The 56,271-nt window shown below is 68.6% G+C and carries 61 protein-coding genes and 1 pseudogene (2 of these 62 only partly in view); 21 read left to right on the top strand and 41 right to left on the bottom strand.

Annotation, left to right across the window (positions count from 1 at the left end; translation table 11 throughout):
- The 5 genes in view from KALB_RS49340 to KALB_RS44885 are tightly spaced (each overlapping or abutting the next) and all read left to right on the top strand, a layout consistent with a single transcriptional unit that may run on beyond the window.
- Positions 1-691 carry the 3' end of a beta-ketoacyl synthase N-terminal-like domain-containing protein gene (locus KALB_RS49340; protein WP_025358396.1) on the top strand. It extends 5,648 nt beyond the left edge of the window, so the window shows 691 of its 6,339 coding nt (coding positions 5,649-6,339); its start codon lies off the left edge, out of view; it ends in the stop codon at positions 689-691.
- Positions 688-2,226, top strand: coding sequence for a PfaD family polyunsaturated fatty acid/polyketide biosynthesis protein (locus KALB_RS24740; RefSeq protein WP_025358395.1), 1,539 nt, complete (start codon positions 688-690; stop codon positions 2,224-2,226). The genes KALB_RS49340 and KALB_RS24740 overlap by 4 nt, the downstream gene beginning before the upstream one ends.
- Positions 2,223-3,812: an acyl-CoA dehydrogenase family protein gene (locus tag KALB_RS24735; RefSeq protein ID WP_025358394.1), complete on the top strand. Its 1,590-nt coding sequence runs from the start codon at positions 2,223-2,225 to the stop codon at positions 3,810-3,812. The genes KALB_RS24740 and KALB_RS24735 overlap by 4 nt, the downstream gene beginning before the upstream one ends.
- The gene (locus KALB_RS24730) at positions 3,800-5,551 is read left to right on the top strand and encodes an acyl-CoA dehydrogenase family protein (protein ID WP_025358393.1); all 1,752 of its coding nucleotides are present in this window, start codon (positions 3,800-3,802) and stop codon (positions 5,549-5,551) included. The genes KALB_RS24735 and KALB_RS24730 overlap by 13 nt, the downstream gene beginning before the upstream one ends.
- Entirely contained in the window at positions 5,548-7,734 is a 2,187-nt protein-coding gene (locus KALB_RS44885) for a DHA2 family efflux MFS transporter permease subunit (protein ID WP_148309613.1), read from the top strand. The genes KALB_RS24730 and KALB_RS44885 overlap by 4 nt, the downstream gene beginning before the upstream one ends.
- 4 nt (positions 7,735-7,738) lie before the next feature.
- Here KALB_RS44885 and KALB_RS24715 read toward each other — a convergent pair whose 3' ends face one another.
- The 3 genes from KALB_RS24715 to KALB_RS24705 all read right to left on the bottom strand — a co-directional run bounded on the left by KALB_RS24715 (position 7,739) and on the right by KALB_RS24705 (position 10,361).
- The gene (locus KALB_RS24715) at positions 7,739-8,215 is read right to left on the bottom strand and encodes a Dps family protein (protein ID WP_025358391.1); all 477 of its coding nucleotides are present in this window, start codon (positions 8,213-8,215) and stop codon (positions 7,739-7,741) included.
- Positions 8,216-8,284: 69 nt separating this feature from the next.
- A complete protein-coding gene (locus KALB_RS24710; protein WP_025358390.1) occupies positions 8,285-8,647 on the bottom strand; it encodes an STAS domain-containing protein in 363 nt (120 codons plus the stop codon).
- A gap of 247 nt (positions 8,648-8,894) precedes the next feature.
- The gene (locus KALB_RS24705; protein ID WP_025358389.1) at positions 8,895-10,361 is read right to left on the bottom strand and encodes an aminotransferase-like domain-containing protein; all 1,467 of its coding nucleotides are present in this window, start codon (positions 10,359-10,361) and stop codon (positions 8,895-8,897) included.
- A 65-nt stretch (positions 10,362-10,426) separates the two neighbouring features.
- Here KALB_RS24705 and KALB_RS24700 point away from each other — a divergent pair, with 65 nt between their 5' ends.
- From KALB_RS24700 to KALB_RS24685, 4 genes are all read left to right on the top strand, one after another.
- Complete coding sequence (locus KALB_RS24700; RefSeq protein WP_042220756.1) at positions 10,427-11,599, top strand: trans-sulfuration enzyme family protein; 1,173 nt, start codon at positions 10,427-10,429, stop codon at positions 11,597-11,599.
- 181 nt (positions 11,600-11,780) lie between these two features.
- Positions 11,781-12,053 (top strand): hypothetical protein, encoded by a 273-nt coding sequence (locus KALB_RS24695; RefSeq protein WP_025358387.1) that lies wholly within the window; start codon positions 11,781-11,783, stop codon positions 12,051-12,053.
- A gap of 105 nt (positions 12,054-12,158) precedes the next feature.
- The gene (locus tag KALB_RS24690) at positions 12,159-12,869 is read left to right on the top strand and encodes a GntR family transcriptional regulator (RefSeq protein WP_025358386.1); all 711 of its coding nucleotides are present in this window, start codon (positions 12,159-12,161) and stop codon (positions 12,867-12,869) included.
- 211 nt (positions 12,870-13,080) lie between these two features.
- Positions 13,081-13,662, top strand: coding sequence for a helix-turn-helix transcriptional regulator (locus KALB_RS24685; protein WP_025358385.1), 582 nt, complete (start codon positions 13,081-13,083; stop codon positions 13,660-13,662).
- Positions 13,663-14,080: 418 nt separating this feature from the next.
- Here the strand turns inward: KALB_RS24685 and KALB_RS24680 are convergent, their stop codons facing one another.
- On the bottom strand, positions 14,081-15,451 hold the full coding sequence (locus KALB_RS24680; protein ID WP_025358384.1) for a serine hydrolase domain-containing protein: 1,371 nt from the start codon (positions 15,449-15,451) through the stop codon (positions 14,081-14,083).
- A gap of 112 nt (positions 15,452-15,563) precedes the next feature.
- Here KALB_RS24680 and KALB_RS24675 point away from each other — a divergent pair, with 112 nt between their 5' ends.
- The 4 genes from KALB_RS24675 to KALB_RS24660 all read left to right on the top strand — a co-directional run bounded on the left by KALB_RS24675 (position 15,564) and on the right by KALB_RS24660 (position 19,519).
- Positions 15,564-15,779 carry a hypothetical protein gene (locus KALB_RS24675; RefSeq protein ID WP_025358383.1) on the top strand — a complete coding sequence of 72 codons (216 nt, stop codon included), beginning with the start codon at positions 15,564-15,566 and terminating at the stop codon, positions 15,777-15,779.
- 82 nt (positions 15,780-15,861) lie between these two features.
- Positions 15,862-17,028 carry an epoxide hydrolase family protein gene (locus tag KALB_RS24670; protein WP_025358382.1) on the top strand — a complete coding sequence of 389 codons (1,167 nt, stop codon included), beginning with the start codon at positions 15,862-15,864 and terminating at the stop codon, positions 17,026-17,028.
- A gap of 123 nt (positions 17,029-17,151) precedes the next feature.
- Complete coding sequence (locus KALB_RS24665; RefSeq protein WP_025358381.1) at positions 17,152-18,750, top strand: ABC-F family ATP-binding cassette domain-containing protein; 1,599 nt, start codon at positions 17,152-17,154, stop codon at positions 18,748-18,750.
- Between the two features lie 121 nt (positions 18,751-18,871).
- Positions 18,872-19,519, top strand: a complete 648-nt coding sequence (locus KALB_RS24660; RefSeq protein WP_025358380.1) for a class I SAM-dependent methyltransferase — start codon at positions 18,872-18,874, stop codon at positions 19,517-19,519.
- Between the two features lie 42 nt (positions 19,520-19,561).
- On the opposite strand, the gene KALB_RS24655 is transcribed toward KALB_RS24660, so the two are convergent.
- Positions 19,562-19,741, bottom strand: a complete 180-nt coding sequence (locus KALB_RS24655; RefSeq protein WP_025358379.1) for a cold-shock protein — start codon at positions 19,739-19,741, stop codon at positions 19,562-19,564.
- Between the two features lie 131 nt (positions 19,742-19,872).
- On the opposite strand from KALB_RS24655, the gene KALB_RS24650 reads away from it, so the two are divergent.
- Positions 19,873-20,616, top strand: a complete 744-nt coding sequence (locus KALB_RS24650) for a polysaccharide lyase family 7 protein (protein ID WP_025358378.1) — start codon at positions 19,873-19,875, stop codon at positions 20,614-20,616.
- Between the two features lie 62 nt (positions 20,617-20,678).
- Positions 20,679-21,722: a tyrosine-protein phosphatase gene (locus tag KALB_RS24645; protein WP_025358377.1), complete on the top strand. Its 1,044-nt coding sequence runs from the start codon at positions 20,679-20,681 to the stop codon at positions 21,720-21,722.
- A gap of 362 nt (positions 21,723-22,084) precedes the next feature.
- Here the strand turns inward: KALB_RS24645 and KALB_RS24640 are convergent, their stop codons facing one another.
- On the bottom strand, positions 22,085-22,663 hold the full coding sequence (locus tag KALB_RS24640) for a TetR/AcrR family transcriptional regulator (RefSeq protein WP_025358376.1): 579 nt from the start codon (positions 22,661-22,663) through the stop codon (positions 22,085-22,087).
- 82 nt (positions 22,664-22,745) lie between these two features.
- On the opposite strand from KALB_RS24640, the gene KALB_RS24635 reads away from it, so the two are divergent.
- From KALB_RS24635 to KALB_RS24620, 4 genes are all read left to right on the top strand, one after another.
- The gene (locus tag KALB_RS24635) at positions 22,746-24,128 is read left to right on the top strand and encodes a DHA2 family efflux MFS transporter permease subunit (RefSeq protein WP_030108781.1); all 1,383 of its coding nucleotides are present in this window, start codon (positions 22,746-22,748) and stop codon (positions 24,126-24,128) included.
- 22 nt (positions 24,129-24,150) lie between these two features.
- Entirely contained in the window at positions 24,151-25,035 is an 885-nt protein-coding gene (locus KALB_RS24630) for an NAD-dependent epimerase/dehydratase family protein (RefSeq protein WP_025358374.1), read from the top strand.
- Positions 25,036-25,255: 220 nt separating this feature from the next.
- Entirely contained in the window at positions 25,256-25,912 is a 657-nt protein-coding gene (locus KALB_RS24625) for a maleylpyruvate isomerase N-terminal domain-containing protein (RefSeq protein ID WP_025358373.1), read from the top strand.
- 42 nt (positions 25,913-25,954) lie between these two features.
- The gene (locus tag KALB_RS24620) at positions 25,955-26,296 is read left to right on the top strand and encodes a VOC family protein (RefSeq protein WP_025358372.1); all 342 of its coding nucleotides are present in this window, start codon (positions 25,955-25,957) and stop codon (positions 26,294-26,296) included.
- Between the two features lie 12 nt (positions 26,297-26,308).
- On the opposite strand, the gene KALB_RS24615 is transcribed toward KALB_RS24620, so the two are convergent.
- Complete coding sequence (locus KALB_RS24615) at positions 26,309-27,196, bottom strand: LysR family transcriptional regulator (protein WP_158510804.1); 888 nt, start codon at positions 27,194-27,196, stop codon at positions 26,309-26,311.
- A 22-nt stretch (positions 27,197-27,218) separates the two neighbouring features.
- Here KALB_RS24615 and KALB_RS45595 point away from each other — a divergent pair.
- Together KALB_RS45595 and KALB_RS24605 are read left to right on the top strand one after the other, a co-directional pair.
- A pseudogene (locus KALB_RS45595) lies at positions 27,219-27,722 on the top strand (MFS transporter); the annotation flags it as partial.
- Positions 27,723-27,910: 188 nt separating this feature from the next.
- Complete coding sequence (locus KALB_RS24605) at positions 27,911-29,119, top strand: tyrosine-type recombinase/integrase (RefSeq protein WP_081789476.1); 1,209 nt, start codon at positions 27,911-27,913, stop codon at positions 29,117-29,119.
- Between the two features lie 660 nt (positions 29,120-29,779).
- Here KALB_RS24605 and KALB_RS24600 read toward each other — a convergent pair.
- From KALB_RS24600 to KALB_RS47740, 34 genes are all read right to left on the bottom strand, one after another.
- Entirely contained in the window at positions 29,780-30,373 is a 594-nt protein-coding gene (locus tag KALB_RS24600; protein ID WP_025358368.1) for a glycosyltransferase family 2 protein, read from the bottom strand.
- Positions 30,370-31,176, bottom strand: a complete 807-nt coding sequence (locus KALB_RS24595; RefSeq protein ID WP_025358367.1) for a hypothetical protein — start codon at positions 31,174-31,176, stop codon at positions 30,370-30,372. Before KALB_RS24595 ends, KALB_RS24600 begins: the two co-directional genes overlap by 4 nt.
- On the bottom strand, positions 31,160-32,077 hold the full coding sequence (locus KALB_RS24590) for an NAD-dependent epimerase/dehydratase family protein (RefSeq protein ID WP_025358366.1): 918 nt from the start codon (positions 32,075-32,077) through the stop codon (positions 31,160-31,162). The genes KALB_RS24595 and KALB_RS24590 overlap by 17 nt, the downstream gene beginning before the upstream one ends.
- Complete coding sequence (locus KALB_RS24585; protein WP_148309612.1) at positions 32,074-32,544, bottom strand: methyltransferase domain-containing protein; 471 nt, start codon at positions 32,542-32,544, stop codon at positions 32,074-32,076. Before KALB_RS24585 ends, KALB_RS24590 begins: the two co-directional genes overlap by 4 nt.
- Positions 32,545-32,672: 128 nt before the next feature.
- Positions 32,673-32,831, bottom strand: a complete 159-nt coding sequence (locus tag KALB_RS47745) for a hypothetical protein (RefSeq protein WP_158510802.1) — start codon at positions 32,829-32,831, stop codon at positions 32,673-32,675.
- Positions 32,828-33,310 carry a hypothetical protein gene (locus KALB_RS24580; RefSeq protein ID WP_025358364.1) on the bottom strand — a complete coding sequence of 161 codons (483 nt, stop codon included), beginning with the start codon at positions 33,308-33,310 and terminating at the stop codon, positions 32,828-32,830. The genes KALB_RS47745 and KALB_RS24580 overlap by 4 nt, the downstream gene beginning before the upstream one ends.
- Complete coding sequence (locus KALB_RS24575) at positions 33,307-34,110, bottom strand: endo alpha-1,4 polygalactosaminidase (RefSeq protein WP_148309611.1); 804 nt, start codon at positions 34,108-34,110, stop codon at positions 33,307-33,309. Before KALB_RS24575 ends, KALB_RS24580 begins: the two co-directional genes overlap by 4 nt.
- A complete protein-coding gene (locus KALB_RS24570) occupies positions 34,103-34,801 on the bottom strand; it encodes a hypothetical protein (RefSeq protein ID WP_148309610.1) in 699 nt (232 codons plus the stop codon). The genes KALB_RS24575 and KALB_RS24570 overlap by 8 nt, the downstream gene beginning before the upstream one ends.
- Positions 34,789-35,025 carry a helix-turn-helix domain-containing protein gene (locus tag KALB_RS24565; protein ID WP_148309609.1) on the bottom strand — a complete coding sequence of 79 codons (237 nt, stop codon included), beginning with the start codon at positions 35,023-35,025 and terminating at the stop codon, positions 34,789-34,791. Before KALB_RS24565 ends, KALB_RS24570 begins: the two co-directional genes overlap by 13 nt.
- Positions 35,026-35,251: 226 nt before the next feature.
- On the bottom strand, positions 35,252-35,659 hold the full coding sequence (locus KALB_RS24560) for a coiled-coil domain-containing protein (protein WP_148309608.1): 408 nt from the start codon (positions 35,657-35,659) through the stop codon (positions 35,252-35,254).
- 14 nt (positions 35,660-35,673) lie between these two features.
- Positions 35,674-36,105: a hypothetical protein gene (locus KALB_RS24555; protein WP_025358359.1), complete on the bottom strand. Its 432-nt coding sequence runs from the start codon at positions 36,103-36,105 to the stop codon at positions 35,674-35,676.
- Positions 36,106-36,138: 33 nt separating this feature from the next.
- Entirely contained in the window at positions 36,139-36,474 is a 336-nt protein-coding gene (locus KALB_RS24550) for a hypothetical protein (protein ID WP_025358358.1), read from the bottom strand.
- A gap of 10 nt (positions 36,475-36,484) precedes the next feature.
- Positions 36,485-37,453 carry a hypothetical protein gene (locus KALB_RS24545; RefSeq protein WP_148309607.1) on the bottom strand — a complete coding sequence of 323 codons (969 nt, stop codon included), beginning with the start codon at positions 37,451-37,453 and terminating at the stop codon, positions 36,485-36,487.
- A 14-nt stretch (positions 37,454-37,467) separates the two neighbouring features.
- Entirely contained in the window at positions 37,468-37,851 is a 384-nt protein-coding gene (locus tag KALB_RS24540) for a hypothetical protein (protein WP_025358356.1), read from the bottom strand.
- A 3-nt stretch (positions 37,852-37,854) separates the two neighbouring features.
- A complete protein-coding gene (locus KALB_RS24535) occupies positions 37,855-38,544 on the bottom strand; it encodes a glycoside hydrolase family 25 protein (protein ID WP_025358355.1) in 690 nt (229 codons plus the stop codon).
- A complete protein-coding gene (locus KALB_RS24530) occupies positions 38,541-39,080 on the bottom strand; it encodes a phospholipase D-like domain-containing protein (RefSeq protein WP_025358354.1) in 540 nt (179 codons plus the stop codon). The genes KALB_RS24535 and KALB_RS24530 overlap by 4 nt, the downstream gene beginning before the upstream one ends.
- 78 nt (positions 39,081-39,158) lie before the next feature.
- Complete coding sequence (locus tag KALB_RS24525) at positions 39,159-39,992, bottom strand: hypothetical protein (protein WP_025358353.1); 834 nt, start codon at positions 39,990-39,992, stop codon at positions 39,159-39,161.
- Positions 39,992-41,146, bottom strand: coding sequence for a hypothetical protein (locus KALB_RS24520; protein WP_025358352.1), 1,155 nt, complete (start codon positions 41,144-41,146; stop codon positions 39,992-39,994). Before KALB_RS24520 ends, KALB_RS24525 begins: the two co-directional genes overlap by 1 nt.
- A 3-nt stretch (positions 41,147-41,149) precedes the next feature.
- Positions 41,150-42,298 carry a hypothetical protein gene (locus KALB_RS24515; RefSeq protein WP_025358351.1) on the bottom strand — a complete coding sequence of 383 codons (1,149 nt, stop codon included), beginning with the start codon at positions 42,296-42,298 and terminating at the stop codon, positions 41,150-41,152.
- Positions 42,299-42,301: 3 nt separating this feature from the next.
- Positions 42,302-43,168 (bottom strand): phage distal tail protein, encoded by an 867-nt coding sequence (locus KALB_RS24510; protein ID WP_025358350.1) that lies wholly within the window; start codon positions 43,166-43,168, stop codon positions 42,302-42,304.
- Between the two features lie 12 nt (positions 43,169-43,180).
- Positions 43,181-47,278 (bottom strand): phage tail tape measure protein, encoded by a 4,098-nt coding sequence (locus tag KALB_RS24505; RefSeq protein ID WP_025358349.1) that lies wholly within the window; start codon positions 47,276-47,278, stop codon positions 43,181-43,183.
- Between the two features lie 19 nt (positions 47,279-47,297).
- Positions 47,298-47,669, bottom strand: coding sequence for a hypothetical protein (locus KALB_RS24500; RefSeq protein ID WP_025358348.1), 372 nt, complete (start codon positions 47,667-47,669; stop codon positions 47,298-47,300).
- Positions 47,670-47,716: 47 nt separating this feature from the next.
- On the bottom strand, positions 47,717-48,046 hold the full coding sequence (locus KALB_RS24495) for a hypothetical protein (protein ID WP_025358347.1): 330 nt from the start codon (positions 48,044-48,046) through the stop codon (positions 47,717-47,719).
- A 163-nt stretch (positions 48,047-48,209) separates the two neighbouring features.
- On the bottom strand, positions 48,210-49,166 hold the full coding sequence (locus tag KALB_RS24490; RefSeq protein ID WP_042220741.1) for a phage tail tube protein: 957 nt from the start codon (positions 49,164-49,166) through the stop codon (positions 48,210-48,212).
- 105 nt (positions 49,167-49,271) lie between these two features.
- A complete protein-coding gene (locus KALB_RS24485) occupies positions 49,272-49,646 on the bottom strand; it encodes a hypothetical protein (RefSeq protein WP_025358345.1) in 375 nt (124 codons plus the stop codon).
- Positions 49,646-49,966: an HK97-gp10 family putative phage morphogenesis protein gene (locus KALB_RS24480; RefSeq protein ID WP_025358344.1), complete on the bottom strand. Its 321-nt coding sequence runs from the start codon at positions 49,964-49,966 to the stop codon at positions 49,646-49,648. Before KALB_RS24480 ends, KALB_RS24485 begins: the two co-directional genes overlap by 1 nt.
- Positions 49,966-50,307 (bottom strand): hypothetical protein, encoded by a 342-nt coding sequence (locus tag KALB_RS24475; protein ID WP_025358343.1) that lies wholly within the window; start codon positions 50,305-50,307, stop codon positions 49,966-49,968. Before KALB_RS24475 ends, KALB_RS24480 begins: the two co-directional genes overlap by 1 nt.
- Before the next feature lie 9 nt (positions 50,308-50,316).
- On the bottom strand, positions 50,317-50,874 hold the full coding sequence (locus KALB_RS24470; protein WP_030110526.1) for a hypothetical protein: 558 nt from the start codon (positions 50,872-50,874) through the stop codon (positions 50,317-50,319).
- 29 nt (positions 50,875-50,903) lie between these two features.
- Entirely contained in the window at positions 50,904-51,101 is a 198-nt protein-coding gene (locus tag KALB_RS24465) for a hypothetical protein (protein WP_025358341.1), read from the bottom strand.
- A 3-nt stretch (positions 51,102-51,104) separates the two neighbouring features.
- On the bottom strand, positions 51,105-51,533 hold the full coding sequence (locus KALB_RS24460; RefSeq protein WP_025358340.1) for a hypothetical protein: 429 nt from the start codon (positions 51,531-51,533) through the stop codon (positions 51,105-51,107).
- Between the two features lie 70 nt (positions 51,534-51,603).
- Complete coding sequence (locus KALB_RS24455; protein WP_148309606.1) at positions 51,604-53,076, bottom strand: phage major capsid protein; 1,473 nt, start codon at positions 53,074-53,076, stop codon at positions 51,604-51,606.
- An 8-nt stretch (positions 53,077-53,084) separates the two neighbouring features.
- Positions 53,085-54,620: a hypothetical protein gene (locus KALB_RS48610; protein ID WP_051913235.1), complete on the bottom strand. Its 1,536-nt coding sequence runs from the start codon at positions 54,618-54,620 to the stop codon at positions 53,085-53,087.
- The gene (locus KALB_RS24440) at positions 54,617-56,164 is read right to left on the bottom strand and encodes a phage portal protein (RefSeq protein WP_025358338.1); all 1,548 of its coding nucleotides are present in this window, start codon (positions 56,162-56,164) and stop codon (positions 54,617-54,619) included. The genes KALB_RS48610 and KALB_RS24440 overlap by 4 nt, the downstream gene beginning before the upstream one ends.
- A 4-nt stretch (positions 56,165-56,168) precedes the next feature.
- Positions 56,169-56,271 carry the final stretch of a hypothetical protein gene (locus tag KALB_RS47740; protein WP_025358337.1) on the bottom strand. The gene runs 128 nt beyond the window's last position, so 103 of the gene's 231 nt are visible here — the last part of the coding sequence; its start codon lies off the right edge, out of view; the stop codon is at positions 56,169-56,171.

Below are 56,271 nucleotides of genomic sequence, written 5' to 3'. Positions count from 1 at the left end.
GCACGAGTCGGTGCTGCTGTCCAGCCAAGCGGTCACCGGCACTGTCCTGCAACGCTTCCGCTACGAGCTCTCCGCTGACGGTGAGGTGTTCTACGTGGGCGAGTCGCTGTTCGGCTACTTCACCGAGCAGGCGCTGGGCAACCAGGTGGGCCTGCCCGGCGAATTGCCCGAACTGACCGGTGCCCGCACTCTGCCGGTGCGGAGCGAGGACCGCTGGTTCAGCCCAGACTCGAAGACGGGGCTGCGCCTGGCCGACGGGCACCTGCGCCTCGTGGACGAGGTGGACCTGGTCGAGGACGGTGGCCTGCACGGCAAGGGCTACCTGCGCGGTCGACGCCGGATCTCCCGCGCCGACTGGTACTTCGACTGCCACTTCCACCGCGACCCGGTGATGCCCGGCTCGCTGGGAGTGGAGGCGGTGATCCAGGGCCTTCAGGTGCTGATCATCGAGACCGGGCTCGCCGAGGGCTTCGACAACGCGGTGTTCGCGGTACCGCGGGGTGTGCCGATGAGCTGGAAGTACCGGGGACAGATCCTGCCCACCGACGAGCTGATGGTGTTCGACCTGCACGTGCGCGAGGTGCGCACCGAGCCGGACCGGCTGCTGGTGGTGGCCGACGCCAACGTGTGGCGTGGTGACGGTCCACGCATCTACGAACTCACCGACGTCGCGGTGGAGGTAAGGCGATGACCCTGGTCATGCGGTCGGACGAAGAGGTGTTGGCACAGCTCGACAGGCCGTGCTTCGTACTGCGCACCGACATGGGCATCGCGCTGACCAACGAGCCGCCCGCCCAGCGCACCACGGTGCTGGCCTCGGTCGGGCCGCTGCCGGTGCACGCCCTGGGTTCGCCCGCTTTCCAGGCGTATCACGGGGTGCGGCACAGCTACCTCGGTGGCGCGATGGCCGGGGGCATCGCCTCGGAGGGCCTGGTCGTGGCCCTGGCCAAGGCGGGCTTCCTGGGTTCGTTCGGTGCGGCCGGGCTGCTGCCGCAGCGGATCGACCGCGCGCTGCGCCGGATCAGCGCGGAGATCGGCGGGCTTCCCTTCGCGGCCAACCTGATCCACAGCCCGAGCGAGGAGGCGCTGGAACGCGCCGCCGTGGAGCTGTACCTGATGCACCGGGTGCGCTGCGTGGAGGCCTCGGCCTTCCTGGACCTGACCCGGCACGTCGTGCGCTACCGGGTCGCGGGCCTGAGCCGGGCCGCCGACGGCCGGGTGCGCGCCGCGAACCGGGTCATCGCCAAGGTGTCCCGGCCCGAGGTGGCCGCCCGGTTCATGCATCCGGCTCCTGAGTCGCTGGTGGCCGAGCTGCTGGCCGAGGGGCTGGTCACCGCCGAGCAGGCGGAGTTGGCCCGCACCGTGCCCGTGGCCGAGGACGTCACCGTGGAGGCCGACTCCGGCGGGCACACCGACCGCCGCCCGCTGGTGGCCCTGTTCCCGGTGATCGTCGCACTTCGTGACGCGGTGCAGCGCGAACGCCGCTACCCCGTGCCGGTCCGGCTCGGCGCGGCCGGTGGCATCGGCACGCCCGAGGCGGTGGCCGCCGCGCTGGCATTGGGCGCCGACTACGTGGTCACCGGCTCGGTGAACCAGTCCTGCGTGGAGTCCGGCACCTCCGAGCCGGTGCGCAGGATGCTGGCGGGCGCGGGCATCGCCGACTTCGACCTGGCCCCGGCCGCGGACATGTTCGAGCTGGGCGTGCAGTTGCAGGTCCTCAAGAAGGGCACGCTCTTCCCGATGCGGGCCCGCTACCTGTACGAGCTGTACCGGCGCCACGATGGTCTGCACGAGCTGTCCACAGAGGACAAGTCCAAACTGGAACGCCAGGTGCTGCGCCGTCCGGTGGACCAGGTCTGGGCGGAGGTCGCGAGCTACTTCGAGCGCCGTGACCCCGACCAGCTGCGCCGTGCCGCCGAGGACCCCAAGCGCCGCATGGCCCTGGTGTTCCGCTGGTACCTGGGCATGTCCTCGCGCTGGGCCACCAGCGGGGACGCCGAGCGCACCGCCGACTACCAGGTGTGGTGCGGGCCCGCGATGGGCAGCTTCAACGAGTGGGCCCGCGGCAGCCACCTCGCCGACCCGGCCAACCGCACCGTGGGCGAGGTGGCCACCCACCTGCTGCGGGGCGCCGCGTTCTCGATCCGCCTGCGCCAACTCGCACTGGCCGGGATCAGCCTGCCGGGCACGACCTACCGTCCGCAGCCACTGGGCGGTGGCTCATGACCTACGAGCGGGCCGCAGACCTGGACCGCGCACTGGGCGACCCACGCGATCCGGCCAACCCGTGCGGCTTCGAGGCGATGGTCCGCCGTGACGCCGAGGCGGCGTACCCGCACGCGCTGGCGGCCCGCGCCGCGCTGCTGCGCACCGGCCTGCTGCCGGGTACCGCCATGGACGAGTTGCTGATGTTGGTGCGGGTGGCGGGCCGCCGCGACGTGACCGTCATGCCGGCGACCCTGTACAGCGTCACGGCGGCGACCTGCGTGCTGCTGGCCGGTGACGAGCGGCAGCGCGAGGAGGTCCTGCGACTGATCGAGGCGGGGGAGCAGATCGGGTTCGCACTGTCGGAGGCCGAGCACGGGGCCGATCTGCTGGCCAACCAGTGCCGCCTGGAACGGGGGGAACCAGGTTTCCGGCTCCACGGCCGGAAATGGCTCGTCGGAGCGGGCCGCCGGTGTTCGGCGCTGCTCGTGGTGGCACGCTCCGGCGGGCGCGGACCCAGCGCCTTCTCCGCGGTGCTGGTGCGGGGTGCGGCGCTGGAGCGGGCACGCGTGCCGGTGCCCGCTCTGCCCAGCGCGATGCGCGGGGCCGACTTCGGCGGCTTCGCCTTCGACCACACCGAGTTGCCCGCCGACGCGCTGGTCGGCGAGCCGAGCCGGGGCCTGGAGGTCGCGATGAAGGCCATGCAGGTGGTGCGGACCACCAGCACCGCGGCGAACCTGGCCTGTGCCGACACCGGGCTGCGGCTGACCATGGACTTCGCGGCGGCACACCACTTCGGCGGGCGACCGCTGCTGGAGCACGGGCATGTCCGACGTGAACTGGGCACGGCCTTTGCCGCGTTGCTGGCCTGCGATGTCGTGGCGATCACCGCGGCGCGGGCGCTGCACACCCTGCCCGGGGCGCAAAGCCTGTGGGCGAGTGTGGCCAAGAAGGTGCTGACCGAGTTGTCCGAGGAGGTCTTCACCCGGTGCGCCGACGTGCTCGGCACCCGCGCGGTGCTGGACGGCCCGTTCTCGGTCGCCCGCAGGGACAACCAGCTGGTGCGCTTCATCGACACCGGGCCTGTGGCCAACCTGAGGCTGGTGTGCATGCAGCTGCGCCAGCTGGCCGCCGCGGAACCTGAGGCCCAGCCCAGCACCGAGCTGGCCACGACGTACACAATAGACAGACCACTGCCGACATTGCGGCTGGCCGACCTGGCGCTGTCCAACCGGGGCCGTGACGAGGTGACCGCTGCGCTGCCCGCGATCGACTCGCGGGTGGCCGCCGAGCTCAAGCTGTGGCGACAGGACGTGCGTGCGCTGGCACCCGGCGAGGACTGCCAGGACCTCGCCGAGCGGTTCTGCTTCCTGCACGCGGCAGCCAGTTGCCTACACCTGACCTGGTTCACCCCGGCGCTGGGCGAGTCGCTCGCGCCCTCGGTCGACCTGCTGCTGGACCGTGCCGCCGGGGGAGCCCGCCGGTTGTCCGGTGCCGCGGCCGAGTCCGCCGCGTCCCAGGCCGAGGGCCTGCACGTCCGCGGCCACCTGTTCTCCGTGGCGCCGCTGCCACTGGCCGAGGGGAGTAGCACACCATGGCTCGGGTAGCCGAACTCGCCGCGCTCGTCGAGGAGTTGGAACGGCACCTCGGTGATCCCTTCGACCAGGGCACACCGCTGTCCTTCGCCACCGCGCTGGACCACGACGAGCGCGAGCTGTACCCGCACGTGCCGCTGAGCCACCTGCACGCCTGGTCCACACAGGACTACGCGGTGCCGGTCAGCGCGGGCGGCCGTGCCGTGGACATCCAGGACAGCCTCGCGCTGGTGACCCAGATCGCCCGCCGCGACGCCACCGTGGCCATGGCCATGAGCACCACGAGCCTGTCCTACATGCCGATCTGGGTCGCCGGTTCGGAGGAGCAGAAACGCTACTACGCCGACCAGGTCCGCTCCGGGGCCAAGATGTGCTGGGGCCTGACCGAGCGCGCACACGGCAGCGACATCCTCGCCAACACCACCACGGCCCACCGGGTGGCGGGCGGCTACTCGGTCAGCGGGGAGAAGTGGCTGATCGGCAACGGCTCCCTGGCCGACCACCTGGTGCTGTTCGCCCGCACCGACCAGCGCGGCGGGCCCGCCGGGTTCTCCATCCTGGTGCTGGACCGCCGATCCGTGCCCGCGCACCGCATCCAGCTGCTGCCCAAGCAGCGGCTGCACGGGGTGCGGGGCGTGGACACCAGCGGGTTCCGGCTGGAGGACTGCTTCGTGCCGGACTCGGCGCTGGTCGGCACGCACGGCCAGGGCCTGGAGATCGCGCTCAAGGCCGCGCACCCGATCCGCGTGATGGTCACCGGGCTGGCGCTGGGCTGCGCCGACACCGCCCTGCGGCTGACCACCGACTTCGCACTGGGCCGTGACATCTTCGGCCGCCGCGTGGCGGACCTGCCGGTGTCCCGGCGTGCTCTCGCGGGCTGCTTCGCCGACCTGCTGATCGCCGAGGTGGTCGCCACCTGTGCCGCGCGCAGCCTGCACACCGCCCCCGAGCAGAGCAGCGTCTTCTCCTCGGTGGCCAAGTACCTCGTGCCGGTGCTGCTGGAGCGGACCGTCACGGAGTTGGCCACCGTGCTCGGCGCGCGGCACTACCTGCGCGACCACCCGCGCTACGGCATGTTCCAGAAGGCCAGGCGGGACATGCTGATCGCCACCTTTGCCGACGGCAACGCCCTGGTGAACCTGAAGAACATCGCCTTGCAGGTGAACCGCTTGCTGGGCAACGGGTTCGGCCCCGGCTCACCGGTGACCGACCGCGCGCGCACCCTGTTCGACTGGGACCGCGAGCTGCCCGCGTACCGCCCGTGGGCGGCCGAGCCGTTCAGCCGGGGCCAGGACGACGCCGTGCGTTCCGTGGGCGCCTCGCTGGACGTGCTGCGGGCCCGTGCCATGACCACGCAGGGGCTGGACGCCCACCGCTGGCAGCGCTGCGTGCGGCTGGGTGAGCTGCTCGTCGGCCAGGCTGAGCGCATGGCGGTGGAGGTCGCCGAACTGCGCCACCACGGGCAGTCCGCCGAGCTGTTCGACCTGGCCGAGCGGTACGCGCTGGTGCACGCCGCGGCGGTCTGCCTCGGCCACGCCGCGCACTCCGCCGACTGGCTGCGCGGCACCCCGCTGGCCGGACCCGTCCCGGTGCTGCTCGGCCTGGAGCGGATCTGGCTGAAGTTCCAGCCGCACCAACGGTTCGGCACACCCGAGGACGTGGACGCGGGCTTCGCGGCGTTGCGGGCGCTGCACGCCGAGGGCCAGTCCTTCGGCTACCGCCAGTTCGCACTGGCCAAGGGGCAGGCATGAACGGCACGATGAGCCGCAAGGCACAGCCGGTGCCCACCGAGACGGTGGCGGTGCCCAGGGTCAAGCCCGGGTTGGCGATTCTCGCCGCCTCGGTACCGATGTTCATGGTGTCGCTGAACAACCTGGTGGTCACCAACGCGCTGCCCGCCATCCGCAAGGACTTCTCCGCCGAGGTCAGCAACCTTCAGTGGGTGGTCAATGCCTATGTGCTGGCCTTCGCCAGCCTGCTGCTGACCGGGGCCGCGCTGGGCGACCGCTACGGCAGGCGCACGGTGTTCGTGATCGGCGTCGTGGTGTTCAGCCTGGGCTCGGTCGAGTGCGCGCTGGCCAACTCGCTGACCACGCTGGTCATCGCGCGGGTCGTGCAGGGTATCGGGGCCGCCGCCGTGCAACCGCTGTCGCTGACCCTGCTGGCGGCGGCCGTGCCCGAGCGCAGGCGCAGTGCCGCACTGGGGCTGTGGGGCGGCGTCAACGGGCTCGGCGTGGCACTGGGTCCGGTGGTCGGCGGGGCGGTCACCGAGGGACTGGCCTGGCAGTGGATCTTCTGGATCAACGTGCCGGTCGGCCTGCTCGCGGTGCCGCTGGTGCTGCGCTTCCTCCGCAACGGCAAGGGTGCCGACGGCGGGCTGGACATCCCCGGCATGGTGCTGATCACCGTGGCCGTCACGCTGACGGTGTGGGCGATCGTGCGGGCCGGTGAGGAAGGCTGGGGCTCCACGAAGATCCTCAGCGCCTTCCTGGCGGCCTTCGCTGTGTTCGTGTTGTTCGTGCTCTGGGAGCAGCAGGCCAAAAACCCCTTGCTGCCGCTGCGGTTCTACCGGATCCGCGCGTTCGTGATGAGCAACCTCGTCTCGCTGGCGATGTTCTTCGGCGTGTTCGGCTCGATCTTCTTCCTGGCCCAGTACCTCCAGGGCCCGCTGGGTTTCTCCCCGTTCCAGGCGGGCCTGCGCACCCTGCCGTGGACCGCCATGCCCCTGCTGATGGCCCCGTTGTCCGGGCTGATCACCGACCGGGTGGGCGGCGGCCGGTTGATGACGCTCGGCCTTGCGCTGCAAGGTGTCGGCCTGGCCTGGATCGCGTTGATCGCCACCGCCGACCTGGACTACGCGCGGGTCGTGCCCCCGCTGGTGGTCGCGGGCATCGGCATGGGCCTGGTGTTCGGGCCCACCTCCGCTGTGGTGCTCGGCGCCGTGCGCAAGCACGAGCACGGCAAGGCCTCCGGCGCCAACAACACCGTGCGCGAGGTCGGCGGCGCGCTCGGCGTTGCCGTGCTGGCCACGGTGTTCACCGACTTCTCATCCGAGGTCCCGATCCGCTCGCCGGCCGATGCCGCGCAGGCGTTCGTGCACGGCATGGTGCCCGCGATCTGGGTGGGCGTTGCCGTGGTGGGCGTCGGTGTGGTCGCGGGCTTGTTCATCCCGCGCCGCTCGCTGGTGTCGGCGCCCACGGTGCTGATCGCCGTGACCGCGCCGACCGTGCAGCGCACCGCCGTGGCCGAACCGGGCCGTCACCGGACCAGCGCCCCGTTCCGCAGCCCGCTGCGGCCCGCGCTGGTGCTGGTCGGTTCGCTGCTGGCGGCCGTCACCGCGACGGGGGTGGTGCTGACCGCCAACAGCCGGGACACCAGCCAGGAACGGGCCAACGCGGGCGGGCAGGTCATCCTCGGCACCACCACGCGGGTTCCGCTGCCCTCGCCGGGGTCGAGCAGCGTGCCGATCCCCAGCCCCAGCAGCACATCGAGCAGCCACCCGCCGACGACCACGCCCCGGCCGACCACCACCACGGCCCCGCCCATGCCCAGCCAGCCCAGCCTCGCCGAGGTCCGCGCGCAGCTACTGGACCTGGTCAACCAGGCACGGGCCAAGGCGGGCTGCCGCCCGGTGGTGCAGGACGCGCGCCTGGACCGGGCGGCGCAACAGCACAGCGTGGAGATGGCCGAGAACGGCTACTTCTCACACGCCTCACCGGACGGCACCTCCTCGGTGGAGCGGGTGCGCGAGGTGGGGTACCCGCACCCCGGCCAGGAGAACCTGGCGCACGGCACGTCCACGCCCGCCGAGGTGATGGACGCCTGGCTGCGCGGCAGCGCCAGCCGGGACGTGATCGTCAACTGCGTGTACGTGGCGGTCGGTAGCGGGGTGGACGAGGGCCACTCGCTGTGGACCCAGGTGTTCGGCGCCTGAGGGCTCAGGCCAGCTGGGCCTGCCACATCCAGTGCGCCTCCTCCAGCTTGGCGGTCAGCTCGATGATCAGGTCCTGGGTCACCAGGTCGGTGTCGTCGGTCTTGGCGATGCGCGCCCGCATGCGCTTGACCACCGCTTCCACGGTGGCGGCGATCACAGCGATGACCTCGGTGTCGCTCTGCCAGCCGGTGGCGAACTCGGGCACCCCGGAGTGCTTGGCCACGGTGCTGGCCCGGCCGTCCGGGGAGACGCCGATCGCGGCGGCCCGCTCGGCGACCTGGTCGGTGTACTCACGTGCGGCGGCGACCAGTTCGTCCAGTTGCAGGTGGACGCTGCGGAAGTTGCGGCCGACCACGTTCCAGTGCGCCTGCTTGGCGACCAGGGACAGGTCGACCAGGTCGACCAACGCCTCCTGCAGCACCTTGCCGGTGGCGTCCCGCTCAGCGGCGGGCAGCGGACTGGTGATCGGGCTCTTGCTCATGGCGGGAACTCCTCCTCGGGCAACGGAAGCGCTGGACTACCCGTGCCGCGGGGGGGGGGCGCAAACCGACTATCCCTCGATGTCCAGTGCCTGGCGCATGGTGGGCACCACGGTGAAGATCGTGTCCAGGCTCGTCAGGTGCAGCGGTTTGAGCACGGCGTTGTGGTCGGCGACCAGGCGCAGCTCGATGCCCAGCTCCGCGCAGCGCCGGTGGTGCTCGATCAACAGGGCGAGCCCGGTGGACCCGATGAAGCGCAGCCGCCCCAGGTCCAGCACCACCGGGGTCGGCGGCACCACGGTGGACTCGGCCTCGTACAGCCGCTGCGCCAACAGGGGAGTGGTGGCCATGTCCAGCTCACCGAGCACGCGCACCACCACCGCGTGTTCCTCGTCCTCGCGGACCACTTCGAGCGTGCTGTGCGGGTCGGTCATCTCGCGTCGGCCTCCTGTGCGGATGCGGTACGCGGGCTGGGTGCTCAACCCGGAGGTCTTGCCTCGAACCGAGCCTACTGCATGTGAGTGGCGGTTTGGCCGGTCTGGCCGGGGGAATCCTCGGAGCGGCCCGGCTTGAGGTGGCCGTGCTGCGGGGTTGGCCGCTGGCATGTCATGAAAGTGCCGTTCCTGGCACCCAGTGTCCTAAACGGCACTTTCATGGCATGTCGGCGCGGACCCTGGGCGCTCAGACAACCAGGGCGTGCACGGAGACGGCAGCCGCCGAGCCGCCCGCCCGGTCGTAGGCGGCCCAGGCCTCAGCCAGGCAGCGCACCGCCTCGCTCAACTCCTGGGGCGTGGCCGTGAACGGGATCCGCAGCCGGTCGGCACAACCCCGGTCGGCGTCCAGCGCGGCACCCGGCAGGACGGCGACCCCGTGGCGCAAGGCCACCTGCGCGAAGGCCGAGCCGTCACCACGCGGTAGCCGGACCCACAGGCACAGCCCGCCGCCCGCCTGCTCGAAGGACCACTCGGGCAGCAGGGTGCGCAGTTCGCCCGCGAGGTGGTCGTGCCGCCTGCGCAGCTCGGCGGCGCGACGGGCTGCCACGGCGTCCAGTTCGGGCAGCAGTGCCGCGGCGGCGACCTGCTCCAGCGCGGCACTGCCCTTGTCGTGGATCGCCTTGAAGCGGGCCAGCTGCGCGATGTCGCCCTCGGTGGCGCGAATCCAGCCGGTGCGCAGGCCGCCCCACACGGTCTTGCTGAACGAGCCGACGGTGAGCACACGCCCGTGCGGGTCGAACGCGGCCAGCCCGGGCGGACCTGCGCCGTCGAAGGTGAGTTCGGCCAGCACCTCGTCGTCGATCAGCCGCACCTCGTGCGCGTCGGCGGCCTCGACCAGCGCGCGGCGGGCCAGCGCGGGCACGGTGGTGCCGGTCGGGTTGTGGTTGGTCGGGTTCAGGTACGCCAGGCGCGGGCGGTGCCTGGACAGCGCGCTGGCGAACCCGGTCGGCGCCAGGTCCCGCGGCACGGTCCTGATCAGCGCGGCGGCCTCGCGGAACACTTCCAGCGCGCCGGGGTAGGTCGGGGCCTGGACGAGCACGACCTCGCCGGGTCCGAGCAGCAGCCTGCCGATCAGTGCGAGGGCCTGCTGCCCGCCGGTGGTGACCAGGACCTGCTCGGGACCGGTCGGCACACCCTGCTCGGTGTACCGCCTGGCCAGCGCCTCGCGCAGCCGCGGGTGGCCCAGCGGGTGGTAGCCGATGTCCCCGGAGTCCTCGCCGGGCAGCGCGGCCAGGGCCAGCTGGTAGGCGGCGGCCAGTTCGGGTGGCGGACCGGGTGGTGCCGCGCAGGCCAGGGGGCGGACACCGGACATGGGTTCGAGGTAGTTCAGGAACAGCGGGTTGGCGGTGGGCGGCGGCCCCGGTCTGGCCCCGGACAGCACCGCGGGGGCGACCCAGGTGCCGCGGCCCTGGTGCCGGTCCAGCTTGTGGTCCTGGCGCAGCCGGTCGTAGGCGGCGACCACCGTGCCGCGACCGACGGCCAGCCGCTCGGCCAGCGTGCGGTCCGCGGGCAGTGCGGCCATCGGCGGCAGCTGCCCGGACTCGATCAGCTGCCGCAGCCGCAGCGCGAGCAGCAGGTACAGCGGTCCTCGCCCGGCCGACCAGCGGCCCAGTTGGGCGACCAGCCGGTCCACCGGCCACGGGATTGGCTCCACAAGCGGTCCAATCTAGCCGGGATTGGCGCTGTCCGGCACCCGCCGTCCTGGCCAGGCTGAACGCCATGAACCACCACCCGGAGACCACCGCGGTGCACGTGAGCGCACCGCAGCTGCCGCACTCCCGGCCGATCAGCGTGCCGATCTACCAGGCGTCCAACTTCGCCTTCGACGACCCGGACGCGCTGGCCGAGGCGCTGGGCCGCCCCGAAGGCGAGTTCGTCTACAGCCGCTACGCCAACCCGACCACCCGCGCGCTGGAGACCACCGTGGCCGCGCTGGAGGGCGGCTTCGGTGCGGTGGCCACCGCCTCGGGCATGGGCGCGATCAACTCGGTACTGCTGTCCAGCCTGCGCTCCGGTGACCACGTGATCGCGCAGAACTGCCTGTACGGCGGCACCATCGCGACCTTCGCCGACCTGGCCGACCGGTTCGGCGTGCAGATCAGCTACATCCCCGGGCACGACCCCGCCGAGGTCGCCGCCGCGCTGCGGCCGAACACCCGGCTGCTGTACCTGGAGACCATCGCCAACCCGATGACCCAGGTGGTCGACCTGCCCGCCTTCCTCGCCGCGGGCCGGGAGGCCGGGCTGATCACGGTGGTGGACAACACCTTCGCGACCCCGCTGCTGTGCCGCCCGCTGGAGCACGGGGCCGACGTGGTGCTGCACTCGGCGACGAAGTACCTCGGCGGGCACTCCGACGTCACCGGCGGCATCCTGGTCGCCGCCCAGGAACAGCGCTACCGCCAGCTGTGGCACCACACCATGGAGATCGGCGCCTGTGCCGACCCGTTCGCGGCCTGGCTGGTGCTGCGCGGGGTGCAGACCCTGCCGCTGCGGATGCGCCAGCACTGCGCCAACGCGGCGGTGCTCGCCGAGCGGCTGGCCGCGCACCCCGCTGTGTCCGCCGTGCACTGGCCCGGTCGCGTCGAGCACCCGGACCACCAGGTCGCCAGCCGGGTGCTCGCCGACTACGGCGGCATGCTGGCCTTCGACCTGGTCGGCGGGCGCGAGGCCGGGTACGCGTTGAGCAAGGGCGTGCGGCTGGTCCGGCTCGCGGCCTCGCTCGGCGGGGTGGAGTCCACAGTGCTGCATCCCGGCAGCACCTCGCACCGCCAACTGGACGCCGCGGCACTGCGGGACGCGGGCATCGGTGCGGGCACCGTGCGGCTGTCCGTGGGCATCGAGCACGTGGAGGACCTCTGGGCGGACCTGGCGCAGGCACTGGAAAACTGAGCGCTGCTCGTCATCCGGACGAGTGAGTGGTGCCGGGCGTGACGGGCACGGTCCGTTGCGCCCGGTCGCTCACCCGGGTGGACCTCGACGGGTTCCGCCGACTCGGGTTTCGAGCCGGGTCCTGGCGGTACCTGTGTCAGCGTCCACCCATTCGCGTGTCGCGAAGTTCGAAGGGATCGTCATGCCCAACCCGACCACCCGTCTTGTCCGCGCGGTAGTGCTCGCCACGCCCGCGCTCCTGTTCGCCGGTGCGGCGGTCGCTTCCGCGCACACCCCCGACGTGGCAGCGCGGTTCGACCATGTCGCCACGCACGCAAGCCCGAACGGGGTCAACCCCCTCGGGACCTGGTCGGCCAACATGGGGCGGGACCAGTGCTTCCTGCCACCGCACTCGGCGCACCCGCAGCCCGGGACAGGCGCCATCCCCGCCCCGCCGCCCGATCGGACGCGGTAGCCCGGAACTGTCGGGGTGGGCCCCGCACGGTGGGGCCCGCCCCGGCCTTTACCACTGGTCAAGTCAGAGATTGTCCAGAGATCCGACCACTAGTACGATGCCGGTATGCGCAGGGCAGAGGTCCGCCAGCGGCTCAGGGAGCTGATCGACGGTCGCCGACCCGGGGCGGTGCTGCCCTCCGAGCGCAGCCTGAGCGAGCAGTTCGGCGTCTCCCGGCCCACGCTGCGAGCGGCCATGGCCGAGCTGGCGCACGACGGCCTGCTGGTGCGCGAGCACGGCAGGGGCACCTTCACCGCCTCGCCCACAACCGTGCGGTCACTGGAACCCGTGCAGGTGCGGGACGAGGCGGTGCCACCGGGCGACCCGACCTGGCTCAGCCGGGTTGTGGAGTTCCAGCGGTGTGCCGCGGGCGCCCGGCTCGGCCAGCGCATGGAGGTCTCCCCGGGCACCGAGGTGGTGCGCGCGGTGCGGGTCCGGCTGGTCGAGGACCGGCCGATGGCCATCGAGCGGATCCTGTTGCCCGCGGTCCTGGTGCCGGGCATGACCTCCGATGACTTGGCCTCCGGTTCCCTCTACGAGCTGCTGCGCATGCGCTACGAGGTGGTCGCCGAGGAGGCGGTGCAGACCACCGAGCCCACGGTGACCGACTCGCTGGAGGCCGAGCTGCTCGGTGTGCCCGAGTTCGCCCCCGCCCTGCTGTTCGAGCGCACCACGCGGGACGTCACCGGCCGGGTCGTCGAGTACAGCCGCTCTCTCTACCGGGGCGACAGGTACCGGATCACCACCCGGCTCAGGTTCGGTGGTACTTCGGGCTGACCTGCCCCGTTCCCCTTGACGTCACCACTGGTCGTGGACCACCGTGAACCCTGTGAGTCATCTAGACCAATGGTCTAGTTGGCGCCGTGTCACGCCGCCGTTGCCGACCACAGGACCGTGGTGGTGACGAGCAGACGACCCGCCCACCCTGCGGGGCCGGACTCGCGGTTGACCTCGGGAGAACTGCCGACCGGTTGCATCGGGGGATGCCGTGAACCAGTGGACCGTTGCCGTGATCTCCTCGGCACCCCTGCTCAGAGCCGGGGCCGCCAGCCTGCTCGCGGAGGGGTCCTCCGTGGTGGTCCCGCCGAGGTCGGCGGACGTGCTGGTGCTGGTGGAACCGCTGTGCGAGCGAGAACACCTGGAGCAGCTGCGGGTGTGGCGCCCCAAGGGCTGCGTGCTGGTCACCGACCACCTGGACGAGCAGGACCTGCCGCTGGCCGCCGACTGCGGGGTGAGCCAGATCCTCGGGCGCTGGGCGGTCAGCCCCGCGAAGCTCACCGAGGTCGTGTACCAGGCCGCCCAGGGCCGGGCGCGCGCCTCCAGCCGGGTGCTCGCCGAGCTGAGCGGCCAACTGACGGTGGTCATCACCGCGACCAACGGGGAGATCGCCGCCAGGGAACGGGAACTGCTGCGCTGGCTGGCCGAGGGCCTGAACTACGACCAGATCGCCGAGCGGCTCGGCTGCTCGGTGCGCACCACCAAGAGCATGCTGGGCCGCCTGCTGCGCCGACTCCCGGTGCGCAACCGAACCCAGGCCGTGGCCTACGCCATCCGCCAAGGCGCAATCTGACCCCACTTCCGGCGAGTCCCGCCCTGGGGAGCGCGAGTCCCGCCGTGGGGAGCGTGAGTCCCGTTCTGCGGGCCGTGAGTCCCGCTCTGGGGTGCGTGAGTCCCGGTCTGGGAGCCGCGAGTCCCGCCGTGGGGAGCGTGAGTCCCGCTCTGAGGGCCGCGAGTCCCGTCCAGCGGTGCGTGAGTCCCGCCGTGGGGAGCGTGAGTCCCGCTGTGGGCTGCGGCGAGTCCCGCTCTGGGGAGCGTGAGTCGCGCTCCGCGGTGCGCGAGTTCCGTTGTGGGGTGTGTGAGTCCCGTTGTGGGGGCCGCGAATCCCGGTCTGGGGAGCGTGAGTCCCGCCGTGGGGAGCGTGAGTCCCGTTCTGGGGGCCGTGAGTCCCGTCCAGCGGTGCGCGAGTTCCGCCCAGCCGGTGACCGCGGTCAGGGCAGGGTCACCTCAGCCTGCTGGCCCAGGCCCGCGGCGAACTCCGCCAGTGGGTGCAGGACGATCCCGCCCATGCCGGTGATCGACCGGATGCGGTCCCCGTCGAAGTCGAACTCCAGGGTCTCGCCGGGCGCCCCGTAGCCACCAGCCTCGGTGATGCGCAGGGTCCGCGCCGACTCCACGGCCAGCTCGGTGGGCAACAGCGCGGGGTCGGCGGCACCGGGCCGCAGCGCCAGCAGCCGGCCGCCCAGGCAGTTGATGTCCACCACGCCCCACACGTTGGCGAAGCGCCCGCAGTACAGCTCCAGCTCCGGCCTGTGCTCGCCCTGCGCCATGCCGATCAGCTTGACCAGGCCGGTGGCCAGCTCGGCGGCCGGTCCGTCGATGGCGTTGGTCAGCACGGACACGGCCAGGCGCTCCACCGGGTCGAACACGGTGCGCGTGATGTAGCCGGGGTAGCCGCCGCTGTGCCCGAACAGCCTGCGCCCGGCCACCTCGTCCACGCTGAAACCCAGGCCGTACCCGGTGTCCTCACCACGCAGCCGCCACTCCTCGCGCTGCATCAACCGCTTGGACCGCTCGGAGAGCAGCCGCGTGTCCTCCGTGAAGTGCGCCGCCGCGTACTTGCACACCTCGGACGCCGTACTGCAAAACCCCGTGGCCGAGGACATCGCGCGGCTGTCGGTGTGCCCGATGGGGAAGCGCTGCTCGTGGTAGGCGGCCGCGGTGTGGCCGGTGGCGAAGTCCTCCAGCCGCTTGGGATCCAGCTCGGGCGTGGTGTCCACCAACCCGAGCCGGTTGATGATGTGTGTTGTCACGTAGTCGTTGTAGGGCTCGCCGGCGGCTGCCGCGATCACCTGGCCCAACAGCGTGTAGCCGATGTTGGAGTACTTGAACCGCTCGTTGGCGCCCAGCACCGCGTCCGCGTCGGTCAGCGACTCGCATAGTTCCCGCTCGTCCGGGAACGGCTTGGTCAGCAGCCAGAATCCCGCGTCCTGCCCGTCGCGGGCGAGACCGCCACCGTGCCCGAGCAGTTCGCGCAGGGTCAGCCCGGCCAGCTTGGGCGCCCGCTCGGCCAGCCACGTCAGGTGCGCGCCCACTGGGTCGTCCAGCCGCAATGCCCCGCTCTCGACCAGTTGCAGCACCGCCGTCGCGGTGAAGGTCTTGGAGTGCGAGGCGATCCGGAACAGGTGTGCGGGCGTCATCGGGCTGCCCGTGGCGAGGTCGGCCACGCCGTGCGCGGTGGACAGCACGACCTCGTCGCCGACCAGGACCGCCGCCTGCACGCCGGGCACGCGCAGGTGCCGCTGGCGCAGCGCCAGCCAGGAGTCCAGGTAGCGCACGGCGTGTTCCGACAGGCTGATCACCAGCCGGACGCTACCAGGTCGGCTGCTCCGCGAGCCGTGCCCAGAACCCGCACTTGTGCTCGGCGGCCAGGACGGTGGTGGTCGCGAGCAGCAGCCTCGTGATCATCGAATATTGGCAGCCGTCAATACTGAGCAGACCTTCCGCGCGATCCAACTCGACCGCCCGGGCTGGCGCCGCTGGCTGCCGCTGACCCGTGTGCTGCCCAACCTCGTGGACGAGGCCGCACGGCGCCTGCTGCCCGGCTACGGCGACCGGCTCGACGCCCGCCAGCGGCGTCGCCGTGCCGCCTGGCTGGAGCTGCACACCGTGGGCCGCCCCGCCCGCTGAGCGACATGTCATGAAAGTGCCGTATGAGACATCAGATGTCTCATACGGCACTTTCATGACACCGCTGTGATTCCATGGGGCCATGGCACATGTGAGGCGGTTCCGCGTTGAGGTCCCCCAGGAACAGCTCGACGACCTGCGCGAGCGGCTGGCCCGCACCAGGTTGGCACCCGCGCTGTCGGGGCAGGAGTGGACCCACGGCACGCCGCCGGGCTACCTCGCCGAACTGGTCGAGTACTGGCGCACCCGGTTCGACTGGCGGGCGGCCGAGGCGAAGCTGAACGAGCTGCCGCAGTTCCAGGCCGAGGTGGACGACTGCACCCTGCACTTCGTGCACGCCAAGGGCACCGGCCCGCGACCGTTCCCGCTGCTGTTCACGCACGGCTGGCCGGGTTCGTTCTGGGAGGTGCACAAGATCATCGGGCCGCTGACCGACCCGGCGGCGCACGGCGGGGACCCGGCGGACGCCTTCGACGTGGTGGCGCCGAGCCTGCCCGGTTACGGCTTCTCCCCGCACCCGGGGCGGCCGGGCATCGGCCCGAAGCAGATCGCGGACCTGTTCGACCGGCTGATGACCGAGGTGCTGGGCTACCCGCGCTACGGGGCGCAGGGTGGGGACTGGGGCGCGGTGGTCACGACCTGCCTCGGCCGCGACCACGTGGACACCGTGGCGGGCATCCACCTGAACATGATCGCGGCGAACCCGGTGCTGGACGAGGACTCCGCTCCGCTGAGCGAGGCCGAGCGGGAGTACAACGAGGGCCGGGCGGCCTGGCGCGCGGCGGAGGGCGCGTACGGGCAGATCCAGGGCACCAAGCCGGCCACGCTGGCGGCCGGGCTGGCCGACTCGCCCGCCGGGCTCGCGGCGTGGATCGTGGAGAAGTTCCGCACCTGGAGCGACTGCGACGGGGACGTGGAGTCGGTGCACAGCAAGGACGAGCTGCTGACCAACATCAGCCTGTACTGGCTGACCAACACGATCGCGAGCTCGGTGCGGCTGTACTACGAGAGCAGGCAGAACCCGTCCAGCCTGCCGGTTCAGCCCTGCTACATCGACACGCCCACCGGGTACGCACGCTTCCCGAAGGAGATCTACGCCCCGCCGGAGCAGTGGGTGCGCCGCGCGCACAACCTGGTGCGGTTCACCGAGTTCGAGCGCGGCGGGCACTTCGCGGCGCTGGAGCGGCCGGCGGAGCTGGTCCACGAGATCAGGGAGTTCTTCCGGCCACTGCGCCCGGCCGCGGACTAACCGGCTGCCGTGCGCGCCGCCCCCTGTTACAGTCGCTGACATGGCTCTGCCCCGGATCTCCTAGCTGCTTCAGACAGTTCTGCGCCACCAGTCTGTCCTCAGCTAGATCCGGAGAGCACTTCCATGATCACCGTTACTGGTGTCGACGTGCGCGTCGGCGCCCGCCTGCTGCTCGGCGGCGTGAGCTTCCGCGTGTCCCCCGGGGACAAGATCGGCCTGGTCGGCCGCAACGGGGCGGGCAAGACCACCCTGGCGCGGATCCTCGCGGGCCAGGGCCAGCCCGCGGCCGGTTCGGTCACCCGCACCGGCCAGGTCGGCTACCTGCCGCAGGACCCCGGCAGCGGGGACCCCGGCCGCACCGCCGCCGACCGCATCCTGTCCGCGCGCGGGCTGGACGAGTCGGTGCGCGCGCTGCGGGCCGCCGAGTCGGCGATGGCCGCCGCGCGCGGTCCCGCGCTGGAGCGCGCGCTCAACGCCTACGCCCGCGCAGAGGCGGAGTTCGTGGCCCGCGGCGGGTACGCGGCCGAGGCGGGCGCGGCACAGGTCGCGGCCAACCTGGGCCTGCCCGAACGCGCGCTCGGCCAGGAACTGGGCACGCTCTCGGGCGGCCAGCGCCGTCGGGTGGAGCTGGCCCGGTTGCTGTTCGCCGAGTACGACACCCTGCTGCTGGACGAGCCCACCAACCACCTGGACGCCGACTCGATCGGCTGGCTGCGCCGCTTCCTGGCGAGCTTCCCCGGCGGGCTGGTGGTCATCAGCCACGACGTGGACCTGTTGCGCGCCACGGTGAACCGGGTGTTCCACCTGGACGCGAACCGGGCCACGGTCGAGGTGCACAACCTGGGCTGGCAGGCGTACCTGGAGCAGCGACAGACCGACGAGCGGCGGCGCCGCAGGGAGCGGGTCAACGCCGAGCGCAAGGCAGAGCAGCTCATCGCGCAGGCCGATCGCATGCGCGCCAACGTGAAGACAGCCGTGGCCGCGAAGAACATGGCGCGCCGCGCTGGCCGCATGCTCGCCGAGCTGGAGCCCGAGCGGCGCACCGACCGGGTGGCCCGGCTGCGGCTGCCCGATCCCGCCCCGTGCGGGCGAACCCCGTTGGCCGCCAACGGCTTGTCCAAGTCCTACGGGTCGCTGGAGGTCTTCAGCTCCGTGGACGTGGCCGTGGACCGGGGCAGCCGCGTGGCGATCCTCGGCCTCAACGGCGCGGGCAAGACCACGCTGCTGCGCGTCCTGGCCGGTCGCGAGCGGCCCGACACCGGCCGGGTCGTGCACGGGCACGGCGTGCGGCTCGGCTACTACGACCAGGAGCACGAAACGCTGGACGGCGCGCGCACCGTGCGGCAGAACCTGGTCGACTCCGCGCCGTACCTGGAGGACCAGGAGGTGCGGCGAGTCCTCGGTTCCTTCCTGTTCTCCGGTGACGACCTGGACAAGCCGGTGTCGGTGCTCTCCGGCGGGGAGAAGACCCGGCTGGCGCTGGCCGGGTTGGTCAGTTCCCGGGCCAACGTGCTGCTGCTCGACGAGCCGACGAACAACCTGGATCCCGCCTCCCGCAACGAGGTTCTGGCGGCGATCGGCGGCTACCGAGGCGCGGTCGTGCTCGTCAGCCACGATCCTGGCGCGATCGAAGCCCTGCGCCCGCAACGGGTCCTGCTGCTGCCCGACGGGGTCGAGGACTTCTGGGGCGAGCAGTACGCCGACCTGGTGTCCCTGGCCTGACCCCGCCACCCAGCTCAGCCGTGCCCGAGTCCCGGCCACACCTGTGAGCCGGGCTCGGGCGCACGCCACCGACCTGGTCAAATCGGCGGACAGCCGCCGGTGCGCGTGCCAGACTGGCGGCATGACTGTTGACCGTTACGCGGACCGGCGACTGGCAGCCGAATCGATCGCGCAGGGCGATCCCACCGGGTGGTTCGAGCGGCTGTACGTGGCGGCGGAGGCCGGCGACGCGATCGTGCCCTGGGATCGCGAGCAGCCCAACCCGCTGCTGGTCGGCTGGGCCGAGAAGCGCGGGCCGGGCAGTGCGACCGGCCGCGCGCTGGTGGTCGGCTGCGGGCTGGGGCGCGATGCGGAATACGTTGCCTCACTGGGGTTCCACACCACGGCCTTCGACATCTCGGCCACGGCCGTGCGCGGGGCGCGGGAGCGCTTCCCCGAGTCCTCGGTGGACTACGTGGTCGCCGACCTGCTGGACCCGCCCGCCGAGTGGACCGGCGCCTTCGACCTCGTGGTGGAGTCGATCACCGTGCAGTCCATGCCGCTGGACGTGCGGGAGAAGTCGATCATCCACGTGGGACGGATGGTGGCCGCTGGCGGGGAACTGCTGGTGATCTCCGGCATCCGTGAGGAGGGCACGGACCCGGTAGGGCCGCCCTGGCCGCTGACCCGCTCGGAGCTGGACTCCTTCGCGGTGGACGGGCTGCGCGCCGAGCACGTGGAGCAGGTGCCCGAGGTCAACCGCTGGCGTGCGGTGTTCCGCAAGCCGTGACGCCCGGTGTGGGCGCGGACCTGCCGCGCCCACACTCCCGGCTCAGGCGGGCTGAACGTTGCTCGCCACCTGCATGCCCTGGTTGTCGACCAGTTCGAAGCTCACCCGCGCACCGTCGCGCAGCGGTGTCTCGGAGTTCACGAGCACCTCGTTGCCGTCCTCCTGCTTGATGACCCCGTACCCCTTACCGGGCTTGAACCACTTCACGGTTCCCACAGCCATGATCGACAGTCCTCCACACCTGTCCGAATGGTCTCTTTCGGGATTCGAGGATCCCGAGCACCGCCTGAGCCGGGCAAGGCGTGACCGCTGGTAGCACCCGGTCAGCCGAACGCGGGCGCTAGGGTCCCGGCATGCAGTGGATCCTCGCTCCGGTGCTGGTCTTCGGCACCCTCACGCCCCTGCCCGTCGCCGCACCCCAGCCCGCGTGCGGCCACCCCGCGCAGGTCCTGGACCTGAAGAGCTGGAAGTTGACCCTGCCCACGGGGTCGAAAGGCCACCCGACGGAGGTCAAGCAGCCCGCGCTGGCCACCTACGAGGCCGCGCCGTGGTTCACCCCGGACGCCCAGTGTGACGGGGTCCGGTTCCGCGCCGCGGTGAACGGCGTGACCACCAGCGGCAGCGGCTACCCGCGCTCGGAGCTGCGCGAGATGAGCCCCGACGGCTCGCGCGAGGCCAGCTGGTCGACCACCTCCGGCACCAGCACGCTGGAGGTCGACGAGGCGGTCACGCACCTGCCGAGGACCAAGGACCACGTGGTCACCGCCCAGATCCACGACCGGGACGAGGACGTGACCGTGTTCCGGCTGGAGGGCAGCAAGCTCTACGTCACCAAGGGCGACGATACCCACTACCGGCTCGTCACCTCGGACTACCGGCTCGGCACCCGGTTCCGCGCCCGCTTCGTGGCGGGTGGCGGTCAGGTCAGGGCGTACTACAACGACCACCTCGTAGCCACAACCTCCGTGGACTCCTCAGGTGACTACTTCAAGGCAGGCGTTTACACCCAGGCCAACTGCGGCAACTCCGAGCCCTGCTCCGCCGACAACTACGGGGAGGTCACCGTGTACGGGCTGCGGGTCAGCCACCAGGGCTGACAGGCGGGCAACGTTCGCTGCCGCGGCTTCCGGCGGGCCGCGGGCCGTGTTTGGCTGGGCCGATGCTGATCAAGACGGTGACCGCGCTGCTCGCGCTGACGCTGACCGCGGCCCCGGCCCCGGCGGGGGCGGCGCCGAAGGAGATCCCGTTCACCGCGGCCACGGCCACTCAGCGCGACGCCGGGTCCTTCGCGCTGAGCTGGTCCGCGCCCGGGGTGCGCCAGGTCACGGTGTACGCGGGCAGGACGCAGGACGGCATCGACTACGGGCACCCGGTCGGCCGCGGCGAGGGCACCTCGGCGATCACGGTGAGCGGGCTCGGGGCGGCTGATCGCTGGTGGTTCCGCCTCGTGCCCGACCACGGCGCCGGGCTCACCGTGGCCGACCGCGACCTGCACCTGGCCAGCGCGCCCAACTTCCGCGACGCGGGCGGCTACCGGACGGCCGACGGCCACTGGGTGCGCATGGGCGCGGTCTACCGCTCCAGCGACCTGAGCGCGCTCAGCGAGGCGGACCTGGCCAAGCTGCGACGGCTGGGCATCCGCACCGTGGACGACCTGCGCAGCCCGGCCGAGCGGGAGCAGGCCCCCGACCGGGTCCCGGCAGGCGCCACCGCGCACACCTACGACGTGGTGGGCACCGGCGGGCCCGACACCGATCCGCAGACGCCCGAGCAGGCCGAGCAACTCATGATGGACACGGAGGTTCACCTGGTCCGAGCGGCCAGCGCGCAGGCGGGCTACCACTCCGTGCTCGCCGGGATCGCCGATCGGCGCACGCACAACGTGCTGTACCACTGCACCGCGGGCAAGGACCGTACCGGCTGGACGAGCGCGGTGCTGCTGACCGCGCTGGGCGTGCCGCGCGAGACCGTGTACGCCGACTACCTGGCCAGCAACACCTACCGCGCCGCCGCCAACGAGGCCGTGCTGTCCCAGCTGCCCGAGGACGTGCGCGAGATCGTCCGGCCGATCCTGGAGGTGCGCGCGAAGTACCTGGACAGCGGGTTCGCCGAGGTCGCGAAGGAGTTCGGCGGCTTCGACCGGTACCTGTCCGCCGGGCTGCACGTCGACCCGGCCGCCCTGCGCGCCGCGTTGCTCGTCTGACCGGTCGAAGTCCTGCTGAGCGGGAAGCTCTGCGGGTACTGGCCAGGCTCCCAGCCACGCCCCGGTGACCCGATCCCGCTCAGCGGGACTCCCGACTGCGGGTCGCCCCCAAGCTGAGCGCGGCGAGGCCACGCCGACGCGCTCGGCCGGGCGTCCCGGTCGAGTTCGGTACCGCACCCGGCGCTACCCCGGGGTGACCGCGCAGAGCCCCAAGGCCCAGTACTTGCTCTCCGACCGCGGCGGTCTGGATCGCCGCCTACCGCGAGGTCACGCCGACCCTGCTCGAGCAACTGTCCACTGTGGATATGCCGTCCGCGCCGGTCGCCAGCTGACCGCGAAGCGTCCGCATCGGCGGTCGGCCGTCATCGCCGGGAGTTCGCCCAGCCGTTGCGGAGTTGGGTGAAGACGGCGGCTGTGGCCTCCCGGGGACTGCGGTCCTGCGCGGCCAGATCGGGGACCTCCAGGGCGAACCGGGCCAGCGCGCGGGTGTTCGTGTCCACGTCCCGCCCGGCCTCCTTGGCGAGCAGTTCGGCGAGAACCGGTTCGCAGTCGGCCCACATCTTGCGCGCGTAGGCCCGCAGCGCGGGGGTTTCCAGGATGAGCCGCTCGATCGCGGCCTGTGTCGTGTCGCGTCCCGGTGCGGACAGTGCCCGTTCGAGCACGAAGTCCTCCACGGCGTCCAGCACGGCCTTGTCCGTGGGGCGCGAGGTGATCGCCGCCTCGAACGCGGCAACGCGGTCCTCGCGGCCGAAGACCAGCGCGTCCTTGCCGTCGGGGAAGTACTTGAACAAGGTCGTCACCGCTGCGCGCGCCCGCGCCGCGATCTCCGCGACCGTCACGTGGTCGTAGCCGCGTTCCAGGAACAGTTCCGTGGCCGCGGCGGTCAGCGCCCGCCGCGTCTCCAGCTTCTTCTGCGCCTGCAGGCCCAGTTCCGCACTCATGGACTCATCGTACACAGTCGCGTAGTGACTTCGTATGTGTAGTGATTGCGCATGCGTAGTCATTACGCGTACGGTGCCCGGCATGACCACAACCGGTGCCCCGCCCCGCTCGGCCCTCTGGGCGGTACTGGGGCTGGTGCTGCTCGCGGACGTGCTCGACATGATCGACTCGACGGTCACCTCCATCGCGGCGCCGACCATCGCGGCCGGGCTCGGCGGAGGCGAGGGGCTGATCACCTGGCTGGGCGCCGGGTACGCCCTCGCGCTCGGGGTGCTGCTCGTGCTCGGCGGGCGGCTGGGGGACAGGTTCGGGCAGCGCAGGCTGTTCCTGATCGGACTGGCCGGGTTCACGATCGCCTCGGCGGCGTGCGGTCTGGCCCCGGACCCCGTGGTCCTGGTCGCCGCCCGGGTGGTGCAGGGCGCGTTCGGGGCGCTGCTCATCCCGCAGGGCATGGCGATCATGACGAAGGCCTTCCCGCCGGACCTGCTGCGGACCGCGTTCGGGATCTACGGCCCGCTGGTCGGCATCGCCTCCGTTGGCGGGCCGCTGCTCGGCGGGGTGCTCATCCAGGCCGATATCGCCGGGCTCTCCTGGCGGCCGATCTTCCTGATCAACATCCTGCTGGGAACCCTCGGGTTCCTCGCCGCGGTAAGGGTTCTTCCCCATGACCGGGGCGATCGCGGCGTCGTACTCGACGGCCTCGGCGCCGGGCTGCTCGGTGCCGCGATCCTCGGCGTCCTGTCCGGTCTGGTCGCCGGTCCCGCCAGCGGCTGGCCGGTCCTGCCGGTTCTCGCACTGGTGCTCGGGGTCCTCCTGCTCGTCCTGTTCGCCCTCCGGCAGCGGCGCGCCGCCAACCCGCTGCTCGAACCCAGCCTGTTCCGCCACCGCGGGTTCACCTCAGGACTGCTGGTGGGCTTGGTGTTCTTCGCCGCGTCCAGCGGACTGGTCTACGTGCTCTCCCTGTTCGTGCAGCACGTTCTGCACGCCACCGCGCTGGAGGCGGCCCTGGGCCTGCTGCCGCTGACCATCGGCATCGTCGTGTCCTCCGCGGCCGCGATGGCGCTGGTCACCCGCCTCGGCCGCACCATCGTGCTCCTCGGTCTGCTCGTCACGCTGGCCGGAGTCGGCTGGCTGCTGCTCGTCACGCTGGACGGCACGACGATCACCTTGCCGGCGCTCGCTCCGATCACCTTCGTCATCGGCGTGGGCATGGGCGCCTGCTTCTCGACGGTCTTCGCCACCGCGCTCGGTGGGCTCGCCCCCGGCCAGGCGGGCAGCGCCAGCGGCTCGCTGACCGCCGTGCAGCAGATCGCCAACGGCATCGGCTCCGCCCTCGTCACCACCGTCTACCTGCACTCCGTCGCCCCCGGCCCGCCCGCCCTGGCCACGACCCTCGGCGTCGTGTTCGCCCTCACTGCCCTGTGCCTGCCCCTCGTCGCGCTGTTGCCTCGCAACCGCGCTTGAACCCCAGCAAGGAGAAGCACTGATGAAGGTCCTGCTCACCGGAGCCAGCGGATACGTCGGCTCCGTGCTCACCCGCCACCTCGTCGCGGCCGGACACCTCGTCACGGGCCTGGCCCGCGGCGCAGCCTCAGCGGCCAGGGTCGAGGCGAACGGCGGCACCCCGGTTCGCGGCAGCCTGGCCGACCTGGACCTGTTGCGCGCGGCCGCGAGCGGTGCCGATGCCGTCATCCACGCGGCCATCGACTTCGCCGACCCGGACCTGGGCACCACCGAACGCCTTGCCCTGGAAGCACTCCTGAGCGGCCTCGACGCCTCGCGCCAGCTGGTCTACACCAGCACCGGTCTGGTCTACCCGCCCGGCGGTGAGCGCCCCGCCCGCGAGGAGGACCCCGTGGACGAGCACACGATCCAGCCGCACAAGATCGCGGGCGAACGGCAGGTCCTGGACAACGGGGTCGTGCCCGTCCACGTCATCCGCGCGGGACTCGTGCACGGCCACAACGGGCCGGGACCGGTGCGCAACTTCCTCGACACGGCAAGGGAAAGCGGCAAGGCCGTCTACATCGGCGATGGGGCGAACCGGATCTCGGCCGTGCACGTGGCGGACCTGGCCGACCTCTACGTCCGGCTCCTCGCGAAGCGGCCCGCGGAGCGCATTTTCAACGCCGCCACCGCGGAGCCGGTCAGCGTGAGGGACATCGCCGGGGCCGTGGCCCGTAACACCGGCACGGCGGCCTGCTCCATCACCGCGGACCAGGCGCGTGACGAGTTGGAGCCGCACAACGCCTTCGCCCTCGCCCTGGACAGCGTGATCGATTCCAGCCGGGCGACCCAGGTCCTCGGCTGGCAGCCCACGGCCGTTTCCTTGCTGGCGGACATCGCCGAAGGCTCCTACACGGCTGACTGAGCCTGGAACCGCACACCGACCTCACCGATACCGCTGATCTCGGCGTGGAACTGGTTACCGGGCAACAGGTCGAACGCCCGCCGCCCGGCCAGGCGGCGGGCCGCCTGCGTTGAGCACCACGAGGTCCAGGGTGCCGTGCCCGCTCGCGCCAGCTGAGGAATATCCCGCTGGGCCGACGAAATCGGTCGCCGCTTCGGGCGGGCACTGCTAGCTTGCGGCTGTGGATCTCTTCTCACGCTCCTGGACCGCGTTGCGCACGGCGGTCGCCGAACTCACCGACGAGGACTTCGCACAGCCCTCCGGCTGCACCGGCTGGCTCGTGCGGGACCTGGTGTGCCACCTGGTGATCGACGCTCAGGACGTCCTGATCACCCTCGTGACGCCCACCGAGGCGGAACCGACACGCGACGCGGTGACCTACTGGGAGGTCGCCGAGACGCCGCCGACCGGTGCGGACCCGCTCGACGCGCTGATCGTCCGGCTGGCCGCCGCGTACGAGGAGCCGTGGCTGCTCAAGTTCCACCTCGACGACCTCGGCTCCGCCGCCGGCCGCGCCGCCGAACTCGCCGACCCAGGAGTGCGGGTCAGCACGCGCGACGTGGTGCTCACCGCGGGCGACTACCTCTCCGCGTACGTCCTGGAGTGGACGCTGCACCACCTCGACCTGATCGCGCACCTGCCGGAGGCCGCCGAGCCGCCCGCGGAGGGGCTCGCCCGGACACGCGAGATGCTGGAGAAGATTGCCGGGGCCAAGTTCCCCGCTTCCTTCTCCGACAAGGACGCGCTGTTGGTGGGCACCGGACGGCGTGCGCCGACCGAGGCGGAGAACGCCGAACTCGGTGAGCTGGCCGCGGAACTCCCGCTCATCGTCGGATGATCGTCCCGCCGCCGGTCGCGAGGTCCTGCCTAGCATGACCTCATGACCACGGATCTGTTCGCGGGCATCCCCGTCCGCGACTACACCTCGGCGAGGGCCTGGTACGAGCGACTCCTCGGTGCCCCGCCGTCGTTCCTGCCCAACGGCACCGAGGCGGTGTGGGAGCTCGCCGACCACCGGTACCTGTACATCGACGTGCGGCCCGAACACGCCGGGCACGCCATGCACACCGTCTTCGTCGACGACTTCGACGACCGCATCGCGCGGATCGCCGAGCGGGGACTGGAACCGGCCGAGCGCGAGACCTACGCCAACGGCGTCCGCAAGGCCACCTTCCGCGACCCGGACGGCAACGAGATCGGGTTCGGCGGCGCGCCGGTCTGACCGCCAGGGCCCTCAGATGGCGATCTCCGCCACGCAGGTGCGCAGCCACTGGTGCGCGGGGTCGGCGTCCACGCGGATGTGCCAGGCCATGCCGATGGCCGTGTGCGGCAGATCCAGCGGGATCTCCCAGCACACCAACGGCATGACCCGTGCCGCCGCGGCCGCGAACGACGCGGGCACCAGTGCGAGCGCGTCGGTGCTCAGCGCGAGCAGGCTGGCGGTGCCGCAGCTGGGCACGGTGGCCAGCACGTGCCGAGTCAGCCCCAGCTCGGCCAGTCGGTCGTCGATCACGCTGTGCGCGCGGCCCCTTCGTGAGACGGTCAGGTGCGGGATGGCCGCGAACCGTTGCACGGTCAGGGTTTGCTCGTCGTGTGGGCCGCCGGCGCGGGCAATCGCCGCGTAGGGGTGCCGGTACAGGAAGCTGCTGCACACGTCGTGCGGCAGCTCCGGCAGCTCACCGATGTCCAGGTCCACCTTGTCCCGCAGGTCGGCGGGATCCTCCTCGCCCTCGGGCAGGATGCGCAGCCGCACGCCCGGCGCCTCGCGGGCCACCCGTTTGGTCAGCGCGGCGCCCAGCGCCACGGCCAGCCCGTCGCTGGTGCGGATCACGAAGGTCCGGTCCAGGCTGGCGATGTCCACCGGCTGGGGTGGGCGCAGCGCGGCGAGTGCACCGGCCAGCGCCGCCTCGACCTGTGGTTGCAGCGCGCGGGCCCGCTCGGTGCGGGCCAGTCCGCGCCCGGAGGGGACCAGCAGTGGGTCCCCGACGACCCGGCGCAGGCGGCCCAGTGTGCGGCTCATGGCCGAGGGGGAGACGTTCAGCGCGGCGGCGGCCTCGGACACACTGCCCTCGCGGAGCAGGGCGTCCAGTGCGGGCAGCAGGTTCATGTCGGGCAACAGCACCCGAGCAGCATAGTTGCATTGGATGCAATGCTGCATTGTTGACTCGGAACTGGTGTGCAACAGTTCTGGGCCGCAGGATGAGGTGGTGATTGACCGAACCCACCGCTCGACCGCGCTGCTCGTCGCCGGGTGCTTCTTCATGGAGAACCTGGACGGCACGATCGTGTCCACGGCGGCACCGCAGCTGGGCGCCTCCCTGCACGTGGAGCCGACCGCGATCGGCCTGGTGATGACCGCCTACCTGTTGACCCTGGCCGTGCTGATCCCGCTCAGCGGCTGGCTGACCGCCCGCTTCGGCGCACGCCGGGTGTTCCTCACGGCGATCGCCGTGTTCACCCTGGCCTCCCTGGGTTGTGCGCTGAGCGCCGGACTCGGCCAGCTGGTCGCCATGCGGGTCGCGCAGGGCGTCGGCGGGGCGATGATGGTGCCGGTCGGCAGGCTGGTCGTGATGGCCAAGGCCGCCAAGACCGACATCCCGCGCGTGATGGCGTACGTGGTGTGGCCCGGTCTGGTCGCGCCGGTGATGGCCCCGCTGCTCGGCGGTCTGCTCACCACCTACGCCAGCTGGCACTGGATGTTCCTGATCAGGTGCCAAACAACGCCAGGCGGTGTAGAGTGCCTGCTCAGCGAGGTGCTCGGCCGGATGCCAGTAGGATCGAAAGATCATTCCCACCGAAAACCATCCGGTCCAATATTGATCATGGACGGTGAGGTATGGCGCGACCCACTTTGGATGTCGGCGAACACGGCAAGATCGGCTACGCCTGGTCCAAGCCGAAGGATGGGTCCCCGCCCCGTTGCCGCGCCTACGCGCTCTACCGGTTCAACGACGGAACCACCGCCAAGAGGGAACGTTGGGGCAAGGACGAGGACGAGGCGCGTCGCGCCCTGCTCAAGTACTTCCGCAGCCTCAAGGGGGCCGACGACAAGATCACGCGCGCGTCAACCTTCGAGAAGATCGCCGAGGCATGGCTCAAGAAGGTCTACCGCAAGGAGAAGTACACGACCTACGTCAAGCACCGTTCAACCATCCGCAACCAGGTTATCCCCGCTATCGGGAAGCTCAGGCTGCACGAGTGCCGGCCATCTCGGATCCAGCGTCTCCTCGACGACCTACGTGAGCAGGGCTACTCCAGCAGCGTGCGCGCATCCGCTCGCCAGGTCATGCAGGGGGTGTTCCAGTTCGCGATCCTGAACGAGCTCATGGACCGGCGCGACAACCCCACGCTCGACCTTGACCGGATCCCGCGTGACGACAAGAAGCAGATCGCGGCGTTCGACAAGGACGAGCTCCGCGAGTTCATGGAAGCCGTCGATGCCGACAGGTACATGAAACACAGCGTCGTGCCCAGCGTGCTGCGCATCCTCTTCGGCACTGGCTGCCGCATCGGCGAGGCACTGGCCATCAGGTGGTGCGACCTCAACCTCACAGAGAACAAGATCAAGGTCACCCATCCCGTGTTCGGCGACCGAACGTTGCCGCCCCACAGCGTGTGGATCAACGGGAACGTGGTCCACGGTGAACACGGCCTCATCCGACACAACGGCAAGACCGACACCTCAGAAGGAGTCCTCTACCTCCCCAGCAGCATCTACACCATGCTTCTTGTACGAGTGCCAGAAGGGGTTCCGGGTGACCAGCCAGTCTTCGCCGCCGCCGATGGCGGCTACCTGAGGCCGAACAACCTGTTCCGGTCGATTGACCGGCTGTCCAAGCGTCTCGGGCGCGAGGAGTTCAGCTCTAGGTGGGGTCGCAAGACAGTGTCAACCTGGCTACGAGAAAGCGGCCGGGCAGAGGACATCCCAAGGCAGCTGCGCCACTCCAACTCCTCAACTGCGGAGAAGCACTACACGGCACGCATTCCAAGTGCTGCCGCTGGCGATGCCATCGATCGACTGTTGACGTCCGATGACGCTCCCTGAAGCAGCGTTGCCTTGCCTTGCGGCGGTTGAGCGCGGGATCCTCAGTGTCATGGACGACTGGTTCGTGGCTCTCTTGCACGGAACCCGGCTGGGGTACGCTCACCAGCTGCGTCCCGACCGTCGGCTCACCCCAGAGTCCCGCTGCGGGCAACGGAGCCGCGCGTGGCACTCGGTGCGCCGGAACCCGTGCCTGCTGGGTGTGCCGAGGTGCCCGGAGTGTCGACGGATCGCCGCTGAAGGCGCGGAGGAGCTGGACCCAGTACGCGAACACCGAGCCCCAGCTCACCCCGCTGCACTATGACCCATGATCATGGGCGTTGGCGCACGAGGTGTGGTTCCAGTCGGTTCCAAAATGAGGTCTGACCTGCGGGAACGCTGCTAGCCTGGAGAGGCCTCCAGGTTCTGTGCGCGGTGCCCGGTGGTGTAGCCGAGAAACGGTCCCGTTGCAGCGGGCCTGTTAAGTAGGACGAACGGCCCCTTGTTGGAGCGAGGGGCCGTTTCGCTTGAACAGGGCTACCAGGGTTGTGGGCCAGCTATGCTGGGCGGCGTCTCCGCAGGTAGTCCCAAGGCTGTGTGGCAGCAGCCGAGGTGGAGTTGGACGGCTCTCCGGACCGGGAGAGGCGCGACGAGCGGCCCCTGTTCCAGCGGGGGCCGTTTCGCTTAGGCGGCGTCGCCCTGCACGGCACGGCCCGAGGTTCGGCCGCCATGTTGGTGCCACTTCCAGGTGCGCTCCGGCAGGTGCACGATCCGGGCGCCCGCGTCGACCAGAGCCAGCCACGCTCCCCAGTCCTCGCAGGTGGCCAGCACAGCGGGGTCAAACCGGTCACGGAAGCCACCTACCGAGCGCAACAGCTCGGTGCGCACCAGCACGGTGACCGGGATGTAGTTGGCCGTCCGCAGTTGCACTGGGTCGAACGGCTGTCCGAATCGGCCAACCGGGTCGGTCATACCAACCGGCTCGAACCACGGGTACACCATGTCCGCGCCAGTCTCGACGGCGTGAGCGGCCAGTCGCTCCAGGTGCTGCGGCAGGAATTCGTCGTCGGAGTCGAGGAACGCCACCCACTTCGCCTGCACGGCGGCGAGCCCCCGGTTGCGGGTGGCTGCCGCGCCCTCTCGGCGCCGGTCAACGGTGACGTGCAGCTCGGACGGCTGGAGCTTCTGCACACAGACCGAGTTGATGGCGCGTGTGAGCATCCCGTTCCGGACTCGCGCGGGGTGGGCGGGGATGACGAGGCCGATGCTGGGGTTCACAGTGCCCACCTTTCCTCGTAGCCGGGCCGGTCGGCGTAGGGCTGTAGCAGTTCCTTGATCGGGTCACATGGCCAGCTGTCGTTCTGGCAGAGGACACAGGACACATGGCCATCGTCGGCGGTCCTGATCGCGTGCTCGTTCCGGGTGCGCCTCTTGGCATAGTTGATGTCCCGCGTGACGCTCCAGCGACGTTCTTCATCGGCTGTGGGCGCGCGGAGGCTGGGGTCATAGATGAGGTGCAGGTCCGCGAGGAAGCAACGGTTGAGGAATTCGAACTCGGGCGAACACCCCGTCAACGCACCCAGCAGGCAGCGCGGACCGTCCTCCCAGTCTTCGACCACAACCACCCGACGCCGGAGTACTGTGCCACCGTGACGGCGGTTATCAGGTATCCACCGTTCCAGCGGGTAGATGGCTTCCAACTCCGGGCTAGACGGACGCACATGCACGCCGCCGCCGGACATGAGTTGCCCGTACTCGGTCACCACGCAATCGATCTGTCCCTGCAACCGATTGATGGTGCGCAGGAAGTCCTCCGGCTGGTGCGTGCCGAAGTGCTCCCGCAGGATCGCGTCGACCCGCCGCGTCTCATCGAGGAGCACGTTCCCGACTGCCGACGAGATTGCCTCCGTCAGGCTGCCCGCAGTCGGGTCGCTGTGCTCGTTGAGGAACGTGACGACTTCGCCCGTTGACTGGGGTTGCGGCGTGGGCGGCTCGTAGTGGAACCAGTCGCAGCCGTCGACTGGGCACAGGTAGCCCGTCGTGCCCGGTGTTCCCGGCGGCAGGTCATCCAGCGAGCGCACGGCGAATCCCTTCCTCCAAGGAGACACGTGGGGTGTAGAGCGTGTGCAGCTTCGCCGGGTCCCCGACCCGGTACTGCACCCCACTGGGCTTCGCTGTCAGATGCCGGAACCCAGGAGAGTAGCCAGCCGCCTCGGTGACCAGCTTCGCTAGCTCGTTGAAGCTCGTCGCCCGGCCCGTACACAGGTTCACCGGCCCCTGAACGTCCTGTTCGACCGCAGCGAGCGTCCCCGCAACCACGTCGCTGATGTGCACCCAGTCTCTGACCTGCTCGCCGTCACCCCAGATGTCGAACGGGTCTGCGTGGCGCTGGGCACGGTCCACGAATGACGGGAACGGGTAATCCAGTGGCTGCATCTCGCTATACCCCGAGAACGGCCTCGCGATCGTCACCCGAGTCCCCGTCTCCTCCGCGTACCGCGCCAAGACCTCCCCGGCGAGCTTCCCGAAACCGTACGTTTGATCCGGCCGCCCCATCAACGAGAAGTCCACGTCGTCCTCGACGAGCCGCCGCCCCGACGTCAGCGCACGAACCGGGGCAACCTGATGCCAGGTGGACACTCGATGGATCGAAGCGGTCTGCAGCGCCACCGGGTACACCGCTGAACTGGAGAAGTACACCGCCCTCGGGGTCCGCGATCGCTCCAGCCATCGGAAGTACCAGGCATCCAACGCCAGGTTCGTCCCCACTGACAGGGGCGACCCGTCGATGCATGCTCGGCCACCCACGACCGCGGCACAGTGGACTGCGAGGTCGTAGCGGGTCGTGTCCGTGCGGAACAGGTCGAGGCAGTCCTCGCCATGGATGAGGTCGACGGGGGTCACGGTCCAGCCGCGTTCCACGAGTTCAGCAACGATGTGCCTGCCCACGAACCCGGCCGCGCCAGTCACCAGTGCTCTCATGGCTTCACTCCTAGTGCTATCTGGAACATCGACGTCGTCTCGTGCCGCACCACCTCGTACCCGGCCTGCTCCAGCAAGTCCTTGTACCCCTGGATGTCGAACGCCCAGGTGTGGAACTTGTAAGCCGAGCCGGGGCGCTCCGTGAACGGGGAACTGGCCACGACCACCCGCGACTGCTCCGCGACCCTGCGGACAAACGCCGCGGGGTCAACAAGGTGCTCGATCATCTCCGTGCACACTGCGAGGTCCGCCCACTCCACATCCCCAGTGACGACGTCCCCGTACCGGACATCCACGCCACGCTCAGACACGGCTGGGCCGATGTTGGACGGCTGAAGGTCGTAGCCCCACATGCGCAGTTGCCACCGCTCCGCGAGGTCGCGCAGTGACCACAGCAGACCGCCGTCACCGCATCCCAGGTCTACCACTGACTGGACAGGGTGATGTTCGACGGCCCACCGAACCATGTCCGCTGCCAGCGTGAGCCTGCCTTGGTGTGCGGGCTCATCGATGTGTGGCGCCCGGTCGCGCTCCTGGTACCAGGCCGTGGTTGTCCACTCGGGAACTGTGCCCTCAGGGAACAGACGCCACGCGGTCACTTCGCACCGCCGCTCTGGGCGGCGAGAATCTGGCCGATGATGACCAGCGCCTGGTGCTCGGTGAACCCCTCGGCGATGAGGGCGATATACGTCTGGCGCAGGACGCTGGCTAGTTTCCGCAGGTCAGCGCTCGGTTCTATCGGTCCGTTGGTCACTGGTCGCCGTCCGATCGCACGTACTGGCAGGCGTAGCCGGGTGTGCCCGCGTACTGCCACTCGCGGATGCAGGACAGTTCGAGGTGTTGGCGTGGCTTGAGGAGTGCGCAGCGCGTGTCTTCACAGGAGTACTCCTGTTTGGAGCCGGTGAAGCGGACCGCAAACTTTTGGTTGCTGCCACCGTTGCTGCCTGCCGAGATGAGGCGTGACTGGACCTCGGAAAGGGTGCCGCCGACCGGCCTCCACTGGTGGTACTCGGCGGTCCACGGGAACATCACGATTCCAGTGATGAGGAGTGTGTGGAATAGGGCGATGCTGCCTGTCCAGATGAGCCCCCCTGAGGGTTCGAGGAATTCATAGCTGCCGATCTTCTTGCCGTACCTGACGCCGACCACGATCCCGACTGTGGCAAGGAGTGAGATGAACCCTGCGATGGGGAGTCCGACGGTGACGCCGAGGCTCCAGTAGGTGTCGTTCACGGGCACACCTGCCGCCACGCGCCAAGCGCCACCCGCTTCAGCATCGACGTGAAGTTCGGGTACACCGCGTCCGGCTTGCACGTCTTCGCCAGCGTCAACGAGTACTCCACGTGCAGCACCGGCTTCCCTGCCCGCCCGAACGGCGCCAGCACCGGGCACTCTGAGTACTGCACGCACTGCTCGTTGATCTCCCCGTCAGCGACCTGTGCTGCGCGAGCCACGAACGCACTGTCGACGCCGTTCTTCGCGAACAACGCCAGCCCGTTCGCGTGGACCGTGGCAGCCAGGAACGACAAGTAGTCCAGGCCCGTGGCCTGCGTCAACGGGAACCCCGTGGCCCGTGCGCCCTCCAGGTACGTGTCGTCCAGGTCCGTCTCCACCGCGTCGAAGCCCTTGCTGGCGCACATCGCGACCCGGGCCGCCTCCACGCTGCGGACCGTGGCGTCGCGGGTGTCCAGGTAGTACTCCGGCCACCCGACTTCCTTGCGGCCGATCGCGGCCTTCGGGAACTGGCTGTAGTCCGGCCTGCCCGGTTCCGCGCCACCCACATCCAGGTAGCAGATGACGTGCGCGCCCTTCGCATGCAGCGCGGCGACCGTCGCAGCCGACGTCTCGAACCCGTCCACGTCGAACACTGCCGCCTGCACACTGGTGTCGATCGTCCCGTCCAACTGCCACTGCCAGGACGCGACCTTCGCAGGCGGAGTCCACCAGCCCGGGCTCGCGTCCGCAGTGGGCATAGCCAGCGTGCCGCCCACAACCAGCAGCCCTGCCGCCACAGCGGCAACGGTCCTACCCACGCTCCATCAGCTCCTTCAACTTCGTCACGTCGTTGTCGAGGCGGTCACGGACCCACGCCTCATAGGCCTGACTGTCGGCCGCGTACATGGCCGACGAGTTCACTTCCTCGTAGCCCGCGTCGCTCGGCGCCTTCCCGACGAGGGGATGCATGTGCTCGATCACCACGTCAGGCAGGTACGTGAGCCGGTCCAAGGTCTGCCCCAGAGCCAGCCACGCCGAGTCGATATACAGATGGGTCAGGCCGGGCGGCACCATGTAGCCGAGCGTCCGGACGATGTCCGACGACATCGCCACAGCGGTCGGCAGAAGCCGACCCTGAATCAGATCGTTGCCGTACACCAAACCCGTGCCGAGCCCGTCCAGCGTGGACAGGAAACGTTCGTTCCATGCCGCCGTACGGGGCCTGTGGTCGTCCCCGAGAAACCCGATTGCCCTGTAGTGCTCGGCGTAGACCCTGCTGGCAGCGTTGAGTGTGCCGCCGAGCCGCAGCCGCGGGCCAGTCTGCAACCGGTACCCGTCGCAGCCGCCCGCTGCTTCCCAGCCCTGCCGGTAGGCGTCGAGTTCCGGGTCATCGTCGTCCACGCACACCAGCAGGTCCGCTGACGCGGTGGTGGTGGCCTGCCAGGATTCCCACAGCGCGGCCACATTCTGTGGTCGGCCACGGGACGGCACGATCATCAGCAGTTCCAAGTGGGGTTCTCCTTCGCTGGTACTGGGGCTTTCGTCCACCGCATGTACGGGCTGTACTCGCCGACCAATCGGTCCGCCTCGGCCAGCGGAATCACCCACCCTGGCCCGTGACGCTCAGCCCAGATGTGGCCGCGCCGCAGGTGGTAGCGCACGCACGGCTCGGACACGCCAAGCCGTTCGGCGAGTTCCGCGGCCGTCAGGAAGCCGTCCATGATCACCGCCAACTGAGGATGTTTCACCAGGTCAGAGGCCTGATGGCCATCCGACGTTAACGCGCGCGATCACATCGACTCGCGGGAAACACGCCACCAGCAGGTATGAATCACGCTCCGCGCACAACGAAGCCCGCAAACGTGACACCGCAACGACCCAGAAACGCGAAAAAAGGGGCCTCACGCTCAACCCTGAGCGTGAGGCCCCAGCCACACCAACCAACTCAACCAGCCACGATCACCCCAGAGGCCCACCCTCCGGGGCACCACCCCGCTTATCCAACTCCACCATCAAGAACTTCACCTGACCCCTCAGGACACGCACCTCGGCTTGCGCGCCACTGAGCTGCTCAGACATGTTGTCGTGCTTCTCCTGCAGGTCATCCGCACGCTGATTCGCAGCCCGCAGCTTCTCCGACAGGTCATCCGCACGCTGGTTCGCCATACCCAACTGCGTCTCCAGCGTCTTCGCGCGCTGCTCCAACTGATTCACCAGGGAGATCGCCGAGTTCGCGACCATCCCCGCCTGATCGATCGACATCTTCCGGCGCTTGCGGATGCTGTCGATCGCGGCATACAAGCCGCCCAACAGTCCACCGCCGCCGCCGAGGATCCCGAACCAGACGCCGAGGTCTTGCAGGGACATGAACACCCCCTGGGTTATCTCGATCTCGGCTCGGCCGCAGCCGCGCGCTTCAGATCTCGACCGATAGTGACAAACCGGCCTACACAGGCCATCGCGAACGCCCCCACGAACAGGGCCGGGAGCGTGCCTCTCCACCCGGCCTCAACCAACACAACGGACACGTACAGCACAGCGAAACCACCCAGCAGCGTCAGCCCCACCCGCTCCACGAGCAGGCTCACCAAGCCGTTCAACAGCACGCCAACCACGCTCACCACGCCACCCAGTACCAGGCCCCCGTACCAGACCGGTACGAGGCCATCAGGCAGCGTGTTCGCGACCGCCGGGGACCAGCTCGCCTGAGCCAGCAACCCGGCGCCGCCCGACAACACGGCCGCGGAGAGCAGGAACACCTCGAAAGGGTTCCGGCCACTCCGCACGATCACTCCACTCTTGAGCACGATCACAGCGGTCCTTCCCCGATGCGGACCAAGCGCCCGTCAGGACGCGACGCTGGCCGGCTTGTTGGGGACCACGTGCACCGCGACGACACCGAGCGCGGCGAGCAGGATCGTGATCCAGCCCTGCGTGTTGATGCCCCCAGTGGACGCGACCTGGACGGCGGCCTGTGCCCCGGCGAGCAGGAACGCGACCGCGGTCTTCGCCCACGGCGCGACACCATCCACGCTGGGCACGAGGTACACGCCGATCGCGGTCAGCACCGCCACGGCGATGCTGCACCCGGCCTGCATCGTGAAACCGGTCGTCACGAACGGCTGCACGGCGACGAGTAGGGCCATGACCACTGCGACGAGGCCCTTGGCGACAGTCTGCATTGTGTTCTCCTCACAGGCCCTTCGCGGCCATCCAGGTACGGACCGCGGTCGCGGCACGTTTGTTGTCCCCAGAGTGGTGTTCGCTCAGCCACGGCCCCAGAGCCGTGGCCAGAGCCTGGTCAGCAGGGTCCACAGACGGCCCAGGAGGCTGAGGCGTGGGAGTGGGGTTGCCGGGAAACGGCCGCCCGGTGAGGGCGGTGTAGCCCGCGGCGAGGGCGGGCAGGTTCACCCCCTGCTGGAACTCGATGCTCCCAAGGTGCTCAGGCCAGATGACGACCCACGCCTCCGAGATCTGGCGGCGCTCGAAGGTCTGGGTCATGCCGATCTCGGTGCCCCAGCTGACGACTGCGATGTCGGAGCCCGTGCCGGCGCTGGTAAAGGCGACACCAAGGACTGCGTGCCCACCCCACTGGGAGGACGGCACGTAGTTCCACGGCATGTGGTTGTCGGTCTGCTGCTGCTGCGCGGTTTCCAGGTCGACACCGAGCAGGACGGACCCGAACAGGTCGATCGCCGCACGCAGCTCGTCCGGGTCGGACACGTTGACCTTGGCGTAGGCCAGGGGCTTCACACCGCGGATGCCGTGAGCCTGCAGTTGGGCGAGCATGTCCGCGAGGACGACGCCGTTGTCCCCGGTGCCCGCGGACGGGTCAAAATCCGGGTTGCACAGCTTGTACAGGGCGAGTGCGTCGTCCGTGATCAGGTTCAACGCGGTACCGGTGAGGTACTGGGAGACCTGCATCCGCATGTGGCATGCCGCGGCGGGCCCGCAGTCGCCCCACTGGTCGTTGCCCAGCATCTCCCAGTTCGCGACCTTCGACCCGAAATCCGCGCTGGATGGGTGCGAGGGGACGACGCCAGTGAGGTAGTGGGCGAGCTTCAGTGCGGGTCTCTGTGGGTCGTGCGGGCGTCGACCGAGTCTCCTGCCAGGGATTGTCTCGGTCTCGACGTGTCGGTCGACGGGAGGCTGGCTGGACATGCTGTTGCTGCTCCTCACTGGCCGGCGACTTCGAGGCACCAGGCGATGGGATTGTCGGTGGAGGTCGACTTGACCAGTACCGAGATGAGCTGTGTGCCCTCCGGACACACGACGCTGTAGCGGGTGTCCTGCGCGAGCTCGACATCCGCCTCATCGAGGTAGACGGGGCCGCCGTTGGCTTGCCCGATGTACCAGACGTGCACGCTCGCCGATCCCCACCCAGTGGAGAGGCTGAACCACGATGCCTTCGAGATAGCCGAGCAGGACGCATCGCACGGCCACACCAACTGGTGCTTACTGGGCTCGCTGTGGAAGGTGGGTGAGCTGGCGGTCAGCTTGAGACTGCCGTCGGTGTTGCGGTCGTAGTAGCCGCTTGGCCGGAATTCGCCCATGGCCATGAGTCAGCCCTCCAAGAGCAGGAAGTTGGTCTGGTCGGTTGTGGCCGCAGCAGGCTGCCTGCCGCCCCCCGTGAACAGTGAGATCAACTGCTCACGAGTGCCGCGGTACGCGGAGCAGTCCATGCCGCTGATGCCCGCAACGACACCCCGGTCGGTGAACTGCCACATCTCAACCCCCAGCCCCCCGTACCCGGTCCAGCCGGACCCGCTGTCGCCGCCGACCGTGTCGTAGATCTCGGACGCATAGGTGGTGGCCGAACTGGGATAGCCCGAGGACCACAGTGCGGGGAGTCCGGCGAGACTCGGGGAGCCGATCTGCTGCCAGAACCAGTGCGGGAAGTACACCAGCGGCACGTGGTACCCAGCAGCGGTGAACGCGTTGTACATGTCGACGCTCACCGGGTACTCCCCGGCGCCATCCGCCTCGGAGTCAAGGACGATCGTCGACCCCGCGGGGATGACGCGTTCCGCGAGGGCGATCTCGCCAGCCTCGTCAGCGGTGTGCACGAACACGTAGGAGGCCGTGACTAGGCCGGCGGCGACGGACGCCGCGTACTGGGCTCCGTAGTAGGGGTTGATGTAGTTGTCGCCCTCGATCGCCTTGATGATGGCGAAGTCGAAGCCTTCGGCCTTGGCCTGCGCGAAGTTGAAGCCAGCCTGGTAGCTGGCCACGTCAACACCGAAGATCGTCACGTTGACCTGCTTCCTGCTGCGTGCAGCATGTGTGCATGGATGGCGTCAGCTCGGGCACGTGCCTCGGCGGCGACAGCCCGGTCCCGGATCACCACGAGCGCGTTGTCCTGTAGGCGTTCCCCACTGGTGGACCAGTTCGTGGATCCGGTGATCACGTCGAGCCCATCAACGATCAGGAGCTTCAGGTGCATGAGCGCGCCGTGCTCGCTCGTTCCGATCGCGATCGAGTTCCCCGGCAGACCAGCAGCGGCGATCAGAGCCCGCTCGTGCGGGTTGATGGCCTGCGTGGAGTCCAATGACAGCTGTACGACACACTGCGGGTCGGCGAGCTTGTCATGCAGTGCACTCGCGAGGACGTCATCGTCGAACGCGTACAGGGCCGCGACCAGTGATGTCGTAGCGGACTGCACAAGGGTGGCGAGGACGGCATGGACCTGGTCCACTGGCGCGTAGAACGTCCTGAACGATGGCGGGTAGTCGGCGCTGAAACCACCGGCCTTATACCCGTCCAACACAGACAGGCTGGGCAGAGCCACGACTACACCAGCACCAAGTCGGCGCCGGTCTCCGTGGCCGCCGAGTCCTTGAATAACGCTGCCACAGGGAAACTCCTGTCAGAGGGGGGACCACTCGAACGTCACGCGACAGTTCGGGGACACGTATGAGGCTGCCGCGGATGTGAACACGGTGACCGCGACCGTCACAGGCGATCCGGAGGGGGAACGGATCTCCGCGTACGCCTGACATGCCGCCCACCCAGACACCGCAGTCGCCGAGTTCGCCGTGTAGATCGTCGTCGACATCGACGCAGTGCTCGTTGTGGAGTTGAGGGCGAGGATCGTGGACTGATTCGTCGCAACAGCAGCATGAACCCGCCAGATCCCCGCACCCAGCGACCACGAGTTGCCACCGGACAAGGTCAGCCCAACCCCGGATCCCTCAGCCAGGGTGAACGAGGCGAGCGTGTTCCAGCCGCCACCCGCACCGAGTGTGCCCGTGGTCGTGTACCGGGAGTACAAGCCGATCGGTATCACTGACTGGTTGGTCCACGTGGTGCCGTTGTAGACCAGTGCCTGGTTGGCGGTCGGGCTGGAGATCGTGACATCGGACTCGGCCGCGAGGGTGCGGGTGGTGTTGTTCCACTTCCCGGTGCCCGAGTTGTAGGTCAATGCCTGCCCCGATGACGGGGAGGAGACGGCTACATCGGTTTGCGCGGCGAGGGAGGAGGTGTGCACGTGGTCGTAGCGTGCCGCCGCTGTACCCGTTCCCGCGGAGACGGGCGACCCGATCCCGCTGGGTGTCTGCCCAGCCGTAGCTAGTGGGGCGCCGCCGTTCGCGGTGGTAGCGCCCGCTGTGTTCTGCTGCATGCGGCGGACCGTCTGCTCGAGGCGGGCGAGCCTATCGACCAGGGACTGGTCAGGCTTCGGGACAAACCCGGGAGCCGTCATCACGCCACCCCCGCGGTCGACTGCAGCGTCAACTTGGCGGTCCGGTAATCGACAGAGTCGATGCCCGTAATCCGCAGCGTGTAGTTCCCGTCCGGGATCCGTCGATGCCGTTGCACACAGAACGTGCCCGTGTCACCCACGCTCACCTGGTCGATCGTTGGGGACCCAGTGAGTTGCCCTGTGCCGTCCGTGCCGTCGATGCGGACCGTCGCGCTGAACGTGGCCACCGGGTAGGCGTAGGTCTGCACCGTGGCCTGCGCGTAACTGGCCAACGTGGTGGTGTTGGTTTCCTGCGTGTTCGCGCCGTTCACACCCTCCAGCAGCGGATACCCGGCGGTCACGAGCGTCGGGTCGTAGTAGGTGCCAATCGCCAGGTTGTACTGGGATCCGGAGCCACGCGCATAGTCGGCGTGCTCCATCATCGAGCCGTCCGTCGCGTAGTCCAAGCTCGTCAGCGAACCGCGGTCCCCGTAGTCCCACACCCACGGTGCACCGATCTGCCCCAGCCGTGGGGAACCCGCGCGCAGCGTCCACTGGATGTAGCCGGGAGTCGCGGAGAACGTGGGCCGGAACTCCAGTTCCACGTTCGTGGACAGGGAGGTGACGTTGGTGAGGGCGTCAGCGACGAGGCTCATGTCGTAGCCGTAGTACTGCTGGGTGACCGTGCTGGCCGCGTCCAGGGTTGGTGTCACGATCGGCAGGCTGTTGCGGGTCGTGGTGTCAGCGACGAGCTGGATCGCGATGTTCCGCCACGTCGTATTCGCGTACAGCGTGTCCGCGCCGGACACTGCGGGGTTCGCGCCAGCAACCCACGTTGGGGGAAGGACGAGGCGCTTGGATAGGTACTTCCACATGCCCGCGAACGTGAGCTGCGACTTGCCCTGATTATCCGTGTAGGACTCGCCCATGACCGGGCCGGCTTGGACGACGAACTGCTTGTAGCAGATCGCGACCGAGTAGTGCCAGGGCTTGGAGATCTCCTCGAAGTCCGCCTTGGACATGCCGGTGCCGCCGAGGGGGACGGTGACGCTGCCCCCACCCGCGTCATTGATCTTGTAGCTGTAGGACAGTGAGTCAACGAACGGCAGCTCCGTCAGGATCTGCCCGGTCTTCGTGTTGACCGCGTACGCAACCCAGTCATCGGCGTTCGGCATGGGTCACGCCGGGACGGGGATGACGACGACACGGAATTGGAACCACTGGCTGGTGGGCAGCGCATCGATGTACTGCAGCGTGTTCGGGTTCAGGATCTGGAACACCACCGTCTGGGAGCCCGTGAACACGGGGGATGAGGTCAGGCACACCTCGAGGTACGAGTTGTAGGTTGCGCCCGCTACGAGTGGCGTCCGGTTCCTGGCGTAGGTTGTGGCCCCAACGATGATCAGGCCGTCGACGACGGACAGCTGCGTCGGGTTGGCCGAGTTGTTCTGCACGAAGCACTCGCCGACCGCCTCGATCCGGTACGCGAACCCGGGGTCAGGGATCGTCAAGGTACCGACGTTGTAGGTGTTGCCGAACCCGATGTGCGTCGAGTCGCTCGCCGCGGTCGGCTGATCGAACGGCCTGTTGCCGACCCCGTGCCATTTGCCGTCCGCGCCCCACACTCGCAGACCGGACTTGAGGGACGTCACCCCGTCGTAGGTCGTCTCGCCCAGGTAGGCGCCCGGGTCGGCGTTCGCGTCCCCCGGGAGGAGGCACCGGACCCCGCCGAACGTCGAGGCGGACTTGCGGACGTCCGTGATCTGCGCGGACGTGATGTTGTTCGAGTTGCCGTTCGAAGCGAACGTGGGCCGCAGGATCTGCGCCAACGGGATCGCGCCAGTTGGGATCGACGGCGCTACCGGGCTCGCCGCTGGTGTCCCGTCCACGTACGTGATCTGCGCACCCTGAGTGCCCGTGTCACTGATCGCCGCGTCCACGATCTGCGCGTACACCACATCGATCCGAGGGTTGCTCGTGGGGTTCGCGTCCATCGACATCGTGAACGACGCGTTCCAGTTCGCCAGATACGGGCCCGCCGCGGTACCCGTGCGGCCGATCAACGCGTTACCGGCGTTGATGAGCACCCCCTGGGATGCGGATACGGTCTGGTTGACCTGCAGGTCCATCGGGATGTTCCCGTTGACACCGGTCACCGACGTGGACCCGAACACACCGCTCCGCCACGCCGTCTGGGGTGCGGTCTGCGCGCCCGCGGACGCGGTCAGCGCACCGATCCACGCCTGCCGGTAGTTCGCCGCGGTGTTGATCGCGGTCGTACCGTTGGCCGCCATCATCGGGACGGCACCGTTCGCCTGCTGCGCCATGGCTCAGTACCACGTGTTTCTGTAGGAGACGGTCAACGTTCCGGTGTCACCGGGCGATCCACTGCGGAACTGGATCGTGATCGAGGACTGCGCTGGGATCGAGAACCAGTTGTTCGCGGTCAGCAGGGCCCTGCGGTTGATGCCGCCCTGCGTCACCGCACCCGTGTTCGTGTTGATCACCACCGAGTCCGTGGACGATAGGGTCGCGTTGTAGGTCAACGTGTCCCCGGTGTCCGCGCGCGTGATCGTCGGTGTCGTCAACGCCCCGGCGAGGGTAAACGTCATGTCCGCGTCCGCGGTGCCCGTGTTCGTCACGACCAGCGAGCCGCCAGACCCTGGGGTGCCGTAGTTCACTGGGTAGGTCACCGGGTACGAGACGCCGCCGGTTCCGGCGGTGGTCAGCCCCGTCGACAGGGTCGTGAGGGAGTTGTCCAGTTTCCGCAGGTCCGGGGCCATCAACTGCAGGCTGAACGCGACGCTCTGCCACGAAATCGGGGTCGTCGTGATCGGCGCGTCCAGGGCGACGTTGATGTACCGCGCAGAGTTCGCCGACGTCACTGTCAACGGGTACAGCGACTTCGGGTCGGGGCAGACCGCGGACAGCGTGTCGATCGCGTTCTGCAAGGTCGCCACCGATGGGGCCGACAGAGTTCCCTCGAGGACGATGACTCGGGCCCCGCGGTACTCCACGCCCCGGAACACGCCGCGTGACGCAGGCTTGTCGTTCCGGATCGCTTTCACCGCGGGGCTGCCGAACCAGCCGTCCTCTTTGGTCAGAATCCAGTCGCACCCATTGGTGTCGGTGGATCCGTTGATGGTGATGCCGCCGATACTGAACTGGGAGCCGTACCACAGGGCGTCGTACTGCACGATTCGCTCCCCTTACCGCATCAGCATCTGCGAGCGCTGCCGGCGTTCGATCTCGGCGGCGACCGACGCGGGATCGTGGGTGGTGACGTGGTAGTGGTGCTCCCCGCCTGCATTACCCGAGGCGACCGCCGACTTCAGGGTCTGCCACTGTCCCGCCGAGAACACCGGCTCCGGACGCCCCGAGGCGTTGATAACCGGCGTGATCCCTGGCTGCAGCCAGCCGCCGTCGTCGTAGCCGCCGGCCTGGTTCAGCGCGGACAACGACCCATACCGGTGCAGGGCATAGTTGAGGCCGGAATACACGTTCGCCAGCGGGTTCGTGCTGACCCCGTACGAGAACGGGCCAGTGCCCGCGTACGGGCCCGCGTAAGCCCCGAACGTCGGGCCGATCACCTGCATCAAACCCACCGACGGCGTACCGGCAGCCCAGTTCGAGTCCGTGGTGTTGACGATCGAAGGGTTGCCGCCCGACTCTTGCTGCATCCTGCGAAGAACCGTCTGCTCCATCGACAGTGGCTGCCCGAGCAGGGTCAGTGCCTGGTCCACCACGCCCTTCCACTGCTGCACACCGGCACCAGCCGTGTACTGAGCCCCATTCCCCGCCGCGAACCAGGACCGCACCTTGTCGATCGCGCCCTGAACGACCTTCCCGGGAATGTCGGTCAGCGCGGTCCGCCACTCCGAGCTGCCACCTGGGGTGGACGCGGTCTTCCCGATCGCGCCCTCGAACAGTTTCGTGACACCGCCGACGATGTCACCCGCGAGAGAAGCAACCCAGCTGGCCGCGTCGGTGATCCCGTGCCACACCGCCTGAGCACCCGATGAGAGCGCGTTCCAGGCGTCACCGAGCCAGCCACCAGCCGCGTGCACGGGGATCCCGTTGGCCTGGTTGCCGCCGGTTCGGCCGGACATCGCGTTCAGGCCGAGGATCGTGTCCGTACCCAGGAACCGGACCGCTTCCGGGGTGAGGACAGCCTCGCCGGGGGACAGCATGGCGGGGATCGAGTCGATGCCCGGGGCGTACCCAGGTAGGACGCCACCGCCAGCCCAGGCCGACGTTTTGACCGGGTTGAGGTCCCCGAGGCCGAACAGGTGCGCGACACCGTTCCACAGAGGGACGATCGCATCGTTGTACACCAGGTCCACAATGAACTTGGCGGGGACCTTGACGATGTCCATGACCTTGTTCCAGGCGGTCTTGATGCCCTCGACCGCGAGCTCGAAGCCATGCCTGATGCCGTCGACAGCTGCGCTGATCGCGTCACCGACTGGCTTGATGACGTGGTCGTACAGCCAGGAGAAGATGTCGCCCCACGCCTGGATCCCGGCCTTGATGTAGTTGATGACCGGCTGGATGACGTTATTCCAGATCCAGTTGAAGATCTGGCCGATCGCGTCGAAGTAGGGCTTGATCACCGAGTCCCACAGCCAGCGGACCACGGCACCCAAGAACTGGATGCCCTGCTGGATGTAGCCGATGATCGGGGAGATCACGTTGTCCCACACCCAGTGGAAGATCGCGCCGATGGCATCGAAGGACGGCTTGATGATGCTGGTGTAGAGCCAGGTGAAGATCGCGCCCCAGAGTCGGACGCCAGCGACGATGTAGTCGATGACGACCTTGATGACGTTGTCCCACACCCAGTGCACGATGGCGCCGATCGCGTCGATGTAGGGCTTGATGATGGCGGTGTACAGCCACACGAAAGCTGGGGCGAGCACGTTCTTGACGAGCAGGACGATCGGCTCCACGAGGAACGCTGCGACGATCGCCGCTGCGACCCGGAACACCAGGAAGATCCCGTCGAACACTGGCTTCAGGATGGTCTCCCACAGCCACACGAACGCCTTACCCACGGCCTGTGCGGCTGTGGTGAGGGCGTCTCCGATCTGCTTCGCGTGGCTGATGACGAGGACAAACAGGCCGACGATCAGGGTGATCGGCGCAAAGATGATTGCTAGGGCGGTTGCGAAGATCTTCCAGTGGTCCACGACCCAGTCGATGGCGACCCCGAGGGCGTGCCACACCGCGAGGAACACGTCCTTGAGGAAGTTCCCGACCGCCTGGACGACGTTTCGGAAGCCCTCGAAGTGCGTGTAGGCGTAGATCAGTCCAGCGGCGAGCGCTGCGATCCCAGTGACGATCAGCATGATCGGGTTCGCGTTCAGCACCAGGTTCAGCGCCGCCTGGGCGAGAGCAACCAGCTTCGTTGCGAGCGCCCAGGCTTCCATCGCGAGCTTCACCGCGAGGAGCGGCGCCGCGAGGCCGCCGATGACCGCGGCGATCAAGCCGATCCAGTTCGAGTTCTCGCTGATCCACTTGCCCATGTCGATTAGGCCACGTACGAAGTTGCCGACCCAGTCGAGGGCTTGGGTGGCCACTGGCAGCAGCTTCTCGCCGATCGCGATCATGAACGCGCCTAGTTGAGCCTTGGTCTGATCCAGCTTCTGGTTGAAGTTGCCCTGGATCTCGCTCCAGCCCAGAACGTTGTGCCCGGCCTCGTCAGTCGACTCCGCGATCTTGTCGATGTTCTCCAACGTCGACTTCGCGTTCTCCCCGGTCAGCATCAACGCGACGTTCATACTCGTGGCGTTGCCAGTCGCCTTCGCCAGAGCCTGCGTGTAGGTCTGCGCCGTCGTCGACCCCGACTTCAACGCCTGCGAGAACCCCTCGGCGTTGTTCCGCATCGTGACCCACTGCTGCAGCAGCGCGGCCTGGTCCGCGGGCAACGCCTTCAGGCCCTGCCTCCACTCGTTCATGGAGATCTTGCCGGTGTTGAACTGGTCCGCGATCTTCTGCAAGCTCGGAGGGAGCGCGCCGTACATCTTCTGCGCGTCCTCAGCGGCGATCTTCGACTGGTTGAACGTCTGCAACAGAACCTGACCCTCAGGCCCCATGTGCTGCATGATGGCGTCACTGATCGAGATCAGCGCGCCACTCACACCAGTCTTGCCGAGGTTCTTCGACACATCGTCCGACCGGATCCCCAACTGCGACAACTCTTGCGTCATCACGTTCGTCGGGTTCGCCAGCGACCGGATCGTGTTCGCCAGGTTCTGCGCAGCCTGATCCGCAGAGACACCGTGCGCGGTCATCTCCGCCAGGTCACCCAGCAGATCCTGCAACGGCACGTGTGCCGCACCCGCGAGTGGCGCCACAGAGGACATGGCGCCCGACAGCGCCTCGAAGTTGGTTTTGCCCAGTGAGACGGCGGTCACGAGCTTCGAAGTGACATCCGCTGCCTGCTGAGCCGGCAGGTGATAGTCCGTGAGGATGTCGGTCACCGCGTTCGCGACCGTCCCCAGTTGCGCGTTCTCCTCCTTGGCGCCCTGAGCCGCGGCCTTCAGCACCACCAAACCGTCAGCGGAGTGATAGCCCGCGGACTCGATGGTGTACATGCCGACAGCGAGCTCGTGCGACGAGATGCCGACCTGGCCGGCCATTTCCAGGATCCCGTCACCCACACCCTTGATCGCGTCGGTGCTCTCACCCGCCGACGTGACCAGCCGGGTCAGCTCAGTCTGGTAGTCGGCGGCCTCCTTCACCGCGACAGCGCCCATCGCCAACCCGACCGCGGTCACTGCAGTCACCAGCGTGGTCGCCGCACCAGCCAGCTTGCTGGTGCTCGCAGCCGACGCCTCCTGCGTGGCGGCGTTCTTCTCGGTCAAGTCCTTCTGAGTCGCCTCAGCGGCCGTCAGGGCCTCCTGGGCCTTCTGTGACCGACTGGCCTGGATCTCCGAGTTGCGCTGGGCGGCAGCCAGCTTCTCCTCGGCCGCGATGACCTGAGATGAGTCCGCCGCATACTTGACGCGGGCCTCAGCAAGCTGCTGCTCAGCGATCCGGACCTTGCCCGCCGCGGTCTCCGCCGCGGCCTGCGACCTGACCATGTTGTTCGACGCGTTCTGCGTCGCCAACACAGCCTGATCCAGCTTCGATTGCAGGGCTCGGACACCGTCGCTGGACGCTCCAGACAGGGCGTTGCCGAACGTCGAGCCGACTTCCTTTCCGACCTTCTCGACATCACCAATCGTGGAGGAACGCAGCAGGGAGCCGAAGTTCTTGACGCTGGGGATGATGTCGAGATAGACCCCACCAACAGACTTCGCCACCCTGCCGCCCCCTCACCGCTCACTGAACCTCGACCTGGGGGAGTTGTGGCGCGTCACGCCGCAACGCGGCCACGACCCGGGGATCAAGACCACCTGAGGCCATGTTGTGCAGTGCGTCATGCAGGTCCCTGACCTGCTGACGCCGCTCCGACACGGTCTCCTCGCCTGGACGTGGGATGGCTTTCGGCTTCATTGACCCGCCGTGGGCGTTGACGTAGTCGGCCCTCGAGAACGCCACCGTGTCAGCGATGTAGGCCAGGATGTGCGTCGTCACAGGCCACGGCGAGTCCGACATCGCCAACCTCGTCGCGGACTCCGCAGGCAGTTGCCGCACCAACACCACCAGGCGCCTCGACGACAACGTCCCGCGCCACCAGTCGCCGACATCCACCGAGTAGTAGCGGAGAAGATCCGCTTCGATCTCCTCCGGGTAGCTACTCAGGAGGTGGTAGGCATCTGCAGTTTTGGGTTGGCGGCCAGCTCTTCCTTCATGATGACGAGAGCGAGCTGGACGTCAGTGGACCGGCCGCCGCCCGCCAGGAGCCGGGCGTGCTGCTCCTCGCCTAGGAGGAGCTTCGCGAGAGCGGATGCCTCGGTGGCGTCCTTCAGGCCGGACTGGGCTTCCTCGTCGAGCAGCAGCGGGTTCGGGACGAGGATCACGCCTCCGTTGTCGAGCTCCAGTTCGAGGCCCGGCTCCATGCCGAGGGAGTCGAGGGCCTGGTCCCGCATCTCGGTCAGCTTGAGACGCTTACGGTTTGGGCTGGACATGGGGTGCTCCGTTCTGGCGGCTTGCGGCGGCTATCGAGGCCACGAGTTGGCCGTGGAAGAGGGAAGAAGAGGTCGGCGGCGAGCCCCTCACGCCACATGAAGTGGCGTGAGGGGTGGGTCTCCGCGCCCGACAGCCGCCAGAGTGCCGGGCGCGGAGGGTCTGTTAGGTCGGCGTCCCGACACCAGTCGACGCGGCACCGTTGCCGTTCGAGTTCACGGCGACAACCGACACGTTGTACGGCTGGCCCGACGTGAGGCCCGTGACGGTCTTCGTGGTAGTGCCAGCGGCCACCGTGAACGGCGACCCCGATGCGGACGAGCCGTCGGACACCTTGGTGACGGTGACCGTGTAGGACGTGAGCGCCGGGGCACCCGAGGGCACCGTCGCCGCGGTCCAGGAGATACCGAGCTGCCCGCTCGCCGGGGTGATGGTGAGCGCACCAACACCGCCTGGGACACCCAGCGCACGCCAGCCGGGGCCCTCACGGAGCAGCTTGATCGTGTACCCGGCGACAGTGTCCGGGTAAGCCTGGAACGTCAACGGAGTCTGAATCTCTGTCTTCGCCTGCCAGTCCTGCTTGTCCGGCTTGATCATCAGGGCGCGGGGGTAGATCTTCGCCATGAACTGGATGCCCTGAGAACCCGTGCCGCCCGTAGCCCCATCCACACCGAGGAACATCAGCGACCGGTACACCATCTGCGGCACCTTCGGCTTCACCACGTTGTAGCCGGTGACGCCCATGCTGCTCGCGCTCGACAGGGGAAGACCCCAGTACAGGCAGTCCGCGACCGGGCCCGACTGCAGCAGCATCAGCTTCGCCTGCTCGACGTCGTTGGTGACGTCGGTACGCAGCGGCTGCCGTGACTGCCACGTATTGGTGTCCGCGGTCGAGTACTGAGGCGTGAACTCCACGCCGTTTTCATCCAGGTAGCCGAGGTCCGTCCACCCGTCGGTGGTCAGCAGCGTGCTGGACAGCAGACCCGTGGACGGATCGAACGGCGAGTAGTTCGCGAAGTTGTTGCTGCTGCTGTAGTCCTGGATGTACACCGAACCATAGAGCGCCTTACGGACCTGGCTGCTCTGGCCCGGGAAGATCGAATCCCAGTATGCGCCAGCCACTAGAGCCGCCTCCTTGACAGACGGGTAGGCAGCGAAGAGCGCATGGCGTTCTTGCTGCGGAAGGGTGTTGTGTGATCGCCCCGGGGCCGGGGTCGTCTAGAGGGGTTAGGCCGCGGTGACGCGCGAGTCGATGCGCATCCGCATCACGTACCGCTGCAGGTGCTCGTCGTCATAGGACACCCAGGTCGGGCCCATGATGGTCTCGGCATGGTCGATAACCGTCGTGCCAACCGCGGTGTGCCTCAGGCGCCGCATCAACGCGTGCACCTGTGCCGCGGTGTCGTAGGCGGTGGACCGGGTCGTGTTGAACACGTCGATGTCGATCGTCGCGGCGTCAGTGATGTAGTCGTCGCTGCCGCCAGTCCGTGTCACGAGCGCGAACGGCAGTGGCGGCGTGTTCGGCATGTCCACGGACACACCCAGCAGCCCGCACTGGCCAGTGAGGTAGGCGACCAGGACAGCCTCGACGTTGGCGTACATCAGGCCCGTCCCTCAAGGAAGTCCATCGTCTTCGCGAGGATCGCCTGCTTCTCGTTGTGCTTCGACCCGAACTCGATCCAGTACGCGGTAAAGTCCGTTGCTCGGATCCTGCCCACGACCCGTGTCTTCGACGTGTGCACCTCAGCGGTGATGGAGTCCCGGTACTGGCCGGGCGTCGAGTGCTTCGTCGTCCTCGTACCCACTGGAGCGATGGACTTGGCATGCTCGGCGCCCTTTTCCGCCAGCTCCTTCAGGTACGTCACGAGGCCCGGATGCATGAGGGCCTCGGCCAGGTTCAGGGTGTACGGGTCGTCTGCCATCAGCCGGTCACCCTTCTCGCCGTGAGGATCGTGTGGCTGACCCGGCCGAACGCGTCGACCCAGGTTTGTGGGGTGCCTTGGATCTCGTACTGCAACCCATCCCACGGGGTTTTGATCGCGTCGATGACCCGAGCACCAGTGCCGCCGGGGATCCACGCGTTCCACAGGTCCTCGGCGCGGTCCACGTCGTGCACCACGTCCTCATCAGCTGACGCCGGCTGCCACGAACACCCGGACACCGATGTCTCAACTTCGATGCGTGCGGGGACACCCATGTTGTCCTTGGCGCCATCAGAGCGGGACACGAGGATCAGGGTTTGCTGGCCGAGAGGGACGGTCACGGAACCCTCCTACGCCCAGCCGTACATCGTGTACCTGCCGAGGGTTTTCTGTTCTGTGTCCCACAGGTCACAGGACTTGGCGACCCCGCCGTACACGACCTGCACCTCGCCTGTGCGCTGCGACTGAATCTTGTACGGATTCACCAGCAACCGCGCCGCCAGCGCCGTGCACACAGCCTTGATGCCCGCAGGGATCGTCGCGTAGCCGTGCGTGTAGGTGACCTGGATCGTGTCCAGATCACGAGGCCACTGCGACAAGTCAAACCCTCCACCAGGGATCAGGTAGAGGGTCCCGTTCGGCTTGACCCGGTACTGGCTCGACGGGATCGTGTTCCAGCCTGTCCCGCCGCGGTCATCGAGCCACTGCATCTGCGCCACAGAGGTCACCGGCAGCTCGGGAAGCATCACTGCGAAGCCCGGTAGGGGGTCGAGGGTGACGACGTCGTTCACGACCTGGCTCAACACCTGGCCCGTCGAGTCCTGGATCAGGGCCGTAGCGTTGTCCAGGGCCTCCTGGGCCTGAGCCGTGACCAGCGTCTGCTGAGTGAAGTTCTCCAGATCAGACACAGACGCAAACGATGTCACCCCCGGCCTCCCTACTTCGTTTCAGCGACTCGGGACGACTTGCGGGGCTTCGGCTTCCCCACAGGCGTGACGACCTTCGTGGTCGGCTCCTCCGGCTGGGATTCGCCGTCCACGTTCTCGTCGAGCGCCGGGTCACGGGACCCATCATCAGGCGGGTAGTGCCCGTACACCTGAAAGTAGGTGTAGCGGTCGCAGTACTCGGTTGGCATGTTTCACCTTCCCCAGAGGGAGAACGAGACCCCCGTGAACGACGGGGTGGTGCCGGTGAGGCCCCAACGAATCCGGCCCAGCGCGGTGAGCTGGTAGCCGTTGGAGATGTTGCCCCACACCGTCCCCGACGTGGTCAGGACAGCACCGCTGATCGCGGTCGGGTTCGACACCAGCACCCAGTTCCCGTTGCCGTCTCGGACGTCGAAGAACACCGCGAGGCCAGGGGTTGTCCCAGTCGGCGCGTTGGCGACGTTGACGACAAGGAGACCGTTCGACACCTGCGAAATATCGATCGGTCCCGCCACGCCAGTCACCAGGTTCACCGTGCCCGCGGTCACCGTGTCCGAACCCGCCCCCGTCAGCGTCAACCCCGACGCCCGGAACAGTTCAGCGGTGACCGAGGAACTAGCGCCCTCGTTGATCGGGCTCATCGCGACTCCTGTTCGAGAACCAGGGTGTGGTGCCCGGCATGGCGGTGCCGGGCACCACACCACGAGGGGATCAGGAGGTCGAGGTCGCCAGCTTCACGAGCTCGAACGCCTGCGGCCTGTACACCGCCAGCGCCAGACGGCTCGTCGCACGGACCGACACCAGGCCCTGCTCGAAGTCGGTCCCGTTGGTGTTGACCATCTCCACGGTGATGCCCTTGCTGCGGAACAGCTGTGCGTTCTCCTTGAACGAGCCCACCAGGATGTAGCCCTGCGGGATCACCGGGGTCACCACAACCCGCTTTCCCCAGAGCGACTCGCCGGCGTTCTGCGGCTGCCCATAGTCCGCCCCGAAGAACGAACCGCCCAGGTACTGGTTCTGCGAGTCCTTGCCCAGCCGGATCGTCTGCCAGTCATACGGGTTCACCACGAAGGCGTCCGGCTCGCAGAACGCCGCGAACCGGATGTCCGTGAGGGCACCGAACAGACCATCAGCGATCTGCACCGCGGTCGCCGGAGTGTTCGGGGTACCCGCCTCACGACCCCACGTGATGGTGGAGACGGTGGCACCGGTCTCGCCAGCACCCGGGGTGCCGCCAGCGGGGAACGTCAGGCCGCCAGTGATGGTGACACCACCAGCCGAGACACCGGGGGCGACAGTGAACCCGGAGGTGCGGGCCAGCAGGCCGTTCACGCCCGGGTAGCCGGAGCCGGCGAGGAGCTGCACCTCCTCCTGGCGCTGGACACCGAACACGAGCCGGTTGTTCAGGAACGACACGTACTGCGAAGCGTCCTGCAGCATCTCGTCGGTGATCTTGTGGACGTTGGTGACCTTGCCAACCTGCTCCTGAACGCGCGCGATGGCGTCCGTGGAGTACGGCATCGTCGCGCCTTCACCCGTGGCCGCACTGGAGTTCGTCCACGCAGTCTCCTTCAGGTAGGAGATCACCGGGCTGTCGGTGGCGCCCTGCGCGAACAGGTCAGCGATCGTCAGCGGAAAAAACCGCTGCTCCACGATGCCCGGCAGGAAGTTCGGCAGGATCGACGGGCCAGCAGTACCAGCCAGGAAGTAGCCCGACAGAGCCGAACCAGCGGACGTGCCGGACGTCGACTCACCCATCATGTTCGTCGCGCCCTGGGTCTTCAGACCCACCGTGGTCATCGCCGAGTAGCGGCCACCACGGGACGCCAGTGCCTTCTGGTAGGCCGGGTCGTTCACGACCTGCTCGCCGAGCGAACGCCGCTCGATGGCAGCACCCTGGTTCTCGGGCTCCTCGGCGGAGCCGGCGCCAGTCATCAGCGCGCGGGCCCGCTCCAGGTTCTTCAGCTCAGCGCCGATCCGCTCGGACTCGGCCTGCAGCTTGTCCAGCCGCTCACCCTTCTCGGCCGCGGTCAGGTCAGTACTGTCCATCACGGACTTGACCTCGACACCCAGCTGCCGGGCGGCAGTCTTCAACTCGACTTCGTTAGCCATTACAGCCATCCCTTTCGCGTGTTGTTGAGGTGCCCGGCCAGAGCTGGCGGCGAAAGGGACGTCGCCGGACACCCGATGAGTCACTGCAGGGCGTGCGCCTGCACTTCGATCTGCAATGCACGAGCCCGGAGCGCGACCTCATCGGCGGACACGGCAGCGGCGGACTTGACGTCGGCGGCTGCGGGATCGGCGGACTTGGCGTCGTCCTTGGGGCTATCCCCAGCCAGCTCCACGAGAGAGTCCGGCGGGTCTTCCTTCAACTGGCCGTACAAGGCGATCAGCGTCTTCGCCGCGGCCTTCTTCTCGTCGTCGGAGGCGTCTACACCCCCGCGACCACCCGCGAGTGCCGCCGCGGCGGCGTGAACCGCGTTGCGGTTCACGTCCCCGTTCGGCTCCTTCACGGGAAGCTTGTAGTCGGCCTTGTCCTCTGATGCCTCAGAAGGGCCGATCAGGCACGAGGCCCGGTACTGCTCGAGCGTGAACCGAGACGCGGACCCATCCCAGTCCTCATCGGAGATCGCCTTGGCGCCCACAGACTTGCCTGTGGCCTGCTCCTGGGTCTGCTCGTCAGGCTCACCAGTGCCCTCAGGGACCACGCTGGTGACGATCGTGACGTCCGTGACCTGGTCACCGAGCACGACCTGGTTGCCGTCGTCGGTGAACGTCCGCGACAGGGAGTCCCCGTTGAGGCAGTACACGATGGTCCCGGACTGGGCGTCCTCGTCGAGGAACGTGGCCTGCAGATAGGTCCAGTTGTCGCCATCCTCCTCGCTGTAGATGTCCGCGAGGACATCGGAGATCCGGGCCTGAAGATCCTCCACGGAGTTCGACAGGGCCTTCGCAGCCCGCGCAGGCCTTTCCGGCTGGACCCCGGTCTTGGCCGTCTCGGCGGCCTGGCTCAGCTCGGCAAGGGCAGCGCCAGACAGTGCACCGGCCACCGCGAGCCTCCTGGTCGCAGTGGGCATAGCGAACTTGTCCAAGTCCTGACCGGGGGGCACGTTGATGACGACAGCGGACTTGTTCGCGCCGTCCATCGCGCCCGTGTCCGCGTTCACCGCGTCAGCACCAGAGCACGACGCCCCCAAGTCAGCTGCGGCATCGTGGATCGCCTGGATCTGCTTCGCGTCCCTCGCCGAGTTCCTGGCCCCAGCCTTCGCCGTCACATCCAGTCCCTTGCTCTCGAGCACGACCGTGTCCCGGTTCGACGGGATCGCGACGAACGCGCCGTTCAGCAACTCCCGCTTGACGACGGTCTTCCCGTCCTTCTGCTCCTTGCGGGTCATGAACGTCACCGACGTGTTCCGCACATGCCGCTCGTTCACCAGCGTCCGCACGTCCTGGGCCAGCCTCAGGCTCGAGTACGTGCCCCGAACATGCAGGTTCCCGTCATCCTCGATCGTCGGAACACCACTGCCGATGGTCTTCTCCACCGTCATCGCGTGATCGATGTCGAAGTTGATCCAGTCCGGCAGGTCATCCCACTCGTCGTGACGCAGTACCTCCCCGTCCCGGTCCTTGCTCTGCGCCGAGAGGATGACGTGGAACGAGCCGTTGGGCTGCTCGGCATCGTCATCACCAGGCTCGATGGACGCGACGGCCTTGGTCATGATGTTCATTGGGTCTTCCTCTCGGCGAGCGCCAAGTCATCAAGGACCGCGGCACGCTCACTTTCATCGACCGAATCGAGTAGTTCCCTGGACACATCCGCGAGAGCCTTACCCCGCCCCAAGCGGCCCATGATCGAGCGGTAGTACTTGCCCGGCCTCTGCTCCGGTGGAGGAGCAGCCGGCGCGGGGGGAGTGGGCGGCTTCTCCGCGCCAGCCGGTTCAACCGGCGCCCGCTCAGGCGGATCCTGCGCATCCTCATAGGTCTGCGGCACCAACTCGGCGCCCGGCCCCGACACCGCGATGTACTCCCGGATCGTCCCCAGCGGCTGCATCGCCGAGTTGGCGTACAACCGGTTCGTCACGGCACCCGCGTCGTTCAGGTCGAACCACGGCCGCACCTCAGCCGGTTTCGCGATACCGTTCGTCACCAAGCTCACGGCTGTCTCCGCGCGGGTCTCGATGTTGCCGCGCAGCACCTCGTCCACCGCGAACCGGGCGAACAGGTTCCCGATGAACTCCGGCTTCAGTGAGGAGTCCAGCAGCGACTCCAGGTCCTCGATGACCGGCGCCATCGAATCCCGGTAGAACGAACGCATCTGCTCGGTGATGTTGCTGAACGTCGCGTTGTCCGTGATCTGCAGGACCGGGGGCGGCATGTCGAACACGCCCGCGACCTCTTCACGGTTGAGGCGTCGAGACTCGATGTACGCCATATCTTCGGCGTCGAGCTGGATCGGCATCGCCGTCATCCCGGATGGCAGGACGATCGTCGACCCCGCGTTGTCGCTGCCCGAGTGGATCGCATCGAACTCGGCCTTGATCCTCTTGCCGATCTCCGGCTTCACAGCCTTGTCGATCGACAGAGCCAGACTCGGGCGGCCCATGTTCCGCCACCACGCCGCCATCGCACGACGTGACGAGTCCTCGTTCATGATCGTCGACCGCAGCGGCTCCAGCAGAGACCAACCGCGCATCTCCGTGTCCGGGTTGAACCGCAGCCACGCCACGACATCCGTCGCCGGCGCCTTCAAGTACCCGTACGTCGCGGTACCCAACGTGAAGATGTACTGAAGGTCCCCGGCCTTCGCACCATCCCACTCGCCATCCTGCGCGGCGCGCTTGATGAACGTTCGCGACGGATGCATCGGAAGCAGGTACTTCACCAGGCCCGTGTCAGGGTCCCGGAGCTTGTACAGGAAGGCCTCACCGTAGATGTCGTACGTCGACACCACCCAACGCCAGAACGCATACTGCGACAGCCACCAGCACGGCTGACGCAGCAACTGCGCGTACTCCGACGTCGTGTCCAGGTTCTGGCCCGTGTTCGGCGAGTTGTCCCACACGTTCAACGACAGGCGCGCAACCGCATTCGCCCGCTTGTTCACCGCCGCCGCGACCCACGGCTGGCTCTTGTAGATCTCCGCGTAGTAGGCGAACCGCTTCTCCAGCCACATCCCGTCGTGGGCATAGAAGTAGCCCGTCGCCATCACAGGCGTCGTCTCACCCAACGCCTGCGGCGCGAGAGGCACCACCTGGCCGTTGTTCAGCAGCACAACCTCACCCCACGTTCGGCACAGTGCGCTGCAGGTACGCCACATTGCGACGCGCGATGTACAACTCGCCCCGCGCTGGACGCTCCACACCGTCAGACAGGACAGCC

Origin of the sequence: Kutzneria viridogrisea DSM 43870 (assembly GCF_000525635.1) — a bacterium.
In the GTDB taxonomy this organism is placed as follows: Bacteria; Actinomycetota; Actinomycetes; order Mycobacteriales; family Pseudonocardiaceae; genus Kutzneria; species Kutzneria viridogrisea.
Note: the sequence above shows the minus strand (reverse complement) of the source record. Positions and strands in the feature narration are given on the sequence as shown.

Excerpts from the sequence above, each read along its gene's own strand:
- KALB_RS24740 (WP_025358395.1), top strand. The coding sequence starts at position 688 with ATGACCCTGGTCATGCGGTCGGACGAAGAGGTGTTGGCACAGCTCGAC.
- KALB_RS24735 (WP_025358394.1), top strand. The coding sequence starts at position 2,223 with ATGACCTACGAGCGGGCCGCAGACCTGGACCGCGCACTGGGCGACCCA.
- KALB_RS24730 (WP_025358393.1), top strand. The coding sequence starts at position 3,800 with ATGGCTCGGGTAGCCGAACTCGCCGCGCTCGTCGAGGAGTTGGAACGG.
- KALB_RS44885 (WP_148309613.1), top strand. The coding sequence starts at position 5,548 with ATGAACGGCACGATGAGCCGCAAGGCACAGCCGGTGCCCACCGAGACG.
- KALB_RS24715 (WP_025358391.1), bottom strand. The coding sequence starts at position 8,215 with ATGAGCAAGAGCCCGATCACCAGTCCGCTGCCCGCCGCTGAGCGGGAC.
- KALB_RS24710 (WP_025358390.1), bottom strand. The coding sequence starts at position 8,647 with ATGACCGACCCGCACAGCACGCTCGAAGTGGTCCGCGAGGACGAGGAA.
- KALB_RS24700 (WP_042220756.1), top strand. The coding sequence starts at position 10,427 with ATGAACCACCACCCGGAGACCACCGCGGTGCACGTGAGCGCACCGCAG.
- KALB_RS24695 (WP_025358387.1), top strand. The coding sequence starts at position 11,781 with ATGCCCAACCCGACCACCCGTCTTGTCCGCGCGGTAGTGCTCGCCACG.
- KALB_RS24690 (WP_025358386.1), top strand. The coding sequence starts at position 12,159 with ATGCGCAGGGCAGAGGTCCGCCAGCGGCTCAGGGAGCTGATCGACGGT.
- KALB_RS24670 (WP_025358382.1), top strand. The coding sequence starts at position 15,862 with ATGGCACATGTGAGGCGGTTCCGCGTTGAGGTCCCCCAGGAACAGCTC.
- KALB_RS24665 (WP_025358381.1), top strand. The coding sequence starts at position 17,152 with ATGATCACCGTTACTGGTGTCGACGTGCGCGTCGGCGCCCGCCTGCTG.
- KALB_RS24660 (WP_025358380.1), top strand. The coding sequence starts at position 18,872 with ATGACTGTTGACCGTTACGCGGACCGGCGACTGGCAGCCGAATCGATC.
- KALB_RS24655 (WP_025358379.1), bottom strand. The coding sequence starts at position 19,741 with ATGGCTGTGGGAACCGTGAAGTGGTTCAAGCCCGGTAAGGGGTACGGG.
- KALB_RS24650 (WP_025358378.1), top strand. The coding sequence starts at position 19,873 with ATGCAGTGGATCCTCGCTCCGGTGCTGGTCTTCGGCACCCTCACGCCC.
- KALB_RS24645 (WP_025358377.1), top strand. The coding sequence starts at position 20,679 with ATGCTGATCAAGACGGTGACCGCGCTGCTCGCGCTGACGCTGACCGCG.
- KALB_RS24640 (WP_025358376.1), bottom strand. The coding sequence starts at position 22,663 with ATGAGTGCGGAACTGGGCCTGCAGGCGCAGAAGAAGCTGGAGACGCGG.
- KALB_RS24635 (WP_030108781.1), top strand. The coding sequence starts at position 22,746 with ATGACCACAACCGGTGCCCCGCCCCGCTCGGCCCTCTGGGCGGTACTG.
- KALB_RS24630 (WP_025358374.1), top strand. The coding sequence starts at position 24,151 with ATGAAGGTCCTGCTCACCGGAGCCAGCGGATACGTCGGCTCCGTGCTC.
- KALB_RS24620 (WP_025358372.1), top strand. The coding sequence starts at position 25,955 with ATGACCACGGATCTGTTCGCGGGCATCCCCGTCCGCGACTACACCTCG.
- KALB_RS24605 (WP_081789476.1), top strand. The coding sequence starts at position 27,911 with ATGGCGCGACCCACTTTGGATGTCGGCGAACACGGCAAGATCGGCTAC.
- KALB_RS24590 (WP_025358366.1), bottom strand. The coding sequence starts at position 32,077 with ATGAGAGCACTGGTGACTGGCGCGGCCGGGTTCGTGGGCAGGCACATC.
- KALB_RS24585 (WP_148309612.1), bottom strand. The coding sequence starts at position 32,544 with ATGGTTCGGTGGGCCGTCGAACATCACCCTGTCCAGTCAGTGGTAGAC.
- KALB_RS24560 (WP_148309608.1), bottom strand. The coding sequence starts at position 35,659 with ATGTCCCTGCAAGACCTCGGCGTCTGGTTCGGGATCCTCGGCGGCGGC.
- KALB_RS24550 (WP_025358358.1), bottom strand. The coding sequence starts at position 36,474 with ATGCAGACTGTCGCCAAGGGCCTCGTCGCAGTGGTCATGGCCCTACTC.
- KALB_RS24545 (WP_148309607.1), bottom strand. The coding sequence starts at position 37,453 with ATGTCCAGCCAGCCTCCCGTCGACCGACACGTCGAGACCGAGACAATC.
- KALB_RS24540 (WP_025358356.1), bottom strand. The coding sequence starts at position 37,851 with ATGGCCATGGGCGAATTCCGGCCAAGCGGCTACTACGACCGCAACACC.
- KALB_RS24525 (WP_025358353.1), bottom strand. The coding sequence starts at position 39,992 with ATGACGGCTCCCGGGTTTGTCCCGAAGCCTGACCAGTCCCTGGTCGAT.
- KALB_RS24520 (WP_025358352.1), bottom strand. The coding sequence starts at position 41,146 with ATGCCGAACGCCGATGACTGGGTTGCGTACGCGGTCAACACGAAGACC.
- KALB_RS24515 (WP_025358351.1), bottom strand. The coding sequence starts at position 42,298 with ATGGCGCAGCAGGCGAACGGTGCCGTCCCGATGATGGCGGCCAACGGT.
- KALB_RS24495 (WP_025358347.1), bottom strand. The coding sequence starts at position 48,046 with ATGTCCAGCCCAAACCGTAAGCGTCTCAAGCTGACCGAGATGCGGGAC.
- KALB_RS24485 (WP_025358345.1), bottom strand. The coding sequence starts at position 49,646 with ATGTACGCCAACGTCGAGGCTGTCCTGGTCGCCTACCTCACTGGCCAG.
- KALB_RS24480 (WP_025358344.1), bottom strand. The coding sequence starts at position 49,966 with ATGGCAGACGACCCGTACACCCTGAACCTGGCCGAGGCCCTCATGCAT.
- KALB_RS24465 (WP_025358341.1), bottom strand. The coding sequence starts at position 51,101 with ATGCCAACCGAGTACTGCGACCGCTACACCTACTTTCAGGTGTACGGG.
- KALB_RS24460 (WP_025358340.1), bottom strand. The coding sequence starts at position 51,533 with ATGAGCCCGATCAACGAGGGCGCTAGTTCCTCGGTCACCGCTGAACTG.
- KALB_RS48610 (WP_051913235.1), bottom strand. The coding sequence starts at position 54,620 with ATGAACATCATGACCAAGGCCGTCGCGTCCATCGAGCCTGGTGATGAC.